The sequence below is a fragment of the Kitasatospora sp. NPDC058243 genome, assembly GCF_042882025.1.
In the GTDB taxonomy this organism is placed as follows: Bacteria; Actinomycetota; Actinomycetes; order Streptomycetales; family Streptomycetaceae; genus Kitasatospora.
In genome coordinates, this window is record NZ_JBHVWW010000063.1 from 12,137 (window position 1) to 58,264 (window position 46,128).

Below are 46,128 nucleotides of genomic sequence, written 5' to 3' on the forward strand. Positions count from 1 at the left end.
GGTTGGACCGGGGGTGTCCCGGCTCCGCGGCCAACTTGCTTCCCGGGCCCCGGGGGGCGTCGGGCTCAGGCGCCCAGGTCGACCGAGCGGGCGAAGCGGGCGCCGATCTCGGCGGCGATCGCCGACAGCACGTCCTGCGGGATCTGGCTGTCCACGGTGATGGAGGCGAGCGCGCCGCCGCCGTCGCGGGCGACCTGCATGCCGGCGATGTTGATGCCGGCGTCGCCGAGGTGGCGGCCGAGCACGCCGACCACGCCGGGGCGGTCCTCGTACTTGAAGAAGGCCATGTGGTCGGTGAGCGCGACGTCCACGTCGAAGGCGTCCACGCCGACGATCTTCTGGGTCTGCTTCGGGCCGGCCAGGGTGCCGGAGATGGCGATCTCCTCGCCGTTCGCGAGCGTGCCGCGGACGGTGATCACGTTGCGGTGCTCGGCGCTCTCGCTGGAGGTGGTCAGGCGGACCTCGACGCCGCGCTCCTGGGCGAACAGCGGGGCGTTGACGTAGGACACCGTCTCCGCCACCACGTCCTCGAACACGCCCTTCAGCGCGGACAGTTCGAGCACCTTCACGTCGTGCTGGGTGATCTCGCCGCGGACCTCGACGTCGAGCCGGACGGCGACCTCGCCGGCCAGCGCGGTGAAGATCCGGCCGAGCTTCTCGGCCAGCGGCAGGCCCGGGCGCACGTCCTCGGCGATCACGCCGCCCTGGACGTTGACGGCGTCCGGCACCAGCTCGCCGGCCAGCGCCAGGCGCACCGACTTGGCGACGGCGATGCCGGCCTTCTCCTGCGCCTCGTCGGTGGAGGCGCCCAGGTGCGGGGTGGCGACCACGTTGTCGAAGCCGAACAGCGGGGAGTCGGTGCACGGCTCCTTGGTGTACACGTCCAGGCCGGCGCCGGCCACCCGGCCGTCGCGCAGGGCGTTGGCGAGCGCCTCCTCGTCCACGATGCCGCCGCGGGCGGCGTTGACGATGCGCACGGTCGGCTTGACCTTGTGCAGCGCCTCGTCGCCGATCAGGCCGATGGTCTCGGGGGTCTTGGGGAGGTGGACGGTGATGAAGTCCGAGACCTCCAGCAGCTCCTCCAGGGTGACCAGCTTGACGCCCATCTGGGCGGCGCGGGCGGCCTGGATGTAGGGGTCGTACGCGACGATCTTCATGCCGAACGCGGACATCCGCTGGGCGACCAGGACGCCGATCCGGCCGAGGCCGACGACGCCGAGGGTCTTCTCGCTCAGCTCGACGCCGGTGTACTTGTTGCGCTTCCACTCGCCCTGCTTGAGCGCGGCGTTGGCCGGCGCGATGTTGCGGGCCACGGAGATCAGCAGGCCGCAGGCGAGTTCGGCGGCGGTGACGATGTTGGAGGTCGGCGCGTTCACGACCATCACGCCGGCCTTGGTGGCGGCGGCGACGTCCACGTTGTCCAGGCCGACCCCGGCCCGGGCGACCACCTTGAGCTTGCGGGCGACGGCCAGCGCCTCCGCGTCGACCTTGGTGGCGGAGCGGATCAGGATCGCGTCGACGTCGGCGATCGCGCCGAGCAGCTCGGTGCGGTCGGCGCCGTTGCAGTGGCGGATCTCGAAGTCGGGGCCGAGGGCGTCGACGGTGGCGGGCGACAGCTCTTCGGCGATCAGGACGACGGCGGTTTTGGATGTCACAGTGCTCACGACAGTGTGTCCTTAACTCTGCGGTTCTCCCCGGCACGTGGGTGGCGTGGACGGCGGGGGGAAGGTGGCATGCCGCGTAGGTAGACGCACGACGCTGTGGGCCTGACGCGCACTCGGAGTGTATCGACGGGCTGGGTACCAGGCTGCTCCCGTCCGGCGAAATCACCCGGACGAGAGCAGCCTACTTGTACAAGGAAGTTACAAAATCGGGCAGAGCCCGAGGCCGGTTCAGGCCTTGTCGTCGACCCAGCTCATCAGCGAGCGCAGCTTCTTGCCGGTGGTCTCCAGCAGGTGGTCCTCGTCGGCCTTCTTGTACTCGTTGTACTTGGGCAGACCGGCCTTGTACTCGGCGATCCAGGTGTTGGCGAAGGTGCCGTCCTGGATCTCGGCGAGGACCTTGCGCATCTCGGCCTTGGTGGCGTCGGTGATGATCCGCGGGCCGGTGACGTAGTCGCCCCACTCGGCGGTCTCGGAGACCGACCAGCGCATCTTCTCCAGGCCGCCCTCGTACATCAGGTCGACGATGAGCTTCAGCTCGTGCAGGCACTCGAAGTAGGCGATCTCCGGCTGGTAGCCGGCCTCGACCAGGGTCTCGAAACCGGCCTTCACCAGGGCGGCGGTGCCACCGCAGAGGACGGCCTGCTCACCGAACAGGTCGGTCTCGGTCTCCTCGGTGAAGGTGGTCTTGATGACGCCGGCCTTGGTGGCGCCCAGGCCCTTGGCGTAGGACAGCGCCAGGTCGAAGGCCTTGCCGGAGGCGTCCTGCTCGACGGCGACGATCGCGGGGACGCCGCGGCCCTCCTCGTACTGGCGGCGGACCAGGTGGCCCGGGCCCTTCGGGGCGACCATGCAGACGTCGACGTCCGCCGGGGGCTTGATGAAGCCGAAGCGGATGTTCAGGCCGTGGCCGAAGAACAGGGCGTCGCCGGCCTTCAGGTGCGGGGCGATGTCGGCCTCGTAGACGTCGGCCTGGATCGGGTCCGGCACCAGGATCATGATGACGTCGGCCTCGGCCGCGGCCTCGGCCGGGGTGACGACGCGCAGGCCGGCCTCCTCCGCCTTGGCACGGGACTTGGACTCCGGCTTCAGGCCGACCCGGACGTCGGCGCCGGAGTCGCGCAGGGACAGCGCGTGGGCGTGGCCCTGGCTGCCGTAGCCGATGACCGCGACCTTGCGGCCCTGGATGATGGACAGGTCGGCGTCGTCTTCGTAGAACAGCTCGGCCACGGGGGCACATCTCCTTGCGTGATGGTTGCCGGGTACGCGTTCTCTACGGTAGGCGTACCGGCGGGGGCGTGGGGCGGTGCTTCAGGGTGTGAGACGGCCTGCGTCTCGGGGGTGCTCAGGCGCTGCGGTCGAGGGCGCGCAACGAGCGGTCCGTGATCGAACGGGCGCCGCGCCCGATGGCGACCAGGCCGGACTGGACCAACTCCTTGATGCCGTAAGGCTCCAGCATCCGGAGCATGGCCTCCAGCTTGTCCGAGCTTCCGGTGGCCTCGATGGTCACCGCGTCCGGGGACACGTCGACCGTCTTGGCACGGAACAGCTGGACGATCTCGACGATCTGCGACCGGGTCTCGTTGTCGGCGCGGACCTTCACCAGGACCAGTTCCCGCTGGATCGCAGCGGACTGGTCGAGTTCGACGATCTTTATCACGTTCACGAGCTTGTTGAGCTGCTTGGTGACCTGTTCCAGCGGGAGGTCCTCGACGTTGACCACGATGGTCATCCGGGACACGTCCGGATGCTCGGTCGGGCCGACGGCGAGGGAGTCGATGTTGAAGCCCCGACGGGAGAACAGGGCGGCGATGCGGGCGAGCACGCCGGGCTTGTTCTCGACCAGGACGGAGAGGGTGTGCTTGGACATGGGGTTCCTCAGGCGCTCTGGAGTTGAAGGGGGGCGTTAGTCGAGGTCGTCGCCGAAGTCGGGGCGGACGCCCTTGGCGAACTGGATCTCGTCGTTGCTGGTGCCGGCCGCGACCATCGGCCAGACCATGGCGTCCTGGTGGACGATGAAGTCGATGACGACCGGGCGGTCGTTGATCTCCATGGCCTGCTTGATGACGGCGTCCAGGTCCTCGGGGCGCTCGCAGCGCAGGCCGACGCAGCCCATCGCCTCGGACAGCAGGACGAAGTCGGGGATCCGGGTGCCCTGGGCCGGCGGCGCGATGCCGTCGTGGTCGGGGCCGGAGTGCAGCACGGTGTTGGAGTAGCGCTGGTTGTAGAACAGCGTCTGCCACTGGCGGACCATGCCGAGCGAGCCGTTGTTGATGACCGCGACCTTGATCGGGATGTCGTTCAGGGCGCAGGTGGCCAGTTCCTGGTTGGTCATCTGGAAGCAGCCGTCGCCGTCGATGGCCCAGACCGCGGTGTCCGGCCGGCCGGCCTTGGCGCCCATCGCGGCCGGGACGGCGTAGCCCATGGTGCCCGCGCCGCCCGAGTTGAGCCAGGTGCCCGGCTTCTCGAAGCGGATGAACTGCGAGCTCCACATCTGGTGCTGGCCGACGCCCGCGGCGTAGATCGCTTCGGGGCCGACCAGCCGGCCGATCCGCTCGATGACCTGCTGCGGGGAGAGGCGGCCGCCCGGGGCGGGCTCGTAGCCCAGCGGGTAGGTCTTCTTCCACTCGTCGAGCTTCTCCCACCACTGCGAGTAGTCGCCCTTGTGGCCGGCGTCGAACTCGGCCTGGACGGCCACGATCAGATCGGCCAGCACCTCGCGGGCGTCGCCGACGATCGGCACGTCGGCGGGGCGGTTCTTGCCGATCTCGGCCGGGTCGATGTCCGCGTGGACGACCTTGGCGTGCGGGGCGAAGCCGTCCAGCTTGCCGGTGACGCGGTCGTCGAAGCGGGCGCCGAGGGTGAACAGCAGGTCGGCCTTCTGCAGCGCGGTGACGGCCGGGACGGAGCCGTGCATGCCGGGCATGCCCAGGTGCTGCGGGTGGCTGTCGGGGAAGGCGCCGAGCGCCATCAGGGTGGTGACCACCGGGGCGCCGGTCAGCTCGGCGAGGATCCGCAGCTCGGTGGTGGCCTGCGCCTTGATCACGCCGCCGCCGACGTACAGCACCGGGCGCTTGGCGCCCACCAGCATCTTCGCGGCCTCGCGGATCTGCTTGGCGTGCGGCTTGGTGACCGGGCGGTAGCCGGGCAGCGAGAGCTCGACCGGCCAGCGGAAGGTGGTGGTGGCCTGGAGCGCGTCCTTGGCGATGTCGACCAGGACGGGGCCGGGGCGGCCGGTGGCGGCGATGTGGAACGCCTCGGCGATCACCCGGGGGATCTCGGCGGGGTCGGTGACCAGGTAGTTGTGCTTGGTGATCGGCATGGTGATGCCGCAGATGTCCGCCTCCTGGAAGGCGTCGGTGCCGATCGCCTTGGAGGAGACCTGGCCGGTGATCGCGACGATCGGCACCGAGTCCATGTAGGCGTCGGCGATCGGGGTCACCAGGTTGGTCGCGCCCGGGCCGGAGGTGGCCATGCAGACCCCGACCCGGCCGGTGGCCTGGGCGTATCCGGTGGCGGCGTGGCCGGCGCCCTGCTCGTGGCGGACCAGGATGTGGCGCACCTTGGCCGAGTCCATCAGCGGGTCGTACGCGGGAAGGATGGCCCCGCCCGGGATGCCGAAGACGGTGTCGGCGCCCACGGCCTCCAGCGAGCGGATGAGCGACTGGGCGCCGGTCATGGTTTCGACGACGTGCTGGGGAGCGGGAGCGTGGGCGGCCGTGGTGTCCCCGCGGCGGGGGGATGCGGCGTGCTCAGTCATCTGCCTGTCTCTTCTCGGAATGTGCCGGCCCGGTGGTTTCGGGCCCCGGTGGTGCGAGGGTGGGGTCCCGGTTTCGGGCCGATCGCCGGCTCTGCCTCAATCGTCCCGCTTCCTCCCCGCGAATCGGGGCGGATCGGGCGGTCGGGGCCAGGGGTCTTGCGGTGGTGGAACAGCGTCAGTGCAACAAAAAACCCCTCGTGCCAAGGGCATGCGAGGGGTGGCGCGTCGGTCTGTCACAAGCGGGGGGTGTGAACCCGCTCAGCCGACGCGCCCGCCAAGTACGAGAATTCGGGTGCGCATGGCAACGACCCTCCTCCTGTCCGGGGGCACGTGTCAAGCAGGTGGGATGACCGTCTCGCCATGCGGACCTGGCCCTGGACCGGTCACCGCGCGGCGTTCGGGCAGGTCGGGGGCACCGTGGTGATGCACGACACGCCCCCCGCCGCCCTCCCCGCGGCCACCCGTCCGGGCCTCCGCGGCCAGGTACGCGCGCCGGGCCGAGACCGAGCCGAGCGGTCTGGGCAGCGGGTAGCCTCGGCGCACCAGCGCCCGGCGCAGCCGGGTCTCGTCCAGCGGCGGCGCGAAGGCCGAACCCTGGCCCTGCCGGCAGCCCAGCTCCTGGAGCGCGGCGACCTGGCGGGGCAGGTCCACCCCCTCGGCGCCGGTGACCAGGCCGAGGTCGTGGCCGAGCCGCAGGGCGTGCCCGGCGAGCGTGCGGCTGAGCGCGGACTCCCCGAGGTCCTGCACCAGCGTGCGGTCCAGCTTGAGGCCGTCCAGGGGCAGCCGGGCCAGCTCGCCGAGCGAACCGCTGCCGGCGCCGTAGCCGGCCAGCACGGTGGTGACCCCGAGCCGGCGCAACGCGGCCAGCCGGCGGCCGAGTTCGTCGGCGAGCGAGTCCGGGCCCATCCGGGCCACCTCGATCACCAGCTCGCCGGCCGGCAGCCGGCTGTCGCGCAGCGCCGCGGCCACCGTCTCGTACAGGCCGGGCGAGCACAGCCGCTCGGTGGAGAGCCGGACGGCGACCGGGACGGGCGCGGGGCCGCTGCGGCTGCGGCCGGACTGGCCGCGCCGGTTGGCCGCGGCCGTCACCGCCTCCTGGACCAGCCAGCGGGAGAACCGGGTGGCCGCGTCGCCGTGGTCGGCCGAGCGCAGGAACTCGGCCGGGGTGAGCAGCAGGCCGCCCGCCGAACGCCAGCGGGCCTGCGCCTCGACGCCGGTCACCGCGCCGCTGCCGAGGTCCACCACGGGCTGGTGGAGCAGGGTGAAGCCGCCCTCCCGGACGGCGGCCCGCAGCCGCTCCTCCAGTTCGGTGCGGCGCTCCAGATCGGCCCGCATCGCGGGGTTGTAGAGCACCACCCGGCCCTTGCCCTCGGACTTGGCCCGGTACATCGCGAGGTCGGCGTTGCGCATCAGCTCGTCGGTGGCCGCCCTCGGGTCGGCGGCCGGGCCGCGTTCGGGGGTGCCGAAGGCGATGCCGATGCTGGCGGCGACACCGAGTTCGGCGCCGCCGATCCAGTACGGCTCGGAGAGCGCGATCCGCAGCCGTTCGGCGAGCTCCTGGACCTGGAGCCGGCCGAGCGGGCCGCAGACCAGCGCGGCGAACTCGTCGCCGCCGAACCGGGCGACGGTGTCCCCGCAGCGGACGGCCCCCTGGAGCCGGCGGGCCGCCTGCACCAGCAGTTCGTCGCCCACCTGGTGGCCGGCCGTGTCGTTGACCGCCTTGAAGCCGTCCAGGTCGAGGAAGAGCACCGCGACCCCGGCGCCGCCCTCGCCCTGCTGGCCGCGGGCGCCGAGGGCGGCCCGCAGCCGCTGGGCGAACAGCGCCCGGTTGGGCAGGTCGGTGAGCGGGTCGTGGAAGGCGTTGTGCTGCAACTGGGCCTGGAGTATCACGCGTTCGGTCACGTCCCGGCTGTTGAGGATCAGGCCGTCACGGTGCCGGCTGACCGTCGACTCGACGTGCAGCCACTCGCCGCCGCCGGAGCTGATCCGGCACTCCACCCGGGCGGACGGCTCGGCGGTGCCCGGGGAGCGGTGGGCGGTGAGCCGGACCCTCGCCAGGTAGCGGCGGACCTCGGCGAGCACCCGGTCCACGTCCTCCGGGTGGACCAGGTCCAGCAGGTTGCCGCCGACCAGTTCCTCCGGGTCCCGCCCGTAGACGCCGAGTGCGGCCGGGGAGACGTAGGAGAGCACGCCGTTGGCGCCGGCGATCATGATGACGTCGCTGGAGCCCTGCACCAGGGAGCGGAAGTGCGCCTCCTTGTGGGCGAGTTCCTGGGCGAGCGAGAGGTTGTCGAGCAGCATCACGCCCTGGCGCAGGATGAGCGCCAGGCCGACGGTGCAGGCCGCCGCGGCCACCACCCGGTCCAATTCCCGCCCGCCGAGGGCGTTGTAGAGGATCCCGGCGGTGCACACCGCGGCGGCCGCGTACGGGGTGAGCGCGCTGAAGGTGGTGGCCACCCGGCGGCGCGGCAGGCCTCCGGCCGAGGGGTGCTCGCGCAGCGGGCGGCGCCAGCGCGGCGACCACGGCGCCCAGGCCAGCAGCAGGCTGCCGGAGAACCATCCGGCGTCCAGCAGTTCGCCCGAGCGGTAGCTGCTGCGCAGCTCCGGGGAGGTGAACAGGGCGTCGCACAGGACGGTGACGGCCAGCGCCACCATCGCGGTGTGCACGGCCGCCCGATTGCCGTCCCGGCCGCCGAAGCGCAGCCCGACGACCAGGCTGACCAGCAGGATGTCCAGGACCGGGTAGGCCAGGTTGAGGGCCAGCCGCAGTGGCGAGCCGACCTCGCCGGCGGCGATCCGGCCGAGCGCCAGGCTCCAGCTGAGGGTGAACAGCGAGCCGGCGATCAGCCAGCCGTCGAGCAGCAGGCAGAGCCAGCCGGCGGCCGAGCGCGGGCGCTGGGCGAGCACCAGGACACCGGTGATGGCGAGCGGGGAGAACAGCAGGAAGGCGTACTCGGCGAGCGAGTCCTGCGGCAGCGGGCTGCGGGCGACCAGTTCGTACCAGCCCCAGGTGCCGTTGCCGCAGGCCACCATGAGCGAGGAGAGGCCGAACAGCAGCCAGGCCGGGCGGGCGCGCCCGCCGGCTGTGCAGCCGTACACCAGGCAGGACAGCGCGGCCGCGAGCGCCGCCGCGGCCAGGCCGAAGTCGCCCATGAAGATGGAGAGTTGGAAGGATCCCCAGCCGGTGGCGGCGCCCAGGGCGTAGGCCAGGCAGAGCGCGCCGAGGACGAGGCCGGGCAGCGTCCGGCTCTCCCGGAGCCGGTTCAGCGGGCCGCGCCGGCCGGGGGCGGGCGGGCCGGCTGCGGCTGCGCCGGGCGCGGACGTTTCGGGCTCGGACGCGTCGGCGGGTGGCACGCCCGGCCGTCCGGCCCCGGGCAGCACCGTATCGGTGGAGCTCACTCGGCCTCTCCCCCTCCGGCCCGGGGCCTGGCGCCCCGGCCACGGGCCACCGGCCGCGCGCCTCTCGGTCGTACGCGGTGGCCTGGCGCCCCGTCAGGACGGAGGCCCAGGGGGTGGGCGGCCTTCCGGTCACCACACCGCACCGATGTTCCCGATCGGGACCCTACACCAAATCCGTCACTCAATGACACATGCACTCAACTTAGAGTAATGGCGAGGGGGTGGGGAAATGCACCCGATTCCGGCGGATCGGCCCGGTTGGCGGCGGCGCGCGACCAGGGGCTCACGCGGCGCGCACGGGAGCACGCGACGGCGCCCGGCCCCGAGCCGCCCGGACCGGAGACGGTCAGGAGGCCCGGCGCCGGGCGCTCGGGTCAGCGGGAGGCCCGGGGGGACAGGGCCTACGCCGGATCGTCCGGGAACAGCCGCAGCCGGTGCGCCAGCGCTGCCGCCTCACCCCGGCCGGTGACCGCGAGCTTGCCCAGGATGTTGGAAACGTGCACGCTCGCGGTCTTCGGAGAGATGTACAACTCCTCCGCGATCTGCCGGTTGCTCCAGCCGCGCGCCAGCAACCGGAGCACGTCCCGCTCACGGGGGGTGAGGCCGAAGGACTCCCCGGCGGGCGGGGTCGCGGCCGGCCCGGCGGCCGGGCGCGCGGCCGCCGCCGGGGTCAGCGTCAGCCCGGCCCGGTCGGCCAGGCCCGCGACCTCCGCCAGCAGCGGACGGTCACCCCGGACGGTGGCCAGCTCCCGCGCCTCGCGCAGCAGTTCGGCCCCGGCCTCGCGCCGCCCGGCCAGCACCTCGGCCTCGCCGGCCCGCAGCAGGGCGACCGCCAGCGGGTACGGCAGCCCGGTCGGCCGCAGCGCGGCGACCGCGGCGGCCCACTGCTCCGGGGTGTCGGCGGCCTCGGCGCGGGCCAGTTCGCCCTCCAGCAGCCGGGCCCAGCCGTGGTGCATCGGCGCCCGCGGCCGCAGCCGGGCCGCCCGCGCGGCGATCGCGGCCAGTGCCTCGGCCCGGCCCGCCGCGGCCTCCGGCAGGCCCCGGCTGTCCGCCTCCACCGTGGCGGCCTCGACCAGCAGCGGGTACACGTCGGACTCGTGGCCGAGCCGCCCCTCCTCCGCCAGCGCGGTGAGCAGTTCCTCCCGGGCCTCCAGCGGCCGACCGGCGAGCGCGGCGATCCGCACCGCCAGCCGGCTGATCGGCACGCTGTGCTGGAGCTGGCCGACCCGGTTGGCCGACCGGGCCTGCGCCAGCATGGTCGCCGCGCCGGCCAGGTCCCCGCGCAGCAGCGCGAGGTCGCCGCGCATCCGGTCCAGGAACTCGGCGTGGGTGCCGGTCAGGCTGGTCAGCTCGCAGGCGTCGAGTACCTCGGCGGCCTCCCGGATCCGCCCCAGGTCGGTCAGCGCCTCGGCCAGGTTGCCGGTCAGGATGGTGCCGATGTTGCGCAGCAGGCCGTTGCCGTCCGCGTAGACCAGGCCCTCGCGGGCCAGCACCACCGCCTCCTCGGCCCGGCCCACCCCGCGCTGCATGCTGGCCAGGTTGTTGACGCCGCGCAGCAGCAGGTCGGGCACGCCCAGCCGGCGGGCCGCCTCGACCGCCCCGGCCAGTTCGGCCAGCCCGCCGTCGGCGTCGCCGTGCACGTCGTAGCGCAGGCCGCCGAGCGTCATCCGGGCGTGCACCTCGACGGAGTGCGCGCCGACCTCCTGGGCGATCCGGATCGCCCGCTCGGCCAGCTCGATGTGCTCGGGGCCGGGCTTCTTGAGCATCGCCACCCCGGCGCCGAGCGCGAACACCTCGGCCTGGACGGCGGACGGCGGCAGGTGGTCGACCAGCCGGTGCGCGTGCAGGATCTCCTCGTCGTCGCCGGAGCGGCGCAGATTGCCCAGCATCCGGGCCCGGTTGATCCGGAACCAGGCCGCGCGCACCGGGTGCACCGCCTCGTCGACCAGCCGCAGCCCCCGCCTGGCGAGGCTCAGGCCGCGCTCGCGGTCGCCGCAGCGCCGGGCCGCGACCACCGCCTCGGCCAGCACGTCGACCAGCTGGATCCGGTCGCAGTCCCCGTCGGCGGTGCTGTGGTCGCAGGAGCCCGGCGGGTAGGTCTCGGCCCAGTCGTACGGGCGCAGGGTGTGCGCCAGCACCTCCTCGGAGACCATGTCCCACAGTTCCAGGGCCCGTTCCAGCATGCCCAGTTGCTCGGCGAAGGCGTTGCGGCGGCGGGCCGCCCGGGCGGCGTCCAGGGCGGTCGGCAGGGCGCGGGCCGGGTCGTGCGCGTGGTACCAGTAGTTGGCCAGCCGGGCGGGCAGGGCGTCGCAGGAGACCAGCTGCGGCTGCGCCTCCACCGCGAGTGCGAACTTGCGGTTGATCCGGTGCCGTTCACCGGGCAGCAGGTCGTCCGAGACCGCCTCGCGGACCAGCGCGTGCCGGAAGCGGTAGCCCTCGCCCTCGCCGTCCGGGCGCAGGATGTTGGCGCCGACGGCCGCCCGCAGCGCCTCGATCAGCGCCTCCTCGTCGTCGTCCAGGACGGCCGCCAGCAGGGCGTGCTCGACGTGCGAGCCGCCCTCGGCGGCGATCCGCACCACCCGCTGGGCCTCCTCGACCAGGCTCTCCACCCGGACCAGCAGGATGTCGCGCAGCGAGTCGGTGAGCCCTGCGCCGCAGCCGTCCTCGAAGGCGGTGGCCAGCTCCTCGACGAAGAACGGGTTCCCCTCGGAGCGGCGGTGGATGCGGTCCACCAGCTTCCGGTCGGGGTCGGCGGTGCCGAGGATGCCGGCCAGCTGGGCGGCGACCTCGCCGCGGCCGAACCGCTCCAGCTCCAGCCGCTGGACGGTGCGCAGCCGTTCGAGCTCGGCCAGGAAGGGGCGCAGCGGGTGGCGGCGGTGCAGGTCGTCGGAGCGGTAGGTGGCGACCAGCAGCACCCGGGACCGGTGCAGGGTGCGGACCAGGAAGGCGAGCAGTTCGCGGGTGGAGCGGTCGGACCAGTGCAGGTCCTCGACGGCGAACACGAGGGTACGCTCCGCGCCGAGCCGCTCGAACAGCCTCGCGGTGTGCTCGAACAGCCGGGCCCGGCCGTACTCGTCGTTGGGTTCGCCGTCGGCCTCGCCGAACTCGGGCAGCAGCCGGGCCAGGTGCCCCTCGCTGCCGACCGCCGCGGCCTCCAGCTCGGCGCCCAGCGAGCGGTGCAGCCGGCGCAGCGCGGCGGCCAGCGGGGCGTACGGCAGGCCCTCGGCGCCGATCTCCAGGCAGCCGCCGAGCGTGGTGACCGCTCCCCCGGCGGCGGCCCGCTCCAGGAACTCCTCCAGCAGCCGGGTCTTGCCGACGCCCGCCTCGCCGCCGATCAGCACGGCCTGCGGGCTGCCGGAGCCGGCCCGGCGCAGCGCGTCGGTCAGTTCGGTGATCTCGCTGCCGCGGCCGACGAAGACGGGACTCACCGATATCTGCTGCATGGAGGCGAGCATGCCATAGCCGGAGGTGGCGGGCCGAGGGGTTATCTCCCCTGGCGAACGCCCGGAGGGGGAGGCGCTCCCCTGCTGCGCCTCCCCCTCCGAAACTCCCTCGGCACCGTCGTGGTGCCGGTCCGTCAGCATTCGCGCTGGCGCGCGGGGCGCCGCTGGAAGCGGGCGGCCACCGGACGCTGCCGCAGGCGGCGCCCCTCCTTGGCCTCCCGGACCAGGCGCTCGTGCTCGGCGCGGACGGCCAGCTCGTGGGCGTGCTGCTGGATGAGCTCGTACTCGATCACTTTCGGTTCCCCCTGTGGGTTTCACTGCGTTTCGCTGTCGAGTAAGACTTTCCTCTCCCAGCGGGGGGTGCCGCATCGGAAGCCCTACCGATCTTCCGGGCCCCAGGTACCTTAGATCGGGGCCCCGGGAACGACAAAGGCCCGGTCTTACCTCGATTTAGAGGTGAGACCGGGCCTTAGGGGCCTTAGATGCCTTAGGCGCCTTAGGAAGCTCAGGCGGAGACGCCCAGCTTCCCCGGGCTGCGCCTACTGCCCTTCGACGGCGAGCCGCTCCAGGATCAGGTCCTTGACGCGGGCCGCGTCGGCCTGGCCGCGGGTGGCCTTCATGACCGCACCGACCAGCGCGCCGACCGCGGCGACCTTGCCGTCGCGGATCTTGGCGGCGATCGCCTCGTTCTCGGCGATGGCCTGGTCGACGGCCGCACCGAGCGCGGAGTCGTCCGAGACGACGGCCAGGCCGCGCTTCTCGACGACCTCGTCCGGCTCGCCCTCGCCGGCCAGCACGGCCTCGATGACCTGGCGGGCCAGCTTGTCGTTCAGCTTGCCCTCGGCGACCAGCGCGGTGACCCGGGCGACCTGCGCCGGGGTGATCGGCTGCTCGCTCAGCTCGGTGCCGGTCTCGTTGGCCCGGCGGGCCAGCTCGCCCATCCACCACTTGCGGGCCTGGTCGGCCGGGGCGCCGGCGGCGATGGTCTCCTGGATCGGCTCGACGGCGCCGGCGTTCAGCACCGACTGCATGTCCTTGTCGGACAGGCCCCACTCGGCCTGCAGCCGGGCCCGGCGTACCCGCGGCAGCTCGGGCAGGCCTGCGCGCAGCTCCTCGACCCAGGCGCGGGCGGGGGCGATCGGCACCAGGTCCGGCTCGGGGAAGTAGCGGTAGTCCTCGGCGTTGTCCTTGATCCGGCCCGAGGTGGTGCTGCCGTCCTCCTCGTGGAAGTGCCGGGTCTCCTGGATGATCGTGCCGCCGTCGGTCAGCACGGTGGCGTGCCGCTGGATCTCGAACCGGGCGGCCCGCTCCACGCTGCGCAGCGAGTTGACGTTCTTGGTCTCCGAACGGGTGCCGAAGGTCTCGGTGCCGTTGGGGCGCAGCGACAGGTTGACGTCGCAGCGCATCTGGCCCTTGTCCATCCGCGCCTCGGAGACGCCCAGCGCCTTGATCAGCTCGCGCAGCTCGGCGACGTACGCCTTGGCGACCTCGGGGGCGCGCACGCCGGCGCCGGTGATCGGCTTGGTGACGATCTCGATCAGCGGGATGCCGGCCCGGTTGTAGTCGAGCAGCGAGTGGGTGGCGCCGTGGATGCGGCCGGTGGCGCCACCGACGTGGCTGGACTTGCCGGTGTCCTCCTCCATGTGGGCGCGCTCGATCTCCACGCGGAAGGTCGAGCCGTCCTCCAGCTGCACGTCGAGGTAGCCGTTGAAGGCGATCGGCTCGTCGTACTGCGAGGTCTGGAAGTTCTTGGGCATGTCCGGGTAGAAGTAGTTCTTCCGCGCGAACCGGCACCACTCGGCGATCTCGCAGTTCAGCGCCAGGCCGATCTTGACGGCCGACTCCACGCCGATCGCGTTGACCACCGGCAGCGAGCCGGGCAGGCCCAGGCAGGTCGGGCAGGTCTGGCTGTTCGGCTCGGCACCCAGCTCGGTCGAGCAACCGCAGAACATCTTGGTCTTGGTGCCCAGTTCGACGTGGACCTCAAGGCCCATCACCGGGTCGTACGACGCGAGAGCGTCCTCGTAGGAGACCAGGTTCATGACGCTCACAGCGTCCCCTTCACTAAAAGACTTGGGAGGTACGGGCCCGGCCGCCGCTCGCGCGGGGCCGGGCCGGGGCGCTCAGCTCAGCCCAGCAGGACGTCGTCGGAGCCGAGCTGGCGCAGCTCGCGCACCAGCAGGGCGGTACCGGTGATCAGCGCGGCGGCGCCGACCAGGGCGTTGACCAGCTTGAGGGTGTCGCTCTCCTCGCGGGCCTTGCGGACGTCCTTGACGACCGAGACCGCGCCGAAGGCGCTGGTGCCGATGGACAGCCAGAGGCCCGGCTTGCTGTGCTTGAAGCCCTTCAGGGACGACGGGGCCTTGAGGGACGACGGGGCCTTGGCCTTCTCGATCTTGCTCACAGTGCCGGTGCCTCCTCCAGCAGGGTGTGCCCCCACTTGTCGTTGAGTGCGGCCTCGACGGCGCCGCCCACCCGGTACAGGCGGTCGTCCGCCATCGCGGGTGCGATGATCTGCAGGCCGACCGGGAGATTGTCCTCCGGGGCCAGACCGCAGGGCAGCGACATGGCCGCGTTGCCCGCGAGGTTCGACGGAATCGTGCAGAGGTCGGCCAGGTACATCGCCATCGGGTCGTCGGCGCGCTCGCCGATCGGGAAGGCGGTGGTCGGCGTGGTCGGCGAGACCAGCACGTCCACGCCCGCGAAGGCGGCGTCGAAGTCGCGCGAGATGAGCGTGCGGACCTTCTGGGCCGAGCCGTAGTAGGCGTCGTAGTAGCCCGAGGAGAGGGCGTAGGTGCCGAGGATGATGCGGCGCTTGACCTCGGGGCCGAAGCCGGCCTCGCGGGTCAGGGCGGTGACGTCCTCGGCCGAGCGGGAGCCGTCGTCGCCGACCCGCAGGCCGTAGCGCATCGCGTCGAAGCGGGCCAGATTGGACGAGGCCTCGCTGGGCGCGATCAGGTAGTACGCCGGCAGCGCCAGGGTGAAGGACGGGCAGGAGACCTCGACGACCTCGGCGCCCAGCTCGCGCAGCAGCTCCACCGACTCGTTGAAGCGCTCCATCACGCCGGCCTGGTAGCCCTCGCCGGCGAACTCCTTGACCACGCCGATCCGCATGCCGCGCACGTCGCGCAGCTTGGCGGCCTCGACCACGGCCGGGACGGGCGCGTCGATCGAGGTGGAGTCCAGCGGGTCGTACCCGGCGATGGCCTCGTGCAGCAGCGCCGCGTCCAGCACGGTGCGGGCGCACGGGCCGCCCTGGTCCAGCGAGGACGAGAAGGCGACCAGGCCGTAGCGGGAGACCGAGCCGTAGGTCGGCTTGACGCCGACGGTGCCGGTGACGGCGCCGGGCTGGCGGATCGAGCCGCCGGTGTCGGTGCCGATCGCCAGCGGGGCCTCGAAGGCGGCCAGCGCGGCGGCCGAGCCGCCGCCGGAGCCGCCGGGGATGCGGGAGAGGTCCCACGGGTTGCCGGTCGTGCCGTAGGCGGAGTTCTCGGTGGAGGAGCCCATCGCGAACTCGTCCATGTTGGTCTTGCCGAGGATGACCACGCCGACGTCCTTGAGACGGGTGGTCAGCGTGGCGTCGTACGGCGGGATCCAGCCTTCGAGGATCTTGGAGCCGCAGGTGGTCGGCACGCCCTTGGTGGTGAAGACGTCCTTCAGCGCGAGCGGGACGCCGGCCAGCGGGCCCAGCTCCTCGCCCTTGGCGCGCTTCTCGTCGACGGCCTTGGCGGCGTTCAGCGCGCCCTCGGTGTCGACGTGCAGGAAGGCGTTGACCTTCTTGTCGACGGCGCCGATGCGGTCCAGGTGCGCCTGCGCCACCTCGACGGCGGACACCTCGCCCTCGGCGATGGCGGAAGCCGTCTCAGCGGCGGTGTACTTGATCAACTCGGTCATCTCGGTCAGTCCTCCCCGAGGATCTGGGGCACGCGGAAACGCTGCTCCTCGGCGGCGGGGGCGCCGGACAGCGCCTGCTCCGGGGTGAGCGACGGCCGCACCTCGTCCGCGCGCATCACGTTGGTCAGCGGGAGCGGGTGGGAGGTCGGCGGGACGTCCTGTCCGGCGACCTCGGAAACGCGGGCGACCGCGCCGATGATCACGTCGAGCTGCTCGGCGAAGTGGTCCAGCTCTTCGGGCTTCAGCTCAAGACGCGACAGCCGGGCGAGGTGGGCGACCTCCTCGCGCGTGATGCCAGGCATGCAGCGATCCTCAGGGTGAGTTCTGGTGAGGCCCGGCGCCGCGCGCAGGCGGTGCCGGGCCCGGGCAGGAGCAACCGGTCCGGTGCTCCGTCCTCGTGGTCTTTGGACCCCATCCTATGGGGCCCGGCCCGGCCACCGGCCAACGAGTAAGCGTATGCGCCCGTCACTGCGGCCTGGTGCGGGCCCAACTCTGCGTGCCCGGCGCCTTGATCTCGATCTGCGCGGCCGACACGGGCTGGGGCGCGGGCGCGGCCTGGACCGTCTGCACGGCCTGCACGGCCTGCGGGAGCGTCGGGGGCAGCACGGGGGGCAGCACCGGCGCGATGGCCTGCTGGACCACCGGCTGGACGGCCGGCGGCAGCACCGGCTGGACCGGCAGGCCCTGGCCCCCCTGCACCGCGTGGAGCGCCGACGGCAGCCGGCCCGGCGGGGGGACCAGCCGCTCCACCGGCGGGGCGCCGGTACGGTGCACCCGCAGCCAGGCGGTGGCCTGCTCGGCCGGCAGCGCGGCCGACACCAGCCAGCCCTGGACGGCGTCCACGCCCATGCAGTGCAGCCGCTCCCAGGTCTCGTCGTCCTCGACGCCCTCGGCGACCACGGTCAGGCCCAGCGAGTGGGCGAGCTCCACCGAGCAGCGCACCACCGCCGCGTCGTGGTCGTCGATGACCATCCGGGAGACGAAGGAGCGGTCGATCTTCAGCTCGCCGACCGGCAGGCTGCGCAGCCGCACCAGCGAGGAGTGGCCGGTGCCGAAGTCGTCCAGGGACATCCCGACGCCGTAGCCGCGCAGTTCGGCGAGGGTGTCGGCGGCCCGGCGGGAGTCGTCCAGCAGCAGCCGTTCGGTGATCTCCAGCTGGAGCGCGTGGGCCGGCACCTGGTGGCGGACGAGGTGGCCGGCGACGCGCTGGGCGAAGCCGGGGTTGAGCACGTCGCGCGGGGAGACGTTGACCGCGACCTGCACCTGGAGGCCCTGCTCCCGCCAGTAGGCGAGCTGCCCGACGGCGGCCTCCAGCACGTAGTCGGTGAGCCGGGGCATCAGGCCGCTGGACTCGGCGAGCCCGACGAACTCGTCCGGCGAGACCCGGCCCTGGCCGGGGCGCTCCCAGCGCAGCAGCGCCTCCAGGCCGACCACCCGGCCGTCGAAGGCCACCTTGGGCTGGTAGTGCAGCTGCACCTCGCCGGTCTCCAGGGCCCGCCGCAGGTCGCCGAGCAGCCCTATCCGGTACGGCGTGTCGGCGTCCTGGGTCTCGTCGTACTGCGCGACGCCGCTGCAACCGCGCTGGGCGTGGCCCATCGCCACGTCGGCGCGGCGCAGCAGCGCCTCGGCGTCCTGGGCGTGCTGCGGGTAGACGCAGACGCCGGCGCTGGCCTCCAGCACGAGCAGCAGCCCGTCCAGCCGGATCGGCGCGGCGAGTTCGGCGATCAGCGCCTTGGCAACCCGCTCCAGGCTGTCCGGGCAGTTGATGCCGGGCAGCAGCACGGCGAACTCGTCGCCGCCCATCCGGGCCACCATCGGGCGGCCGCGCCGGTAGTTCCGGGGCAGGCCGGCGAAGACGTCGTCGATGGACTCCCGGGTGGCGCTGCCGGCCGGGCCTCCGGAGCGCAGCGCGCGGTGCAGCCGACGGGCGATGTGCACCAGCAGCCGGTCGCCGGCGGTGTGACCGAGGGTGTCGTTGAGCGATCGGAAACGATCGAGATCGAGCAGGATGAGACCGACGCTGTAACCTTCCGCACGCTCCGCGATCGCCTCCTGGGCAGCCATCAACAGGGCCTGACGGTTGGGCAGATCCGTCAGCGGGTCGGTCAGCTGGTCACGGGCGCGGTCGCGGGCGATCCGCCAGGCGGCGACCAGCACCGCCAGCGGCACCGCGAACAGCGGCAGCAGTTCGGGCTCGTACCGGTAGACCAGGACGGCCAGCGGGATGAGCGGCGCGGCACCGGCCAGCAGCACGCCGAGCAGCAGGACCGCACCTGCCACCCCCTGCGGCGGGCGTGTGGGCGCACCGCCGGTCGTACGATCCATAAGCCCTGTCCTCCGTCGGGCCCGCCCCGTCAGGCCGCCTTACGGTGAGGCACCGTGCCGGTACCGACAGCTGCCGGGCATGGAGCGACCCCGCGGAGCACCGGCTCAGCCGGTGCCCCCACCCCTGCTGACACTCTGTTGCGCTCCAGGGTATGCCGGGGTCCACCCGGTGGGCAGACTTTCGGACAACCGGAAACGCGCCACCGCGCCCGGGTGTCGCACAGTGACACAATGCCCGCTTTCACGGTGCGACACCCGGTGACGTTGCATCAGGACGATAACAAGACGGGTTCGGTCACGCTCCGCTCGGGTCGGCCTCCGGGTCGGCCTCCGGGGCGGCCTCGACGGGGGCCTTCCCGACCTCGGGCAGGCCGAGGTGGGCGCGGGCCGCGGCCGCTCCGTCGGCGAGCAGCACGGCGAAGCCGGCGTCGTCCAGGACCGGCAGTCCGAGCTGAACGGCCTTGTCGTACTTGGACCCGGGGTTGTCACCGGCCACGACAAAATCTGTCTTCTTCGATACCGAACCGGTCACCTTCGCGCCGCGCGAGGTCAGCGCCTCCTTGGCCCCGTCCCGGGTGTGCCCGGCCAGGGTGCCGGTGACCACGACGGTCAGGCCCTCCAGCGGGCGCTCCGCCTCCTCCTCGTCGGCGGGCTCCTCGGTGAAGCGGACGCCGGCCGCGCGCCACTTCTCCAGGATCCCCCGGTGCCACTCCTCCTGGTACCACTCGACGACGGAACGGGCGATGATCGGCCCGACCCCCTCGACGGCGGCCAGCTCCTCCTCGGTGGCCGAGAAGATCCGGTCGAGGTCCCGGAACTCCCGCGCCAGCTCCTGCGCCGCGACCGGCCCGACGTGCCGGATCGAGAGGCCGTTGAGGAACCGCCACAGCGGACGTTCCTTCACCCTCTCCAGATTCTCCAGCAGCACGCCCGCCGTCTTCTTGGGCTCGCCCTTCTGGTTCGCGAAGAAGGTGGCCTTCTTCTCCTTGCCGGTGCGGTCGTCCAGCTTGGGCATGCCCGTCTTCTGGTCGCGGACCAGCACCTCGATCGGCAGCAACTGCTCCATCGTCAGGCCGAAGATGTCGCCCTCGTCCCGCACCGGCGCCTCGGCCGGCTCCAGCGGCTGGGTCAGCGCGGTCGCCGCGACATAGCCCAGGCCCTCGATGTCCAGCGAGGAACGGCCGCCCAGGAAGGCGATCCGCTCGCGGATCTGCGCCGGGCAGAACTGCGCGTTGGGGCAGCGCAGATCGATGTCCCCCTCGGACATCGGGCGCAGCTCGGCCCCGCACTCGTGGCAGTGCGAGGGCATCACGAACTCCTGCTCGGTGCCGTCCCGCAGGCTCTCCACCGGGCCGAGGATCTCCGGGATGACGTCGCCGGCCTTGCGCAGCACGATGGTGTCGCCGAGCAGCACGCCCTTGGCCTTGACGACCTGCTGGTTGTGCAGCGTCGCGTACTGCACCATCGAGCCGGCCACCTTCACCGGCTCGGCCAGCACCGCGTACGGGGTGGCCCGGCCGGTGCGGCCGATGCCGACCTTGATCGCGGCCAGCCTGCCGGTGACCTCCTCCGGCGGGTACTTCCAGGCGATCGCCCAGCGCGGGGACTTGGAGGTGGAACCGAGCCGCCCTTGCAGGGCGATCTCGTCCACCTTGACCACGACGCCGTCGATCTCGTGCTCGACCGAGTGCCGCTGCTCGCCGAAGTGCCCGATGAACGCCCGCACCTCGTCGAGCGTCCCGACCACCTTGTTGTGCCGGGCCGTCGGCAGGCCCCACGCGCGCAGCAGGTCGTAGGCGTGCGACTGGCAGTCGATGTCGAAGCCGACCCGGGCGCCGATGCCGTGCACCACCATGTGCAGCGGACGGGACGCGGTGACCAGCGGGTCCTTCTGGCGCAGCGAACCGGCGGCGGCGTTGCGCGGGTTGGCGAACAGGTGGAGCAGCGCCTGCGGACGCCTGCCCTCCTTGGCGCGCTCCTCGTTCTCCGCCCGGCGGCGCTCGTTCTCCGCCGCCAGCGAGGCGTTCAGTTCCTCGAAGGCCTCGGTGGGCAGGTAGACCTCGCCGCGGATCTCGACCAGCTCGGGCAGGTCGTCGCCGGTGAGCTGCTGCGGGATCTCCTTGATGGTGCGGACGTTGGCGGTGATGTCCTCGCCGACCCGGCCGGTGCCCCGGGTCGCGGCCAGGACCAACTGGCCGCGCTCGTAGGTGAGGTTGACGGCCAGGCCGTCCACCTTGAGCTCGCACAGGTAGTGGTAGTCGATGCCGTCCAGCTCGCGGGCGACCCGGTCCGCCCAGGCCGCCAGCTCCTCGTCGTCCATGGCGTTGTCGAGGCTGAGCAGCCGCTCGCGGTGCTCGACCTTGGTGAAGCCCTCCGCGACGTCGCCGCCGACCTCCTGCGTCGGCGAGTCCGGCGTCACCAGGGCCGGGTGCGCGGCCTCGACCGCCTCCAGCTCGCGCATCAGGACGTCGAACTCGGCGTCGCTGACGACCGGGGCGTCCTGCACGTAGTACCGGGCGCGGTGCTCGGTGATCTCCACGACCAGCTCGGCGTGCCGCCTGCGCACCTCCGCAGGGACGTCCTCCCAGCCCTCGACAGCCACCACCGCAAGCCCTCCTACGTTCTCATTCCGGGTTGTCCACCAGGCTCTGCGCCGCCCGCGCCGCAAGCGACAGCGCCTTGCGCGCGTACGCCGGGGACGCCCCGGCCAGCCCGCAGGTCGGCGTCACCAGCACGCGGCGGCCCAGCAGCTCCGGGGCGAACCCGAGCCTGCGCCACAAGGTCCTGACACCCTGGACACTACCGGCCGGGTCGGACACCTCCTGGTCAGTGGAGGGCACGACACCAGCGAGGATCGCCGTGCCCGCCTCGACCGCCTCGCCGAGGTCGTCGTCCTCCCGCTCGGTGAGGAGGGAGAAGTCGAGGGAGACCCCGGCCACCCCGGCCCGGCGCAGCAGCGGGAGCGGGACCTGCGGGGCGCAGCAGTGCACCACGACCGGCACGTCCAGGCCGCGGATCGTCTCGCGCAGCACCTCCTCGGCGACCTGCCGGTCCACCGAGCGCAGCCGCTGGAAGCCGCTGGCGGTCTTCACCGAACCGGCCAGCACGGCGGGCAGCGAGGGCTCGTCGAGCTGGAGGACCAGCTGCGCGCCGGGCACCCGCCGGCGGACGTCCGCCAGGTGGCGGCGCAGGCCCTCGGTGAGCGAGCCGGCGATGTCCCGGCAGGCGCCGTGGTCGGAGAGCGCCTTCTCGCCGTGCCTGAGCTCGATGCTCGCCGCCAGCGTCCACGGGCCCACGGCCTGGAGCTTGAGCGCGCCCTGGTAGCCCTGGGTGGACTCCTCCAGCGCGTCCAGGTCCTCGCCCAGCCAGGAGTGCGCGCGCCGGGTGTCCCGGCCGGGGCGGTCGGCGAACCGCCAGCCGGACGGTTCGGTCTGTGCGAACAGCTCGACCAGCAGGCCGGCGCCGCGGCCGATCATGTCGGCGCCCGGCCCCCGGGCGGGGAGTTCGGGTAGGAACGGCAGCTGCTCCAGCGCGCCGGTGGAGGTCTTGGCGGCCTCCCGCGCGTCGGTGCCGGGCAGCGAACCGACGCCGGTGGCGGCGCCGCGCAGGTCGGGGAAGGTGTCTCCGGTGCTCACCCGCCCGAGCCTAGTGCGCCGCCGCCCCGGCGAGGTCAGCGCCCGGGGCGGACGGTGATGTCGGTGAGCTCCGCGTCGCGGGAGGCGTCCAGGGCGGCGAGGATCGCCTTCACCACCGACTCCGGGGCGATGAAGCGGTCCTCGTCGTAGGCCTTGCCCTCCTGCTGGTGCACCTTGGCCTGCATCGCGGTGGCGGTGCGGCCCGGGTAGACCGAGGTGACCCGGACGCCGTTCGCGTGCTCCTCCTGGCGCAGCGCGTCGGCGAGCGCCTTGAGGCCGTGCTTGCTCGCCGCGTAGGCCGACCACTCGGCGGAGGCGCTCAGGCCCGCACCGGAGTTGACGAACACCACGTGCCCCTTGACCAGGCGCAGCGAGGGCAGCAGGAGCCGGGTCAGCTCGGCGGGGGCGACCAGGTTGACGGCCAGGGTGCTCTGCCAGGCCTTGACCGGCAGCTCGCCGACCGCACCCAGCTCCACCATGCCCGCGACGTGCAGGAGGGAGTCGAGCTCGACGGGCAGCGCCTGGTGGCCGAGGGCCCAGGAGAGCTTGGCCGGGTCGCCGAGGTCGCCGACCAGGGTCTGCGCCCCGGGGAAGCGCTCGCGCAGTTCGGCGGCGCGGCGGACGTCGCGGGCGAACAGCCAGAGGTCGTCGCCGCGCTCGGCGAGACGCTCGGCCAGGACGGCGCCGATGCCGGAGCCGGCGCCGGTGATCAGATGTGCAGCCATGGTGCTGATCTAATCAGGCCTTGAGCTGCTCAAACACCTGAGCCGGGGTGTCGGCGAAGCTGATCAGCTCGGCGAGCGGGCGCGGCAGGAAGCCCTCGGTGTCCATCCGCTCCATCTGCGTGCGCAGGCCCGCGTAGAAGCCCTCGGTGTCCAGGACGATCACCGGCTTGTCGAACATGCCGTGCTTCTTGAGCTCCAGCACCTCGGTCACCTCGTCGAGGGTGCCCAGCCCGCCGACCAGCACGACGATCGCGTCGGCCCGGGCGGCCAGCTCCGCCTTCCGCTCGGCGAGGTCCTCGGTCATCACCAACTCGTCGGCGCCGACGTACCCCTTGTGCCTCAGCATCTCGACGAGCACCCCGACCAGCCTGCCGCCCGCCGCCTTCACCTCATCGGCCAGCAGCCCCATCAGCCCGGCGTTCGAGCCGCCCCACACCAGGGTGTGCCCGCCCTCGCCGAGGAGCCGCGCGAACTCGGCGGCGGGAGCGGAGTAGCGGTCGTCGAGCGAGTACGCGGAGCAGAAGACGCAGATATTCATAGTGCTACCTGGTCTATCACGCGGGCCGGGCCTCGCTCACCCCGGTTTCAGGCGCGGACGGCCGGGCGCTCGGTGGCGGCGATGGTGGCGGAGCCGACGACGCGGGTGCCGTCGTACAGGACGACGGCCTGGCCGGGGGCGATGCCGCGGACGGGGGTGTCCAACTGCACCCGCAGCTCGCCGTCCACGACCGACGCGCTCACCGGCACCTCCTCGCCGTGGGCGCGCAGTTGGGCGGTGTACCGGCCGTCGGCGAGCGGCTCGGTGCCGCACCAGCGCGGCCGGATCGCGGTGAGCCCGGTGACGTCCAGGCCCTCCAGCGGGCCGACGGTCACGGTGTTGTCGACCGGCGAGATGTCGAGGACGTAGCGGGGCTTGCCGTCCGCGGCGGGCCGGCCGATCCGCAGGCCCTTGCGCTGGCCGATGGTGAAGCCGTACGCGCCGTCGTGCTCGCCGAGCTTGGTGCCGTCGGCGTCGAGGATGTCGCCGGTGGCGGTGCCGAGGTGCTTGGCCAGGAAGCCCTGGGTGTCGCCGTCGGCGATGAAGCAGATGTCGTGGCTGTCCGGCTTCTTGGCGACGGCCAGGCCGCGGCGCTCGGCCTCCTCGCGGATGGCGTCCTTGGTGGTGTCGCCGAGCGGGAAGAGGGAGTGGGCGAGCTGGTCCGCGTCCAGCACACCGAGCACGTAGGACTGGTCCTTGGCGGCGTCGACGGCGCGGTGCAGCTGGCGCTCCCCGGACGGCAGGTCGACGATCCGGGCGTAGTGGCCGGTGCAGACCGCGTCGAAGCCGAGCGCGATCGCCTTGTCGAGCAGCGCGGCGAACTTGATCTTCTCGTTGCAGCGCAGGCAGGGATTGGGGGTGCGGCCGGCCGCGTACTCGGCGACGAAGTCGTCGATGACGTCCTCGCGGAAGCGCTCGGCGAGGTCCCAGACGTAGAACGGGATGCCGATCACGTCGGCCGCGCGCCACGCGTCCCGGGAGTCCTCGATGGTGCAGCAGCCGCGGGCCCCGGTGCGGAAGGACTGCGGGTTGGCGGACAGCGCCAGGTGGACGCCCGTCACCTCGTGCCCCGCCTCGGCGGCGCGGGCGGCGGCGACGGCGGAGTCGACGCCGCCGGACATCGCCGCGAGCACGCGCAGACGGCCGGTGGACGGAGCGGTCGGGGCACCCGGGAAGTCAGTCATGGTGACTACAAGAGTACGGGGCCGCCGTACATGCCCGACCGCCCGGAGGAACTACCGCCGCACCGCCGCCAGACCCGCGTTGCGGGCCCGCTGGACGGCCGGGGCGATGGCCGCGACCAGCGCCGTCACGTCCTCGCGCACCGAGGTGTGCCCGAGCGAGAACCGCAGCGAGGCCCGGGCCAGCGCCGGGTCGACGCCCATCGCGAGCAGCACGTGGCTGGGCTGCGGCACCCCGGCCGAGCAGGCCGAGCCGGTGGAGCACTCGATGCCCTGGGCGTCGAGCAGCATCAGCAGCGCGTCGCCCTCGCAGCCGGGGAAGGAGAAGTGCGCGTTGGCGGGCAGCCGCCCCTCGGCGGCCGGGTCGCCGTTGAGCACCGCGGCGGGGACGGCGGCCAGCACGGCGGCGATCAGCTCGTCGCGCAGCGCGCCGAGCACGACCGCGTGCTCCGGCTGGCGCTCGACCGCGAGGGCCGCGGCGGTGGCGAAGCCGGCGGCGGCGGGCGCGTCCAGGGTGCCGGAGCGGACGTCGCGCTCCTGGCCGCCGCCGTGCAGCAGCGGGACGGGCGCGGCGCCGCGCGAGAGCAGCAGCGCGCCGATGCCGAACGGGCCGCCGATCTTGTGCCCGGTGACGGTGAGCGCGGTGAGCCCAGACTCGGCGAAGGAGACCGGGACCTGCCCGAGCGCCTGCACCGCGTCGGCGTGCATCGGGATGCCGTACTCGGCCGCGACGGCGGCGAGTTCGCGCACCGGCTGGACGGTGCCGACCTCGTTGTTGGCCCACATCACGGTGACCAGCGCGACCGAGTACGGGTCCCGCTCGATCGCCTCGCGCAGCGCCTGCGGGTGCACCCGGCCGAGCGGGTCGACCGGCAGGTACTCGACGTCGGCGCCCTCGTGCTCGGAGAGCCAGTGCACCGCGTCCAGCACCGCGTGGTGCTCGACCGGGCTGCACAGCACCCGGGTGCGGGCCGGGTCGGCGCCCCGGCGGGCCCAGTACAGGCCCTTGACGGCGAGGTTGTCGGACTCGGTGCCCCCGCCGGTGAGCACGATCTCGCTCGGGCGGGCGCCCAGCGAGTCGGCCAGCGACTCGCGGGCCTCCTCGACCACCCGGCGGGCCCGGCGGCCGGCCGCGTGCAGGGACGAGGCGTTGCCGACCACCCCCAGGTGCGCCGACATCGCGGCGATCGCCTCGGGCAGCATCGGCGTGGTCGCCGCATGGTCCAGGTATGGCATAACCATCCGATTGTAGAGGGCGCTACCCGGGCCCCGTCCCGGTGTGCGCACCGATCCGGCCACCGGACGACTCCCGGACGTTACCCGGAGCGCGCGCCCACCGGACACCGGTGTCCGGCACCCGTTTGACCCGTCGCGCGGCCGAGCGGTTAGCCTGACGGACGCTTCCCGCGGACGGGCCCCGGCCCGGCCCGCGGGCACGGCCCGGGATCACGTCCCACTCTCACTTCCCATCGGCGTGGACAGGAGCGGTGCGCCATGTCGCAGTCGGTCGACCGCGCCCTGACCCTGCTCGGGTCGCTCGGCGACGGGCCGGTCACCCTGGAGCAGGCCGCGACCAGCATCGGGGTGCACAAGTCCACCGCGCTGCGGCTGCTGCGCACCCTGGAGGAGCACGGCTTCGCGCAGCGCCAGCCCGATCTGCGCTACCGCCTCGGCGGCCGGGTGCTCTCCCTGGCCCACCGGGCGCTGGAGGAGATCGACGTCCGGCAGGTCGCCGCGCCGTACCTGGCGGCGCTCAACGCGCGCTGCGGCTACACCGTCCAGCTGGCCGTGCTCCAGGACGGCGAGGTGCTGTACCTGGACGAGGTGGCCGGCAGCTGGGCCGGGCCGGGCGCCGCCCGGGCGTCCCGGATCGGGCGGCGGGCGCCGGCCGGCGGGACGGCGATCGGCCGGGTGCTGCTGGCCGGGCTGCCCGAGGACGGCACCCCCGACGGGGAGTTGCCGGCCGAACTGGCGGCGGTGCGGCTGCGGGGCTGGGCGGTGGAGTCGGCCGAGCACCGGGAGCCGGTGACGTGCGTGGCCGCGCCGGTGGCGGGCAGCGGCGGCCGGACGGTCGCGGCCTGCGCGCTGAGCGCCCCGGCGAGCCAGGTGCCGCCGGCCGAACTCGCCCGGATGGTGCCGGAACTGCTCTGCACGGCGGAGGCGATCTCGCTCGCGTACGGCGGCTCGCCTACTCCTCGCTGGTGCGAGAACCGTTGCGGCGCCAGGCCCGCGGGGCGCGCCAGCCGTACTTCAGCGCGAGCATCCGCAGCCCGAAGGCGGTGAGCGCGGCGGCGGTGCCGGTGGCGCCGGTCAGCCGGTCGACGCCGATCAGCACCGCCACCAGGGCGGCGCCGACCAGGGCCGGGACGGCGTAGATCTCCCGGTCCCAGCGCAGCAGCGAGGGGATCTCGCCGGCCAGCACGTCGCGGATCACCCCGCCGCCGGCCGCGGTGACCATGCCGAGGGCGACGGCCGACACCGCGCCGAGCCCGTAGTCGTGCGCCTTGGCGGTGCCGGTGACGCAGAACAGGCCGAGGCCGAGGGCGTCCAGGGTCTGCACCGCCCGGTTGATCCGCTCGACCTCGGGGTGCAGGAAGAACACCACCAGCGCGGCGACCAGCGGGGTGATGAAGTACCCGAGGTTGCTGAACGCCGCGACGGGCGTCGCCCCGATCACCAGGTCCCGGATCACACCGCCGCCGAGCGCGGTGACCTCGGCCAGCACCGCGATGCCGAAGATGTCCATGTTCTTGCGGACGGCGAGCAGCCCTCCGGAGAGGGCGAAGACGAAGATGCCGACGAGGTCCAGCGACTGCTGCACGTCGGAGGGGAAGATCTGCGAGGTCACCGAACAACTATGACCCGTACGGACCCCTCCCCCCCTCCGCGTACGGCCGCGGGCCCGGGCGACAACCACCACCGGTCCGGACACTCTGCGCAGAGTTGACGTGAACACCAAATTTCGACATATTCGCGAAATAATGCAGGTCGTACGGTATGGGGAATACAATTCGCATTTCCCTCCCGAATTCGATGCACGCTTTGCCCGGGTTGGCTGGTTTGGGAAATTGATCCCGGAATTAACTCATGGACGGACCCGAATGGCGGTGGTAGTTTCATTTCCATCGAGAGAAGCACCAGGGCTTCGAACATGAACAACCGGAGAGGAGACTCCCGTGCGCTACAACGACTGAAATCCCTGATGCCGATTGCACCGGCATCCCCGATGTCCGAACGTCGACAGTCCGCGCCAATGGCCGGGCGATTCAGCTCGGGTAGGTGAATTTCCATGCGTTACAACGACTAATTATATTGCCCGAACCGCGGCAGAGCCCGGTATCGTCGGCGAGAATTGGCGCCGGACCCGGATACGTCCGGGTCCGGCGCACGCTCTTGGCCCAGCGAGAACATGGGCCTCATAGGCCGTTCAAGAATCCTAGGAATTGTCCATGAAACTCCCGGTCCGCTATGACCCCCTCGACAGCTCGACTCTCGCCGATCCCTATGCGGTCTACGCGGAGCTGCGCGCGTCGGAGCCCGTGCACTGGCACGAGAAGATGCAGAGCTGGGTGCTGACCCGGTACCGCGACTGCCAGATGGTCCTGCAGGACCCCGCGGTGTTCGCGACGGACTGGCGGCGGGCCGGCGAGTCGGTCTCCGAACCGTGGCTGAGCCTGCAGACCCTCGACCCGCCGGACCACGGCCCGCTCCGCAGCCTCTTCATGAACGCCCTGCGCGCCCAGGACCTGGAGGCCGTCGGCGAGCAGGGCGAGGCTCTCGTCGGGTCGCTGCTCGACGGACTGGAGGGCAGGGCGGAGTTCGACCTCATGTCGGAGGTCGTCGAACCGCTCGCCCTGGCGACCATCTCGGAGCTCATGGGCATCGAGCAGCCGGACGTCAGGACCTTCGCCGCGATATCGGATGCCATCGTGCGGAGCATGGACGCCGGATTGGCGCCCGAGACCGCCGGGGACGGAATCGAGACCGGTGCGGAACTCAGGAAACTCGGCATCGAGGCGCGCGGCCGACTGAGCGAAATGGTCGAGTCCTGGTTCACCACCAATCCGCGCCCCGGACTGCTGGCCCATGTCGCCGGCAACCGCGCCGAGGTGGATGTCGCCGACGCCTTTGTCCGGAACACGGTGCGGGTCGTCTTCCAGTCCGGCTACAGCTCGATCGTCGCCGGTGCCGGAAATGCCATGCTGGCCCTGCTGGAGAACCCCGACAAATTCGAGGCGATGCGCGACCCGGCACTGCTGTCGAGCGGTTTCGACGAACTCATGCGCTATGACGCCTCGGTTCAGGGAACCAGCCGCATCGTCACCGAGCCCGTCACCATCGGATCCGTCCAGCTCAAGCGCGGAGACGTCGTCGTGGTGCTTTTCGGCGCCGCAAACCGCGATCCCGAAAAATTCACCAGCCCCGACGAAATCATTCTGGACCGGACACCGAATCAGCACATGGCATTCGGCCGGGGCCCGCACACCTGCGTCGGGAACCTGTTCACCCAGGTCACGCTGCAGGCGCTGATCAAGGCCATTCTGCGGCGCCCCACACGCCTGCGGATGGCCGGGGAGCCGCTGCGCCAGCGCACCGCGACCATGCGCTACCTGGCGACGCTGCCGGTCACCTTCCAGGCGGCTGCCGCCACGTGACGAAAACGGATACGACGGCTCGCCCGACCCGGACGAGCGCTGCCCGGCTGGCCCTCGCCAGGGCGGTCCCGCCGGCCGGGCCGGTGCGCGGACTGACGCTGTCCACGTTCCTGACCACCCTCGGGGACGGGCTGTTCGCCACCGTCAGCGTGCTGTTCTTCACCCGGGTGGTGGGTCTGCGGATGGTGGACGTGGGCATCGGGCTCACGGTTGCCAGCCTGGCCGGCCTGCTGGCGGCCCTGCCGATCGGACACCTCTCCGACCGCATCGGGCCGCGGCGGGTCCTGCTCGTCCTCACCGTCGCCGCGGGGCCGGCGGTGCTGTGCTACCTGGTCGTCGGCTCCTTCTGGCCGTTCGCCGTCACGGCATGCGCGGTGGGCGTCGTGCAGCGGGGCTGCCGCACGGTCCTGCCCGCCCTGGTCTCCCTGATCGCCTCGGCCGAGGAGCGGGTGACCGCACGCGCACACCAGCAGGTCGTGAGCAACATCGGGATCTCACTCGGTGCGGGAGCCGCCGGCCTGGCCCTGTACCTGGACACCCGGGCCGCGTACGAGGCGATGGTGGTCGTCGCGGCGCTGGCCTACGCGGGGTCGGCCCTCGTGCTGAACCGGATGCCCGTGCGGCATCCGCCTCCCGCGCACAGCGAGAAGCAGCCCCTGGGGGCAGCGCTCAAGGACCTCCGGTACCTGCGGTTCACCGGGCTGAACGCCGTGCTGTCGCTGAACGGCGCCCTCATGGAGATCGCCATTCCGCTGTGGCTGGTCACCCACACCAAGGCGCCCGCCTGGCTGTTCAGCGCCCTGATCGTCCTGAACACGATCCTGGTGGTGGTCTTCCAGGTCCAGGTGAGCTCCAAGGGCAACGACACCACCCCGGGCCTGTGGGGGCGGATCTCCCGCCTCGGCGGATTCTTCCTCGGCTGCGCCTGCCTGCTGTACGGCGCCGCCGGCTGGGGGAACACCCTGGTCGCGACCGCCGTCCTCGGCCTGGGGATGATCGCCCACACGTGGGGCGAGATGTACCAGGTCTCCGGCGAATGGGGGCTCAGCTTCCAGCTCGCGCCCGAGCACGCCACCGGCCAGTACCAGGGCGTCCTGGCCATCGGCCGTGGAGCCGCCAACGTGGCCGCGCCCGTCGCCCTGGTCGCGGTCGTCGGGGCCGGTCAGTACGGGTGGGTGGCGCTGGCGGCCGTCTTCCTCGCGGCCGGGCTCGCGATGCCCGCGGCGACCCGGCTGCCCGCCGGCAAGGGCCCAGTTTCTGACACATAATCAACACTGCACCGCCCCAGCCGGGTTGTAAGCCCTGACACCACGATGCGCCGCACCGAACGACCGAGAGGCCGTTCGGTGCGGCGCATCGCTTCGCTGTGAGGAACGCGGCGCCGGCCAGTACCAGCGCGTCCTGAAACACGCCCTAGCCGTTCCCCTCGCCCAGCTCGGGGAAGTGGCACGCCACCTCGTGCCCGGTCTTCAGCGCGGCCAGCGGCGGCTCCTGGCTGGCGCAGACGTCCTGGGCCTTCCAGCAGCGGGTGCGGAAGCGGCAGCCGCTGGGCGGGTTGATCGGCGAGGGGACGTCGCCCTTGAGCAGGATCCGCTCGCGGCCGGCCCGCTGGCGCCGGCGCGGGTCGGGCACCGGCACCGCGGACATCAGCGCGTTGGTGTACGGGTGCAGCGGGCTCGCGTAGAGGGAGTCGCGGTCGGCGATCTCGACGATCTTGCCGAGGTACATCACCGCGACCCGGTCCGAGACGTGCCGGACCACCGAGAGGTCGTGCGCGATGATCAGGTAGGTCAGGCCGAGTTCGCGCTGGAGGTCGTCCAGCAGGTTGACCACCTGGGCCTGGATGGAGACGTCCAGGGCGGAGACCGGCTCGTCCGCGATGATCATCTTCGGCCGGAGGGCGAGCGCCCGGGCGATGCCGATGCGCTGGCGCTGGCCGCCGGAGAACTCGTGCGGGTAGCGGTTGTAGTGCTCGGGGCTGAGCCCGCACAGTTCCAGCAGTTCCTGGACGGCCTTCTTGGTGCCGCCCTCGGGCTCCACCTTCTGCAACCGGAACGGCGCGCCGACGATGGTGCCGACGGTGTGCCGCGGGTTGAGCGAGGAGTACGGGTCCTGGAAGATCATCTGGATGTCGCGGCGCAGCGGCCGCATCGCGCCGACGCCCAGGTGGGTGATGTCGGTGCCCTCGAACTCGACCTTCCCGCCGGTCGGTTCGTCGAGCCGGGTGACCAGTCGGCCCATCGTCGACTTGCCGCAGCCGGACTCGCCGACGACCCCGAGCGTCTCACCGGCGTTGACGGTGAAGTCGATGCCGTCGACGGCCCGCACCGCGCCGGTCTGGCGGCGCAGCAGTCCGCCGCGGATCGGGAAGTGCCGGGTCAGGCCGGTCACCCGGAGCAGCGGCTCGCGGTCGGGGGCCGGCGCGGGCGCGGGGGCCGTTGCTGCCTGAGTGTCCGTCATCGGTTCTCTCCAGAAAGGTGGTACGAGGCCGGGCTCACAGCCGGGGCGCGATCTCTTCGGCGAAGATGCGGTGCCGTTCGGCGGCCGGGAGGTGGCAGGCCGCGTAGTGGCCGGGCGAGGCTTCGGCCAGCACCGGGAGCTCGCTCGTGGAGCGCCCGCCGGTCCGGTCGGCGTACGGGCAGCGCGGGTGGAAGGCGCAGCCGGACGGCACGTTGATCAGGCTGGGCGGGGTGCCCTTGACCGGGACGAGGCGGTCCTGGAGCTCGCGGTCCAGGCGCGGCATGGAGCCCAGCAGGCCCCAGGTGTAGGGGTGTTCGGGCGCGTCGAAGAGGGTCTCGGCGGGGCCGCGCTCGATGCACTTGCCGCCGTACATGACCAGGATGTCGTCGGCCAGTTCGGCGACCACCCCGAGGTCGTGGGTGATGATGATGACGGCCGAGCCGAACTCGCCCTGGAGGTCGCGGATGAGGTCCAGGATCTGCGCCTGGACGGTGACGTCCAGGGCGGTGGTGGGCTCGTCGGCAATCAGCAGCGAGGGGTCGTTGACCAGCGCCATGGCGATCATGGCGCGCTGGCGCATGCCGCCGGAGAACTGGTGCGGGTAGTCGTCCACCCGGCGGTCGGGCTGCGGGATGCCGACCCGGTCGAGCATCTCGACCGCGCGGGCCCGGGCCTGCTTCTTGGACGCCTGGGGGTGGTGCACCCGGTACGCCTCGACGATCTGCGCGCCGACGGTGTAGTAGGGGTGCATCGCGGTCAGCGGGTCCTGGAAGATCATCGCCATCTCGCGGCCGCGCAGTTGGCGCACCCGTTCGGGGCCGGCCGCGATCAGGTCCTCGCCGTCCAGCCGGATCTCGCCGGTGATCCGGGCCCGCTTGGTGCGGTGCAGGCCCATGATGCCGAGCGAGGTGACGGACTTGCCGGAGCCGGACTCGCCGACGATGCCGAGGGTGCGGCCCTTGTGCAGGTCGAAGCTGACCCCGTCCACCGAGCGGACCAGGCCGTCGTCGGTGTCGAAGTGGATCCGCAGGTCGCGGACGGAGAGGAAGGGGTCGCCGGACGGGGCCTGGGCGGCGACCGCCTCGGTCTTCTGGAGCTCGGTCACGAGAGCCTCACCCGGGGGTCGACGAGTGCGTACAGGAGGTCGACCACGAGGTTGCAGGCGACGATGAAGAAGGCGGCGAGCAGGGTGACGCCGAGGATCTTGGGCAGGTCGTTGTCGGCGATCGCCTGGACGGCGAAGGCGCCGACGCCCTGGAGCGAGAAGACCTGCTCGGTGATGAGGGCGCCGCCGAGGAGCAGTCCGAGGTCCATGCCGAAGATGGTGATGACGGGTGTCAGCGCGGCGCGCAGTCCGTGCCGGGCGACGACCTTGCGCTCGACCAGGCCCTTGGCCCGGGCGGTGCGGATGTAGTCCTCGCTCATGGTCTCCAGCATTCCGGCGCGGGTGAGCCGGGCGTAGAGCGCGGAGTAGAGGAAGGCCAGCGAGATCCACGGGAGGATCAGGTTGCGGGCCCACATCAGCGGGTCGTCGGCGAAGTCGACGTACTGGAGGTTGTCCAGGATCGGCCACTCGTAGCTGAACAGCGTGAGCAGCAGCGCGCCGGTGAAGAAGACCGGCAGCGAGACGCCGGCGAGGGAGATGCCCATGGCGATCCGGTCGAAGACCGAGCGCGGCTTGAGCGCGGAGACGACGCCGGTGGCGACGCCCGAGACCAGCCAGAGCACGGCCGCGCCGACGGCGAGCGAGAGGGTGATCGGGACGCGCTTGATCAGCTCGGGCCAGACCTCCAGGTGGTTCTTGAAGGAGTAGCCGAAGCACGGTACGTGGCAGGTGACCGGGTCCGGGCCGAACTTGTACTCGGCGCCGCTGACCAGGGCCTTGAGGAAGTGCCAGTACTGGGTGTACAGCGGCTGGTCGAACCCGAGGTTCTTCTTGACCGCGGCGATCGCCTCGGGGGAGGGGTTCTTCCCGACGTACTGCGTGGCCAGCTGGTCGGCGGTCTCGCCGGCGATGCGCGGGAGCAGGAAGAAGATCGCGAAGGTGACCGCGCTGACCACCAGCAGCAGTACGACGGCCGCGAAGATCCTGCGGATGATGTAGGCAAACACAGTTGGGCGGCCGCTGCCTTCACCTGCCTTCAGGGATGCGGAGCCAGGCTCTTTACTTGGTGGTGCCGATGTTCAGGTAGTCGTACTCACCCGAGAAGCCCGAGGTGGACACCAGGTTGGTGGCGCTGTCCGGGCGGTACAGGAAGACCTTGAAGTAGGTCAGCGGGACGTAGACCGCCTGGTCCATGATCTTCTTGTCGATCTGGCCGTAGATCTTCTCGCGCGCCGACTGGTCGGTGTTGGTGATGGCGTCGTCGAGCAGCTTGTTGACCTCGGGGTCGTTCAGCTGGGCCAGGTTGCTGTTGCCGGAGGCCTTGATGGCGCGGCCGTCGGAGATCTGCTGCAGGAAGCCGTAGCCGGTCGGCCAGTCGGCGCTCCACTGCATCATCATCAGACCGATGTTGTGGTCCTGGGTGAACTGCGGGACACCGGCGGCGTCCGAGAAGTACTTGCCCTGCGCGTACTTCTGGATCTCGACGTTGATGTTGATCTTCTTCAGCGCGGCCTGGATCGCGGTCGCGGCCTGGATCTCCGGGTCGCGCTCGGTACGGGCGGTGATCACCGTGCTGAAGCCGTCGGCCTTGCCGCAGGCCTTGAGGGCGTCCTTGGCCTTGGCCTCGTCACCCTTGTTGCCGTTGGTCGCCCAGGTGTTGAAGTCCTGGTGGCCCGGGACGTCCGGCGGGATCACCGTGTTGGCGACCTGGCCGCGGATCGGGCCGCCGAGCGTGGTCTGCACGGAGACCTTGTCGATCGCGTACTGGACGGCCTTGCGGCACTCCAGGTTGTCGAACGGCGCGACCTTGGTGTTGATCGCGACGTACGCCAGGCGGCCGCCGTAGGCGTTGTCGGTGTTCGCCTTGAGCTTCTGGTTCTGCAGGATCTGCGCCTGGGTCTGCGGGTCGACGCCGCTGCCGACCAGGTCCACCTGGGCGTTGCCGGCGATCAGGTCCTTGTCGATGGTGGACTGCTCCATGCCCATCCGGACCACGATCTTGTCCGCGAGCTGCTTGCGGATCGGGTCGGTGCTCGGGTCCCAGTTGGTGTTCGGCACCAGGGTGAGCTGCTTGCCGTCCTCGTAGGACTCGAACTTGTAGGCACCGGAGGCGACCACGTGCTTCACGTAGCCGGCGCCGTCGTCCTTGGCCTGCGGGACCGGGACGGTCTGCGGGGAGCCGACCAGGTAGTCGAAGTCCGCGAACGGCTGCTTCAGGTGGAAGACGATGGTCAGGTCGTCCGGCGTCTCGATCGAGTTCAGGCCACCGGTCTTGTCCTTGTACGGGCCCTGGTACGGCGTCTCGTTGTCGACCAGCAGCTCCTGGAAGTACGTCGGGCCGTTGGAGTTGACGTCCCGCGCGAAGTTGGAGCGCTCGACGGCGTACTTGACGTCCTTCGAGGTGATCGCGGTGCCGTCGTCGAACTTCAGGCCCGCGCGCAGCTTGTACGTCCAGGTCAGGCCGTCCGCGCTGGCCTTGCCCAGGCTCTCGGCGAGGTCCGGGACCAGCTTCTCGCCGTCCGTGCCGGCGCCCGGGGCGAAGGTGGTCAGCGGACGCCCGTACAGGCGCGAGAAGTTGTAGATGTAGGCGTAGTACGTGTTGCCCGGGTCGAAGGAGTCCGGGGAGCCCTTCATCTCGTAGGTGACCGTCCCGCCCTTCTTGTCCGAGGCGTTGACGATGCCCTTGGTGGCGGCGTCGGCACCGCCGCCACCGGCGCTGCTGCCGCTGGCGGAGGAGGACGAGCCGGAGCCCTTGCTGCCGGAGGTGCAGCCGGTCACGATCAGGACCGCGGCGGCTGCCGCCGCGGTCAGGGCGACGGTACGGGACCTGCGCATGGGTGAGATCAACCCCTTGAGGATGGGAAGGAGGGAGGGCCTGACGTTACGTCAGTTGCTCTTGGGATCGAGGGCGTCACGCAGCCCGTCGCCGAGCAGGTTGAAGGCGAGCACGGTGAGGAAGATCGCCAGACCGGGGACCACCATGTACTGGGGGTCCACCTGGTAGTACTTGATCGCGTCCTGGAGGATCCCGCCCCAGGAGGCCTGCGGCGGCTGGATGCCGACGCCGAGGAAGCTGAGGCCGGCCTCGAAGAGGATGTTGGTCGGGATCAGCAGGGTCGAGTAGACCAGGATCGGACCGACCAGGTTCGGCAGCAGTTCCTTGAACAGGATGAACGGGCCTCGGGCGCCCAGGCTGCGGGCCGCGTGGACGAACTCCCGCTCGCGCAGCGACAGCGTCTGTCCGCGCACGATCCGGCCCATGTAGGGCCAGTTGAAGAAGCCGATCACGAAGATCAGCACCAAGATGTGCAGCGGGAGGCCGTGCAGGCCGAACGCGCCGCCCTGCAGCGAGGTCGAGATCGCGATGGCGAAGAGCAGCAGCGGGAAGGCGAGGAAGACGTCCATGATGCGGCTGATCACGGTGTCCACCCAGCCGCCGTAGTAGCCGGCCATGACGCCGAGCACGGTGCCGATCGTGTTCGACAGCAGGGTCGCACCGAAGGCGACCAGCAGCGAGACCCAGGAGCCCTCGATCACGCGGGAGAGCAGGTCACGGCCCTGGAGCGGGTCGACGCCGAGCGGGTGGTCCCAGCTCATCCCGCCCCAGTCACCGAGCGGGATGCCGCCCAGGTTGGCGTCGAGCAGGTCCTGGTTCAGGGCGTCCGGGTCGAGGCCGAACAGGGCCTCGATGGGCTTGGCCAGTACGGCCAGCAGGATCAGCAGGATCACCACGACGCCGCCGGCGACGGCGAGTTTGTCGCGCTTGAAGCGGGTCCAGGCGATCTGGCCGAGGGAGCGGCCCTCGATCTTCTTGGCCGGGCTCGCGGGGGCGGGTGCCTCCGGTTCGTTCCCGGTGGTTGTGATGGGTGCGGTCATGGTCAGTTGGTCCCCTCGCCGACGGTGGCCGGCCCACGGGCGCCGGTCACCGGTTCGGCGGTACGGCTGCGGACGTGCGGAGGTGCTTGGAACGGGTGTTCGCGGCAGTACGTCGTGCACGGGTACTGCCCCAACGCGGGATGGGCTTCGCGTGGTTCTGGCGGTCGGCGTGCGCGTTCACCTTCGTGGGGTTCCCAGTACGCGCGGTGCGTTGCGCAGAACTCTCTGCCATCCGAACTCGCTTGCGCCAGCCCTGACAACCGACAGATGCCCAACTGTGATCTGTGCGCATGCACCTCCTACGCCTTCGGCATATCCCTCTTCACACGGCTGCAACAGGCATGTCAAGGTGATCGACGGTACCGGCCGGAAGTTCGCCCGGAAAGCACCGAAGCCGACCTGATGCAAGATCAAGTCGGCTTCTGGAGAAAGGTTTTGGTTGTCAGCGCCCCTGGTATCCGGGCCACGGCTGCTGCGGCTGCCCGGTCCAGCCCTGCGCGGGCTGCTGCGTGCCGTAGCCGTAACCCGGCCCCTGCTGCGCGGGGTACGGCGGAGGCGGCACCGGCGGGTACGGGCCGGTCGGCGGCCGTCCCGCCTCCCGGTCGAAGAACGGGCGCGCGTGCGCCCGCATCCACAGCGCCACCGGGTCGTACTCGTCCGCCATCGCCACCGTGGACACCGCCAGCCCCTCCGGGGCCACCGCGATCGCCCGCTGCATCAGCGCCCGCACCGCCTCCACCGCCGGCGGCGAACTCTCGTACAGCTCCAGTCCGATCGCCAGGTACGGCTCCCCCACGGCCGGCTGCACCCAGGCCCGGCGCAGCGCCCGCACCGCGCGCACCTCACCGGCCTGCCGCTCCAGCAGCGCGAAGAACGGCTGGGCGTTCAGCTGCGGCTCGCTCAGCTTCAACGGCCCGGCCGGCAGCCGCTCCAGGCCCGCGGCGATCCGCCGCAGGTCCGCCCAGGGCACCCCGACCCCGCCGCCGGGCGCGTGCGGGTTGAGCCACAGCCCCCAGCGGGTCCGGTACAGCGAAGCGGCGATCTCCCGCCCGGAGATGACCTCGTGGGCCCGCGCCCAGCCGGACGACGCCAGCTGCTCGGACGAGGTGACGGCCGGCGCGTAGCCGTGGCCGCTGATCTCCATGTTCCCGTACTGGGCGTCCGCGCTGCCCGGCGTGCCGTGCCACAGCAGCATCCAGACCTGGCCGTCGGCCAGTGCGTGCAGCAGTTGCTCGTACGCCTCGTAGCGCTCCGGCGCGACCTCGCGCAGGGTGCGCTCCAGCGCGCCCGGATCCGCTCCGGGGCGCCCGGCGGGCGCCTGGCCCCAGGGCCCCGGTGCACCGCCCGCTACCGCTCCCGCACTCATGCGCCCACCTCGCCGCGCCTCTTTCCTCAAGCCTGCCGACCCGTCGGCCGTCTGCACGCACCCTATGGCGCGGCACCGGCCACCGCCACGGCGACGTGCCTCCGATACGAACCCCGCTCAACCCCGCGCGTAGAAAGGGAGTACCCGGGTGAGCAGCCACTCGACCACCGGGTCATCGGCGAGATCGAGCAGTACGAGGTGGACGCCCCCCGGCAGCGGCGCGGTTCCCAACGCGCGGCCGAGCGCCTCGTTCACCGCGCCCGGGTCGGCCGGGGCCGCCTGGTCCAGCTGGACGCCCACGAACATCACGGTCGGCTCGCCCTCGATGCTGGCGAGCGCCCGCCGCGCGGACAACACTCCGGGCAGGGCGGACAGTTCGGCCCGGCAGGCGGCCAGGAAGTGCTCCGGATCCTCCCCCGGCACCGGCTCGCGCAGCGCCACCCGGCCACCGGTCGGCGCCTCCGGCCCCTGGCCCTGACTCTGGTTCTGCTCCTGGTTCCGGCCCTGCTCCTGGTCGGCCAGGCGCTCCTCGCGCGGGCCGCGCCGCAGCTCCGCCACACCCTGCGGCGGCACCGGGATGCCCACCGCCGCCTCCGGGTTGACCGCGATGCCCACGCCCAGCGGCAGCCCGCGGGCGAACTCCCAGACCGGCGCCACCGCGAAGGCCATCCCCGGCGCCTGCCGCAGGAACACCTCCTGCGAGGAGAACACCGGTACGTACGGCTCGCCGGCCAGCTCGATGGTCGGCAGGTCCAGCGCGGGCCCCTGCGGGTCGCCGCCGGCCGGCAGCGGGATCCACACCTGGCTGCGGGCCAGCACCTCGATCACCCGCGGCGTCGCACCCGGGTCGCCCAGCGCGGCGGTCAGCACCTGCTCCAGCTCGTTGGCCGGCCACCCGCCGCCCGGCGGCGCCGACTCCGGCCCGCCCCACCCCTGCTGCTGCTCCACCGGGTACCCCATGCGCGCCTGATCCGCCCTCTGCCGGTCGGCCGCCCTCTGCTGCGCCGACGCGCAGCAGTCTAGGGCGTGCCTTGTGGACCAGGTCGGACCGGACCGCGGCGTCAGGGTGCGTGCATCGCAAGGCGGAGGAGGGAGTCCATGCGGAGTATCGGCGACCGACGACAACGCCGCGAGGCGCGTGCCCTGACGCCGCGGACCCGGCCCGGTCCACAAGGCACGCCCCCGGGCTGTGCCCGAGGTGGCGGGGTGTGACCGGGTCCCCTCTCCCGTCGTCGGCGCGGACGTGCCATGATGTGCGCGTTCGACGGCGCGGCGCGCCGGCGGACCGACAACTCCATACCGGCCGCTCGAACCCGCGCGGGAGAGCCCGGAGTGCCCCGTCAGGCGGCACAGCCGGCGCCGAAGGAGCAACTCCTCCCCGGAATCTCTCAGGCCCCCCTACCGCACGGGTTAGGCACATCTGGAAAGTGGCGCACGGCCCTGTCGCGCGCCCACCCACGGTGCAAGCCACCATGCTGTCCTGGATGCTGGAAACAGCTGCGGGCAGGTGGGCGGTGAAGCTCTCAGGTTCGACGACAGATGGGGAGACCCACGCCGCCGCATGCCCGCGCGCAGGGTCGGCCCCCCAGCGGGTCCGGTTCCGGCGCGTGCACCCATGAGTGCCCAGACCGAGGAGTTCCAGGCCATGTCGTCCCTCCGCCTCACCGCGCTCGACGCGCTGCACCGCGCCCTCGGCGCGACCATGACCGACTTCGCCGGCTGGGACATGCCGCTGCGCTACGGCAGCGAGCGCGAGGAACACCTCGCCGTCCGCACCCGGGCCGGGCTGTTCGACCTCTCCCACATGGGCGAGATCACCGTCACCGGCCCGCAGGCCGGCGAGATGCTGGACCACGCGCTGGTCGGCTTCGTCTCCGCGCTGGGCGTGCTGCGCGCCCGCTACACCATGATCTGCGCCGAGGACGGCGGCATCCTGGACGACCTGATCGTCTACCGCCTGCGCGAGGACGCCTTCCTGGTCGTCGCCAACGCCTCCAACGCCCAGCTGGTGCTGGACGAGCTGATCGCCCGCGCCAAGGGCTTCGACGCCGTCGTCACGGACGACCGCGACACCTACGCGCTGATCGCCGTCCAGGGCCCGGAGGCCACCGCGATCCTGGCCGGGACCACCGACGCCGACCTGCCCGGCCTGAAGTACTACGCGATCCTCCCGGCCCAGGTCGCCGGCCGCGACGTGCTGCTCGCCCGGACCGGCTACACCGGCGAGGACGGCTTCGAGATCTTCTGCAACCCGGGCGACGCCGAGGGCGTCTGGCAGGCGCTGACCACCGCCGGCGAGGGCCGCGGCCTGGTCCCGTGCGGCCTGTCCTGCCGCGACACGCTGCGCCTGGAGGCCGGCATGCCGCTGTACGGGCACGAGCTCTCCACCGACCTGACCCCGTTCGACGCGGGCCTGGGCCGGGTCGTGCGCTTCGACAAGACCACCAACGAGGGCACCTTCGTCGGCCGCAAGGCGCTGGAGAAGGCCGCCGCCGAGGCCGAGGCCAACCCGCCGCGGGTGCTGGTCGGCCTGGTCTCCGAGGGCAAGCGCGTCCCGCGCGCCGAGTACACCGTGGTCTCCGCCGACGGCGCCCCGATCGGCCGGATCACCTCGGGCGCCCCGTCGCCGACCCTGGGCCGGCCGATCGCGATCGCCTACGTGGACGCGGCCCACGCCGCCCCCGGCACCGCCGTCGCGGTGGACGTGCGCGGCAAGCACGAGCCGGTCGAGGTCGTGGCGCTGCCGTTCTACAAGCGCGCCCGCTGAGGCCGGGGGCCTCGCTCGCCGAGGCCCCGCCTTCCCCGTAGACCCGGGCCTGAACCACGCCCGACCCAGGCTTGAGCCACGCCTGATCCAGGTCCGACCCAGGTCCGACCCAGGTCCGATCCCATGCCTGAACCATGCCTGAACCACGCCTGATCCGCGTCGAAGCCGTCCGTGCGGCGGCCCGCTTCGTCGTACCCGCTTCCCATCCTGGAGAATGACGCCATGAGCAACCCCCAGCACCTGCAGTACACCAAGGAGCACGAGTGGCTGACCGCCATCGAGGGCGGTGTCTCCACGGTCGGCATCACCGCCCACGCGGCCGACGCGCTCGGTGACATCGTCTACGTGCAGCTGCCCGAGGTCGGCGCCGACGTGACCGCGGGCGAGTCCTGTGGCGAGCTGGAGTCGACCAAGTCGGTCAGCGACCTGTTCTCCCCGGTGACCGGGAAGATCGTCGAGATCAACCAGGACGTCCTGGACGACAACAGCCTGGTCAACAGCGCCCCGTTCGAGGGCGGCTGGCTGTTCAAGGTCCAGGTGGAGTCCACCGACGAGCTGCTCAGCGCGGACGAGTACACCGCCTTCATCGGCGGCTGACCCGCTCGTGACGGGGCGGCCGCAGCGCGGCGGCCGCCCTGCCAGGCTCCCCCCTCTCCGCTCCCGTCTCTCTCCTCCCGGGAAGACCACACCATGACGGTTCTGAACCAGTCCCTGCACTCCCTCGACCCGGAGATCGCCGCCGCGGTCGACGCCGAGCTGCACCGCCAGCAGACCACCCTGGAGATGATCGCCTCCGAGAACTTCGCCCCGGTGGCGGTCATGGAGGCCCAGGGCTCGGTACTCACCAACAAGTACGCCGAGGGCTACCCCGGCCGCCGCTACTACGGCGGCTGCGAGCACGTCGACGTGGTCGAGCAGATCGCGATCGACCGCATCAAGGCCCTGTTCGGCGCCGAGCACGCCAACGTCCAGCCGCACTCGGGCGCGCAGGCCAACGCCGCCGCGATGTTCGCGCTGATCAAGCCGGGCGACACCATCCTGGGCCTGAACCTGGCCCACGGCGGTCACCTGACCCACGGCATGAAGATCAACTTCTCCGGCAAGCTCTACAACGTGGTCGCGTACCACGTGGACGAGAAGACCGGCCAGGTCGACATGGCCGAGGTCGAGCGCCTGGCCAAGGAGCACCAGCCGAAGCTGATCATCGCCGGCTGGTCCGCCTACCCGCGCCAGCTGGACTTCGCCGCGTTCCGCCGGGTCGCCGACGAGGTCGGCGCGCTGCTGATGGTGGACATGGCGCACTTCGCCGGCCTGGTCGCCGCCGGCCTGCACCCCAACCCGGTGCCGTACGCGGACGTGGTCACCACCACCACCCACAAGACCCTGGGCGGCCCGCGCGGCGGTGTCATCCTGTCCAAGGCCGAGTACGCCAAGAAGATCAACTCCGCGGTGTTCCCCGGCCAGCAGGGCGGCCCGCTGGAGCACGTGATCGCCGGCAAGGCCGTTGCCTTCAAGGTCGCCGCGTCCGAGGAGTTCAAGGAGCGCCAGCAGCGCACCCTGGAGGGCGCCAAGATCCTCGCCGAGCGCCTGCTCCAGGCCGACGTCGCCGAGGCCGGCGCCTCGGTGCTGTCCGGCGGCACCGACGTGCACCTGGTCCTGGTCGACCTGCGCAACAGCCAGCTCGACGGCCAGCAGGCCGAGGACCGCCTGCACGAGGTCGGCATCACGGTCAACCGCAACGCCGTCCCGAACGACCCTCGGCCGCCGATGGTCACCTCCGGCCTGCGCATCGGCACCCCCGCGCTCGCCACCCGCGGCTTCCAGGCCGAGGACTTCCGCGAGGTCGCCGACATCATCGCCGAGGCGCTCAAGCCCGCCTTCGACGAGGACGCCGCCACCGCGCTCAAGGCCCGCGTCACCGCGCTGGCCGAGAAGTACCCGCTCTACCCGAACCTCTGATCACTGCGGTGATCGTTCGGGCGGGGTGACCGGCCTCACCCCGCCGCGGCACCTGGGATCCCGGGGCACCGCGCACACTGGACAGTGCGCGCGGTGCCCCGACCCGTGTCGTCCCCCGCCCGCCAGTCCTTCCACGAGACCAGACAAGGACGTCCCCCGTGGCCATCAGCGTCTTCGACCTCTTCTCCATCGGCATCGGCCCGTCGAGTTCCCACACCGTCGGCCCGATGCGCGCCGCCCGGATGTTCGCCCGACGCCTGCGGTCCGAGGACCTGCTCGCCCAGGTGGCGAGCGTGCGCGCCGAGCTGTACGGCTCGCTGGGCGCCACCGGCCACGGCCACGGCACCCCGAAGGCCGTCCTGCTCGGCCTGGAGGACAACTCCCCCCGCACGGTCGACGTCGACCAGGCGGACAAGGACGTCGAGCGGATCACCACCGAGAAGCGGCTCAACCTCCTCGGCACCCACCCCATCGACTTCGACCCGGGCACCCAGCTGGTCCTGCACCGCCGCCGCTCGCTGCCGTACCACGCCAACGGCATGACCATCTGGGCGTACGCGGCGGACGGCTCCACGCTGCTGGAGAAGACCTACTACTCGGTCGGCGGCGGCTTCGTCGTCGACGAGGACGCCATCGGCGCGGACCGGGTCAAGCCCGACGACACCTCGCTGCGCTACCCCTTCCGCACCGGCGAGGAGCTGCTGCGGCTCACCCGGGAGACCGGGCTGTCGATCTCCGGCCTGATGCTGGAGAACGAGAAGGCCTGGCGCTCCGAGGAGGAGATCCGGACCGGGCTGCTGGAGATCTGGCAGGTCATGCAGGAGTGCGTGCGGGCCGGCATGTCCCGCGAGGGCATCCTGCCCGGTGGCCTCAAGGTCCGCCGCCGCGCCGCCGCGGCCGCCCGCGCGATGCGCGCCGAGGGCATCGGCCCGGCCAACGCGATGGAGTGGGTGACCCTCTACGCGATGGCGGTCAACGAGGAGAACGCCTCCGGCCGCCGGGTGGTCACCGCTCCGACCAACGGCGCGGCCGGGATCATCCCCGCCGTCCTGCACTACTACCTGAACTTCATCCCGGGCGCCGACGAGGACGGCATCGTCCGCTTCCTCCTCGCGGCCGGCGCCATCGGCATGCTCTTCAAGGAGAACGCCTCCATCTCCGGCGCCGAGGTCGGCTGCCAGGGGGAGGTCGGATCCGCCTGCTCGATGGCCGCCGGCGGCCTCGCCGAGGTCCTCGGCGGCACCCCCGAACAGGTCGAGAACGCCGCCGAGATCGGCATCGAGCACAACCTCGGCCTCACCTGCGACCCGGTCGGCGGGCTCGTCCAGATCCCCTGCATCGAGCGCAACGGCATGGCCTCCGTCAAGGCCGTCACCGCCGCCCGGATGGCCCTGCGCGGCGACGGCCGGCACCACGTCTCGCTCGACAAGGCGATCAAGACGATGAAGGAGACCGGCGCCGACATGAAGATCAAGTACAAGGAGACCTCGCGCGGCGGCCTCGCCGTCAACGTCATCGAGTGCTGATCACACCCGCTGTCGCCTGAGCCCCCGGACCCGTCCGGGGGCTCTCGGCGTTCCGGAGCGCCCTGGGCGGCGGGGCCACCGCCGGCCCCACCCCGGCCCCGCTTCCCGGCGCCACCCGACGCGCCCGCTCGGGCCGCTCAGGCCACTCAGGCCACTCAGGCCACTCAGGCCGCGAACGGGCGGACTCGCCGGGCGTCGCGCAACGCCTCAGCCCACCAGGCGAGTTGGTCGAGCATGGTCTTGGCGGCGACGTCGGCGGCCGGGTCGAGCGGCTGGCCGTCGGCGCCGAAGCACTGGGCGGCGCCGTGGAAGCTGACCGTGTTGCGAATCGTCATGGCGTTCAACTCGGCCAGCACCACTCGCAGTTGCTCGACGGCGCGCAGACCGCCGGAGAGGCCGCCGTAGGAGACGAAGCCGACCGGCTTGCCGTGCCACTGGCTGTTGTGCCAGTCGATGGCGTTCTTCAGCGGGGCCGGGAAGCTGTGGTTGTACTCGGGCGTGACGACCACGAAGGCGTCGGCGGCCTCCAGGCGGGGCGTGACGGCGGCGAGCAACTCGGCGGCGCCCGGCTCCAGTTCACCACCGAAGGACGGGAAGGTGGTCGGCAGCGGGGTCTCGACCAGATCGATCAGGTCTGCGGTCATGTCGCCGCGCGCGCCGAGGTGGCCGAGCAGCCAGTCGGCGACGACCGGCGCGAACCGGCCGCTCCGGGTGCTGCCGACGACGACCGCGACCTTCAGGCTCTTCTCCGAAACGTCCTTGGCCATGGACATCCCCCTCCGGGACGATGTGTACAACGTATCTGCCGGATACAACGTACACATCGGCGCGTACGCCGTCCACTTCCGATACGTCGTACACTCCGGTGGTACGGTGAGAGGACCCCAGCCGGAAGGAGCCCGCCGTCATGCCCGCCCAGCAGGCCCCCGCCGGGGGCGACGACCAGACCAAGCCCCAGGCCTCACTCTGGGAGCGCCTCGCCCGCCCGGCCCCCGCGCCGCGCACCACCCTCACCCCGCAGCGGATCGCCGAGGCCGCGATCGCGATCGCCGACGCCGAAGGCCTCGACGCCGTCACCATGCGCCGGCTCGCCACCACCCTCGGCGTCGCCCCGATGGCCGCCTACCGGTACGTCTCCGGCAAGGACGAACTCATCGACCTGATGGTCGACTTCGTCTACGGCGAACTCCCCCGGGGCACCCCCGCCACCGGCTGGCGCGACACCATGCGCACCCTGGCGCTCCACCTGCGCGCCATGAACCTGGCCCACCCGTGGATCGTCCGCGCCGGCGCCGTCCCCCTCACCCCCAACCAGCTCGCCATCCCCGAACGCGCCTTCGCCGCCCTCGCCGACCACGGCCTGGACGCCGACACCACCATGGCGGTCTTCCGCACCGTCACCGGCTACGTCCACGGGTCCGTCGCCGCCGAGCTCGCCCTGCGCACCCTCCAGCGCGAGCACGGCTGGTCCGACGGCGACGAGACCCGCGCCGGCCTCGCCCCCCGGATGTCCTTCCTGATGGACACCGGCCGCTACCCCACCTACCAGCGCTACCTCCACGAGGCCACCCGCAAGGACGACCCCACCTGGCAGTTCGAAACCGGCCTCGACTGCGTCCTCACCGGCATCGCCACCCACCTCGGCATCTGAGCACGACCCGGCCCTCAGGTGGGTGGGGGAAATTATGTAGCCCGGTCTACCTCTTCAGCGCTCCCCCACCCACCTCCTGCACAGGAAGTCGGCCCCGCCGACTTCCTGGCGGTTTCTAGGGGTCGTTGCAACACGTGGTCGGTTTGATCAGGCCGCGAGCAGTTTATGCAGGCGCTCGGCTGGGGTTTCCCAGTCGAGCGTT

34 protein-coding genes, 1 pseudogene and 1 riboswitch are annotated in these 46,128 nt (G+C 72.0%); of the genes and pseudogenes, 8 read left to right on the forward strand and 27 right to left on the reverse strand.

Translation table 11 applies throughout. The features are described from left to right. Positions 1 to 65: 65 nt before the first annotated feature. The 18 genes and pseudogenes from serA to ACFVX9_RS31125 all read right to left on the reverse strand — a co-directional run bounded on the left by serA (position 66) and on the right by ACFVX9_RS31125 (position 25,797). A complete protein-coding gene (gene serA / locus ACFVX9_RS31040; RefSeq protein ID WP_063347726.1) occupies positions 66 to 1,655 on the reverse strand; it encodes a phosphoglycerate dehydrogenase in 1,590 nt (529 codons plus the stop codon). A 237-nt stretch (positions 1,656 to 1,892) separates the two neighbouring features. Then, complete coding sequence (ilvC, locus tag ACFVX9_RS31045) at positions 1,893 to 2,891, reverse strand: ketol-acid reductoisomerase (RefSeq protein ID WP_063347727.1); 999 nt, start codon at positions 2,889 to 2,891, stop codon at positions 1,893 to 1,895. A 115-nt stretch (positions 2,892 to 3,006) separates the two neighbouring features. Further along, positions 3,007 to 3,531: an acetolactate synthase small subunit gene (gene ilvN, locus ACFVX9_RS31050; RefSeq protein ID WP_030302941.1), complete on the reverse strand. Its 525-nt coding sequence runs from the start codon at positions 3,529 to 3,531 to the stop codon at positions 3,007 to 3,009. A gap of 36 nt (positions 3,532 to 3,567) precedes the next feature. Beyond that, positions 3,568 to 5,421: an acetolactate synthase large subunit gene (locus ACFVX9_RS31055; protein ID WP_387984704.1), complete on the reverse strand. Its 1,854-nt coding sequence runs from the start codon at positions 5,419 to 5,421 to the stop codon at positions 3,568 to 3,570. A 333-nt stretch (positions 5,422 to 5,754) separates the two neighbouring features. Further along, a complete protein-coding gene (locus ACFVX9_RS31060) occupies positions 5,755 to 8,688 on the reverse strand; it encodes a putative bifunctional diguanylate cyclase/phosphodiesterase (protein WP_380377640.1) in 2,934 nt (977 codons plus the stop codon). Between the two features lie 533 nt (positions 8,689 to 9,221). Next, the gene (locus tag ACFVX9_RS31065) at positions 9,222 to 12,263 is read right to left on the reverse strand and encodes a helix-turn-helix transcriptional regulator (RefSeq protein WP_380377637.1); all 3,042 of its coding nucleotides are present in this window, start codon (positions 12,261 to 12,263) and stop codon (positions 9,222 to 9,224) included. Between the two features lie 134 nt (positions 12,264 to 12,397). Further along, complete coding sequence (locus tag ACFVX9_RS31070; protein ID WP_159398431.1) at positions 12,398 to 12,556, reverse strand: hypothetical protein; 159 nt, start codon at positions 12,554 to 12,556, stop codon at positions 12,398 to 12,400. A gap of 246 nt (positions 12,557 to 12,802) precedes the next feature. Continuing rightward, positions 12,803 to 14,314, reverse strand: coding sequence for an Asp-tRNA(Asn)/Glu-tRNA(Gln) amidotransferase subunit GatB (gatB, locus tag ACFVX9_RS31075; protein ID WP_380377634.1), 1,512 nt, complete (start codon positions 14,312 to 14,314; stop codon positions 12,803 to 12,805). 77 nt (positions 14,315 to 14,391) lie between these two features. Further along, positions 14,392 to 14,667 (reverse strand): hypothetical protein, encoded by a 276-nt coding sequence (locus ACFVX9_RS31080; RefSeq protein ID WP_350884604.1) that lies wholly within the window; start codon positions 14,665 to 14,667, stop codon positions 14,392 to 14,394. Next, a complete protein-coding gene (gatA, locus tag ACFVX9_RS31085) occupies positions 14,664 to 16,157 on the reverse strand; it encodes an Asp-tRNA(Asn)/Glu-tRNA(Gln) amidotransferase subunit GatA (RefSeq protein WP_387984707.1) in 1,494 nt (497 codons plus the stop codon). The genes ACFVX9_RS31080 and gatA overlap by 4 nt, the downstream gene beginning before the upstream one ends. Before the next feature lie 5 nt (positions 16,158 to 16,162). After that, entirely contained in the window at positions 16,163 to 16,459 is a 297-nt protein-coding gene (gene gatC / locus ACFVX9_RS31090; RefSeq protein WP_030057414.1) for an Asp-tRNA(Asn)/Glu-tRNA(Gln) amidotransferase subunit GatC, read from the reverse strand. 472 nt (positions 16,460 to 16,931) lie between these two features. Next, a pseudogene (locus tag ACFVX9_RS31095) lies at positions 16,932 to 18,419 on the reverse strand (putative bifunctional diguanylate cyclase/phosphodiesterase); the annotation flags it as partial. 358 nt (positions 18,420 to 18,777) lie between these two features. Continuing rightward, entirely contained in the window at positions 18,778 to 21,084 is a 2,307-nt protein-coding gene (gene ligA, locus ACFVX9_RS31100; RefSeq protein ID WP_380491632.1) for an NAD-dependent DNA ligase LigA, read from the reverse strand. Positions 21,085 to 21,106: 22 nt separating this feature from the next. Continuing rightward, complete coding sequence (locus tag ACFVX9_RS31105; RefSeq protein WP_387984708.1) at positions 21,107 to 22,117, reverse strand: methionine synthase; 1,011 nt, start codon at positions 22,115 to 22,117, stop codon at positions 21,107 to 21,109. A gap of 35 nt (positions 22,118 to 22,152) precedes the next feature. Then, the gene (locus tag ACFVX9_RS31110) at positions 22,153 to 22,842 is read right to left on the reverse strand and encodes an SDR family oxidoreductase (protein ID WP_380377630.1); all 690 of its coding nucleotides are present in this window, start codon (positions 22,840 to 22,842) and stop codon (positions 22,153 to 22,155) included. A 13-nt stretch (positions 22,843 to 22,855) separates the two neighbouring features. After that, complete coding sequence (locus tag ACFVX9_RS31115) at positions 22,856 to 23,380, reverse strand: TIGR00730 family Rossman fold protein (RefSeq protein WP_063347734.1); 525 nt, start codon at positions 23,378 to 23,380, stop codon at positions 22,856 to 22,858. A gap of 47 nt (positions 23,381 to 23,427) precedes the next feature. Beyond that, the gene (gene mnmA / locus ACFVX9_RS31120; RefSeq protein ID WP_063347735.1) at positions 23,428 to 24,564 is read right to left on the reverse strand and encodes a tRNA 2-thiouridine(34) synthase MnmA; all 1,137 of its coding nucleotides are present in this window, start codon (positions 24,562 to 24,564) and stop codon (positions 23,428 to 23,430) included. A 51-nt stretch (positions 24,565 to 24,615) separates the two neighbouring features. Beyond that, complete coding sequence (locus tag ACFVX9_RS31125) at positions 24,616 to 25,797, reverse strand: cysteine desulfurase family protein (RefSeq protein WP_380377625.1); 1,182 nt, start codon at positions 25,795 to 25,797, stop codon at positions 24,616 to 24,618. A gap of 258 nt (positions 25,798 to 26,055) precedes the next feature. On the opposite strand from ACFVX9_RS31125, the gene ACFVX9_RS31130 reads away from it, so the two are divergent. Further along, the gene (locus tag ACFVX9_RS31130) at positions 26,056 to 26,844 is read left to right on the forward strand and encodes an IclR family transcriptional regulator (RefSeq protein ID WP_387984710.1); all 789 of its coding nucleotides are present in this window, start codon (positions 26,056 to 26,058) and stop codon (positions 26,842 to 26,844) included. On the opposite strand, the gene ACFVX9_RS31135 is transcribed toward ACFVX9_RS31130, so the two are convergent. Beyond that, positions 26,750 to 27,409 (reverse strand): trimeric intracellular cation channel family protein, encoded by a 660-nt coding sequence (locus tag ACFVX9_RS31135; protein ID WP_063347738.1) that lies wholly within the window; start codon positions 27,407 to 27,409, stop codon positions 26,750 to 26,752. The two genes, ACFVX9_RS31130 and ACFVX9_RS31135, sit on opposite strands and share 95 nt — an antisense overlap. 601 nt (positions 27,410 to 28,010) lie before the next feature. Here ACFVX9_RS31135 and ACFVX9_RS31140 point away from each other — a divergent pair. Together ACFVX9_RS31140 and ACFVX9_RS31145 are read left to right on the forward strand one after the other, a co-directional pair. Continuing rightward, complete coding sequence (locus tag ACFVX9_RS31140; RefSeq protein ID WP_387984711.1) at positions 28,011 to 29,216, forward strand: cytochrome P450; 1,206 nt, start codon at positions 28,011 to 28,013, stop codon at positions 29,214 to 29,216. Next, positions 29,213 to 30,484: an MFS transporter gene (locus ACFVX9_RS31145; RefSeq protein ID WP_387984713.1), complete on the forward strand. Its 1,272-nt coding sequence runs from the start codon at positions 29,213 to 29,215 to the stop codon at positions 30,482 to 30,484. The genes ACFVX9_RS31140 and ACFVX9_RS31145 overlap by 4 nt, the downstream gene beginning before the upstream one ends. Before the next feature lie 145 nt (positions 30,485 to 30,629). Here the strand turns inward: ACFVX9_RS31145 and ACFVX9_RS31150 are convergent, their stop codons facing one another. The 7 genes from ACFVX9_RS31150 to ACFVX9_RS31180 all read right to left on the reverse strand — a co-directional run bounded on the left by ACFVX9_RS31150 (position 30,630) and on the right by ACFVX9_RS31180 (position 38,983). Continuing rightward, entirely contained in the window at positions 30,630 to 31,676 is a 1,047-nt protein-coding gene (locus tag ACFVX9_RS31150; RefSeq protein WP_063347740.1) for an ABC transporter ATP-binding protein, read from the reverse strand. 34 nt (positions 31,677 to 31,710) lie between these two features. Next, on the reverse strand, positions 31,711 to 32,781 hold the full coding sequence (locus ACFVX9_RS31155; RefSeq protein ID WP_380377617.1) for an ABC transporter ATP-binding protein: 1,071 nt from the start codon (positions 32,779 to 32,781) through the stop codon (positions 31,711 to 31,713). After that, entirely contained in the window at positions 32,778 to 33,788 is a 1,011-nt protein-coding gene (locus ACFVX9_RS31160) for an ABC transporter permease (RefSeq protein WP_063347742.1), read from the reverse strand. Before ACFVX9_RS31160 ends, ACFVX9_RS31155 begins: the two co-directional genes overlap by 4 nt. 52 nt (positions 33,789 to 33,840) lie before the next feature. After that, the gene (locus tag ACFVX9_RS31165; RefSeq protein WP_063347743.1) at positions 33,841 to 35,616 is read right to left on the reverse strand and encodes an ABC transporter substrate-binding protein; all 1,776 of its coding nucleotides are present in this window, start codon (positions 35,614 to 35,616) and stop codon (positions 33,841 to 33,843) included. A 51-nt stretch (positions 35,617 to 35,667) separates the two neighbouring features. Continuing rightward, complete coding sequence (locus tag ACFVX9_RS31170) at positions 35,668 to 36,657, reverse strand: ABC transporter permease (protein ID WP_380377615.1); 990 nt, start codon at positions 36,655 to 36,657, stop codon at positions 35,668 to 35,670. Between the two features lie 442 nt (positions 36,658 to 37,099). Next, complete coding sequence (locus tag ACFVX9_RS31175) at positions 37,100 to 38,023, reverse strand: enhanced serine sensitivity protein SseB C-terminal domain-containing protein (RefSeq protein ID WP_380377613.1); 924 nt, start codon at positions 38,021 to 38,023, stop codon at positions 37,100 to 37,102. 117 nt (positions 38,024 to 38,140) lie between these two features. After that, a complete protein-coding gene (locus tag ACFVX9_RS31180; protein ID WP_387984717.1) occupies positions 38,141 to 38,983 on the reverse strand; it encodes an enhanced serine sensitivity protein SseB C-terminal domain-containing protein in 843 nt (280 codons plus the stop codon). Between the two features lie 348 nt (positions 38,984 to 39,331). Beyond that, positions 39,332 to 39,437, forward strand: a riboswitch (glycine riboswitch). Between the two features lie 231 nt (positions 39,438 to 39,668). On the opposite strand from ACFVX9_RS31180, the gene gcvT reads away from it, so the two are divergent. From gcvT to ACFVX9_RS31200, 4 genes are all read left to right on the forward strand, one after another. Further along, positions 39,669 to 40,790, forward strand: a complete 1,122-nt coding sequence (gcvT, locus tag ACFVX9_RS31185) for a glycine cleavage system aminomethyltransferase GcvT (protein ID WP_387984723.1) — start codon at positions 39,669 to 39,671, stop codon at positions 40,788 to 40,790. Between the two features lie 222 nt (positions 40,791 to 41,012). Then, positions 41,013 to 41,387 carry a glycine cleavage system protein GcvH gene (gene gcvH / locus ACFVX9_RS31190; RefSeq protein ID WP_063347747.1) on the forward strand — a complete coding sequence of 125 codons (375 nt, stop codon included), beginning with the start codon at positions 41,013 to 41,015 and terminating at the stop codon, positions 41,385 to 41,387. Positions 41,388 to 41,480: 93 nt separating this feature from the next. Then, entirely contained in the window at positions 41,481 to 42,749 is a 1,269-nt protein-coding gene (glyA, locus tag ACFVX9_RS31195) for a serine hydroxymethyltransferase (RefSeq protein WP_063347748.1), read from the forward strand. A gap of 158 nt (positions 42,750 to 42,907) precedes the next feature. Then, positions 42,908 to 44,275, forward strand: coding sequence for an L-serine ammonia-lyase (locus tag ACFVX9_RS31200; protein ID WP_380336663.1), 1,368 nt, complete (start codon positions 42,908 to 42,910; stop codon positions 44,273 to 44,275). 164 nt (positions 44,276 to 44,439) lie between these two features. Here the strand turns inward: ACFVX9_RS31200 and ACFVX9_RS31205 are convergent, their stop codons facing one another. Continuing rightward, positions 44,440 to 45,042 (reverse strand): NADPH-dependent FMN reductase, encoded by a 603-nt coding sequence (locus ACFVX9_RS31205; RefSeq protein WP_380336666.1) that lies wholly within the window; start codon positions 45,040 to 45,042, stop codon positions 44,440 to 44,442. 140 nt (positions 45,043 to 45,182) lie between these two features. On the opposite strand from ACFVX9_RS31205, the gene ACFVX9_RS31210 reads away from it, so the two are divergent. After that, positions 45,183 to 45,926, forward strand: coding sequence for a TetR/AcrR family transcriptional regulator (locus ACFVX9_RS31210; RefSeq protein ID WP_380377608.1), 744 nt, complete (start codon positions 45,183 to 45,185; stop codon positions 45,924 to 45,926). Positions 45,927 to 46,128: the final 202 nt, after the last annotated feature.

Excerpts from the sequence above, each read along its gene's own strand:
- gcvH (WP_063347747.1), top strand. The coding sequence starts at position 41,013 with ATGAGCAACCCCCAGCACCTGCAGTACACCAAGGAGCACGAGTGGCTG.
- ACFVX9_RS31180 (WP_387984717.1), bottom strand. The coding sequence starts at position 38,983 with ATGGGGTACCCGGTGGAGCAGCAGCAGGGGTGGGGCGGGCCGGAGTCG.
- mnmA (WP_063347735.1), bottom strand. The coding sequence starts at position 24,564 with ATGACTGACTTCCCGGGTGCCCCGACCGCTCCGTCCACCGGCCGTCTG.
- ACFVX9_RS31115 (WP_063347734.1), bottom strand. The coding sequence starts at position 23,380 with ATGAATATCTGCGTCTTCTGCTCCGCGTACTCGCTCGACGACCGCTAC.
- ACFVX9_RS31110 (WP_380377630.1), bottom strand. The coding sequence starts at position 22,842 with ATGGCTGCACATCTGATCACCGGCGCCGGCTCCGGCATCGGCGCCGTC.
- ilvN (WP_030302941.1), bottom strand. The coding sequence starts at position 3,531 with ATGTCCAAGCACACCCTCTCCGTCCTGGTCGAGAACAAGCCCGGCGTG.
- gatC (WP_030057414.1), bottom strand. The coding sequence starts at position 16,459 with ATGCCTGGCATCACGCGCGAGGAGGTCGCCCACCTCGCCCGGCTGTCG.
- ACFVX9_RS31150 (WP_063347740.1), bottom strand. The coding sequence starts at position 31,676 with ATGACGGACACTCAGGCAGCAACGGCCCCCGCGCCCGCGCCGGCCCCC.
- ACFVX9_RS31170 (WP_380377615.1), bottom strand. The coding sequence starts at position 36,657 with ATGACCGCACCCATCACAACCACCGGGAACGAACCGGAGGCACCCGCC.
- gcvT (WP_387984723.1), top strand. The coding sequence starts at position 39,669 with ATGTCGTCCCTCCGCCTCACCGCGCTCGACGCGCTGCACCGCGCCCTC.
- ACFVX9_RS31140 (WP_387984711.1), top strand. The coding sequence starts at position 28,011 with ATGAAACTCCCGGTCCGCTATGACCCCCTCGACAGCTCGACTCTCGCC.
- glyA (WP_063347748.1), top strand. The coding sequence starts at position 41,481 with ATGACGGTTCTGAACCAGTCCCTGCACTCCCTCGACCCGGAGATCGCC.
- ACFVX9_RS31175 (WP_380377613.1), bottom strand. The coding sequence starts at position 38,023 with ATGAGTGCGGGAGCGGTAGCGGGCGGTGCACCGGGGCCCTGGGGCCAG.
- gatA (WP_387984707.1), bottom strand. The coding sequence starts at position 16,157 with ATGACCGAGTTGATCAAGTACACCGCCGCTGAGACGGCTTCCGCCATC.
- ACFVX9_RS31210 (WP_380377608.1), top strand. The coding sequence starts at position 45,183 with ATGCCCGCCCAGCAGGCCCCCGCCGGGGGCGACGACCAGACCAAGCCC.
- ACFVX9_RS31125 (WP_380377625.1), bottom strand. The coding sequence starts at position 25,797 with ATGCCATACCTGGACCATGCGGCGACCACGCCGATGCTGCCCGAGGCG.
- ACFVX9_RS31055 (WP_387984704.1), bottom strand. The coding sequence starts at position 5,421 with ATGACTGAGCACGCCGCATCCCCCCGCCGCGGGGACACCACGGCCGCC.
- ACFVX9_RS31205 (WP_380336666.1), bottom strand. The coding sequence starts at position 45,042 with ATGGCCAAGGACGTTTCGGAGAAGAGCCTGAAGGTCGCGGTCGTCGTC.
- ACFVX9_RS31130 (WP_387984710.1), top strand. The coding sequence starts at position 26,056 with ATGTCGCAGTCGGTCGACCGCGCCCTGACCCTGCTCGGGTCGCTCGGC.
- ACFVX9_RS31165 (WP_063347743.1), bottom strand. The coding sequence starts at position 35,616 with ATGCGCAGGTCCCGTACCGTCGCCCTGACCGCGGCGGCAGCCGCCGCG.
- ACFVX9_RS31065 (WP_380377637.1), bottom strand. The coding sequence starts at position 12,263 with ATGCAGCAGATATCGGTGAGTCCCGTCTTCGTCGGCCGCGGCAGCGAG.